Here is a 55,545-nt window from a genome sequence, read left to right as displayed (position 1 = left end):
GGTGGAGGGGTTCAGCGGCACGACGACCACCACGACGTCGGCCGTCGGGAGCAGCTCCGGCAGCTCGGAGATGCCGTGGACGACACCACCCGCGTCCGTACGCCGGGTCGACGCGACCCGCACCAGGGTGACCTCGAACGGCGCGAGCCGGGCCATGATCGCCTGCCCGACACCGCCCTGTCCGATGACGAGCACCGTGGAGTCGGCCAGCGAGCGGGTCTGCCCGCCCTCCCACGCGCCGTGGTCGGCCGCCCGCACGAACCGCGGCAGCTCACGCTGCGCCGCGATGATCAGGCCCAGGGTGAGCTCGGCGGTGGAGGTCTCGTGCACACTGGCGGCGTTGCAGAAGGTCAGCCCCTCGGGGAGTACCTCGGCGACCCCGTCGTACCCGATGCTCTGGCTCTGCACCACGCACCGGTCGACCTGATCGAGCACGCTCAGTGCCCCGGCCTGCGACAGGTACGGCACCACCACCAGGTCGAGATCACGCCGCGGAGGTGGGCCCTGGAGCGTCCACCGCACCGCGGTGATGCCGGGCACGCCGGACACCGCCTCGAGCAGTTCGTCACTGGGCAGACTGACCACGATCGCCATGTGGCGAAGCCTTACATCCCGAGGCGTCCGGACGCCAGGGGCGGGCCCGTGAGCTCCGCGGCGTCGATCGCCCGGGCGGTTTCCCGCAGACCGGCCCGGTCGGCGCCGGGGTCGAGGGCCTGCCGGGTCACGTCGGCGCGGGCCCGGAAGGTGGTGGGGCGGTCGAAGAGCGTGGACCAGGGCACCACTCCGACCGCGGCGACGTGCACGCCGTCGAGGCGGATCGTGCCGCTGCTGTCGGTGGTGATGCCCAGCTCGTCGCGGCGGACCACGGCGAGGACCTCGTCCGGCTCGTCGGTCTCCTCGGCCAGCTCGTCGACGAGCACGGCGCGCGCGACCAGCCAGTCGGACCGGATCTCCCCGCTGCTCTCGCCGTCGAGGCGGTAGACGCCGTTGCGCCAGCGGCACAGGGTCAGCGGCACGGGAGAGACGGTGCCCAGGTCGGCGAAGCAGGCCCCGGCCAGGGCCTGGGCGAAGAAGTAATCCTGCTGGCCGGGTGTGCCCTGCTCGGTCAGGGCCCGCAGGAACATCGTGTGGCCGTGCAGGAGCCGGGCCAGCGGGATCGAGGCGGAGGCCAGCAGGCGGTGCACCTCGGTCAGCGTCTCCACCGAGCACTGCGGGCCGCCGAACGCGGCGGGGACGGTGATACCGGTCAGCCCGGAGGCGAAGAACAGGTCGGTCCCGTCCGCCTCCGGTGTCACCGCATCACGCAACCGCCCGGCCGCCACGAGGGCGTCCGCGTCGCCGGCCACGGTCTGGGTCATCACCATGGCGCCAGGATGCTGGACGAAGGGCCGGGTGGGAAACGTCCGCCACGCAGATCACCGCAAAATGACGGGTGGAGTGAATGGACGGTGACACTCCGGGTATCGAAAAGAATTTTCCGGCAATAGGACTCAGAGCCAAGATCAGCTTGGGGAGCCCCCCGGGCGGGAACGCACGATCGTCAGCCCCTCCAGCTCACTGAGGTCGGGGAGGGTGAGTAGATCGTGGACGCGGTGCAGTCCGGGTTCGGCTGTCGGGGCCCGGCGGACGGCGAGCGCGGCGATGTGGGCGGCGTAGGGCAGCTGACTGTGCGCGGTGGCGTGACTCACACTCCGGCCGGCGCGGGCGAAGACGTGCCAGGTGCGGTTGCCGAGCAGGTGCAGGGCGGCCGGCAGCCGGCTCGCGCCGCGTACCCGGGTCAGGCCCCGCAGCAGCGCGGTGGTGAAGCGGTCGCTGGTGGCGAAGTAGGTGCGCACGGGACGGCCCAGTCCGGCGGTGAGCATCTGCTGGTCGGGGAAGTCGACCCGGGTCAGGCGGCGGCGGGTACCGTCGGGCAGCGTGACGGTGTGACGGCCGCTGAAGTTCCGTACTTCCTCACCGGTGGCCGGATCGGTGAAGTGGCTACCGAGCAGCGCGTAGGTGGAGCCGGTGTCGGCCGCGCTCTGCGGGTCGCCGGCGCCGAGCACCACACCGATCTCGACCGGGTCGGGGCCCTGGTCGTGTGCGGCCACGTCGCGGGCCAGCATCCCGGCCAGCACGGGCACCAGCCGGGCATCGGCCAGGACGGGGGTCTTGTGGTGCGTGCTCGCCAGCTCGGACAGGTAGGCCGCGGAGCCGCCGAGTTCGACGAAGGCGGCCCCGGCCGAGGTGGCGCGGGCCACGAGGCGGGGGTCTTCCCGGCCCGAGGCATTGACCACGACCGTGGCCTGGCTCGCCGCGTGGAAGAGGTCTTTCAGGTCGCCGCGCAGGTTCAGCATCTGCCCGTAGCGCCCGGGATCACGTCCGGCGAGCACCGCGGTGTCGCCCATCTGTGCGAGAGCCGTGGCGGTCGCCCGCCCGACCGCGCCGTGTCCGTCGAGGACGAGTACCCGCACTTCGTTGCTCCTTCAGGAAGTAGAACCGCGTTTTCCACTATGCGTGAGGGCGTCCGGGCTCGCGCGGTGAGGTCAGGATCGGCCGGTGGGCCGGGACGCTTTAACGGGACGCGCGGTGGCCGGGGCCCGGCTCCCGGGAGATGATCACGGTATGACCGGTTCTCCCCTGATCGTCGTCCTCGGCCCCTCCGGCAACGGCAAGTCCACCCTGGGCAAGGGCCTGAGCGAGGCCCTCGGGGTGCCCTTCGAGGATGCCGACGACCTGCACCCCGCGGCCAACGTCGCGAAGATGGCCGCCGGTCACCCCCTGACCGACGACGACCGGGCCCCATGGCTCGCGACCGTGCACGAGCATCTCGCCGACGGGGCCGGAACCGGCCTGGTGATGGCCTGTTCGGCGCTGAAGCGGCGCTACCGCGAGACCTTGCGGGAAGGGTTGCCGCAGCTGCGGTTCGTGGTGCCCGACGTGTCGCGGGAGGCCCTGACCGAGCGGGTCGCCCACCGCCAGGGTCACTTCATGCCGGCGAGCCTCGTCGACTCCCAGCTCGCCGCCTACGAACCCCTGCAGGACGACGAGGCGGGCCTGCGCCTGAACGGCGAGGAGAAGCCGCAGGTGCTGGTCGAAGAGGTGCGGCACTGGCTCGCCCGGCCCTCCTGAGAGGTGGCCTGCAACGTCGGCGCAACGTTTCGCGTGGCACCGTTGCGGGCGTCGGCGGACGGAGTCGTCCGCCGACTCCAGGGAGGTTGCGATGTCCCCGACCGCTTTCGACCCGGCCGCCGACTACCCCGTCGGCGTCAAGCGCCCTGATCTGCTGAGAACGCCCACTGGTAAACCGATCTCCGAGCTCACGATGCAGAACGTGGTCTCCGGCGAAGTACGACCGGAAGATCTGCGCATCGCCCCCGACACCCTGCGGATCCAGGCCGAGGTCGCCGACGCGTCCGGCCGTCCGCAGCTGGGCCAGAACTTCCGCCGGGCCGCGGAACTCATCCCGGTCTCGGACGAGCGGGTGCTCCAGATGTACAACGCGCTGCGGCCGCACGCCTCCACCAAAGAACAGCTCCTGGCCATCGCGCAGGAACTGGAGAGCGGTTACGGGGGCGCGGCCACCGGTGCGCTGGTGCGTGAGGCCGCCGAGGTCTACGAACGCCGTGGCCTGCTGGCCGAACCCGGTGCCTGACGAAGGAGCCCGCATGTCCTCCCTTCCCTACCCCGAAGCACCGCAACCCCGGCGCTCCCTGCGCACCGAGGTCCTGGAGAACCGCCCCGTCAACAAGGACGGATTCGTGCAGGAGTGGCCCGAGGTCGGCATGGTCGCGATGGACAGCGACTTCGACCCCCGGCCCAGCATCCGGATCGAGAACGGCCGGGTGGCCGAGATGGACGGCCGCGAACGGGCCGACTTCGACTTCCTCGACCAGTTCATCGCCGACCACGCGATCGACGTCGACGCCGCGGTCGAGGCCATGGCGCTCGGGCCCCGGACCGTGGCCCGCATGCTCGTCGACCCGAACGTCAGCCGCGCCGAGGTACTGCGCACCGCCCGGGGTCTCACCCCGGCCGCGCTGCTCGAGACGGTCCGGCAGATGAACATCGTCGAGATCATGATGGGGATGCAGAAGATGCGGGCCCGGCGCACGCCGGCGAACCAGGCGCACTGCACGAGCGCCCGCGACAACCCGCTCCAGGTCGCGATGGAGGCCGCCGAGGCTTCACTGAGAGGTTTCTCCGAACTCGAGACCACGCTCGGGGTGGTGCGTTACGCACCCCTGGTGGCGATCGCCCTGCAGGTCGGCGGGCAGGTCGGACGGGGTGGCCGGCTCACCCAGTGCGCGCTGGAGGAGGCCACCGAGCTCGACCTGGGCATGCGGGGCATCACCGCCTACGCCGAGACGATCTCGGTCTACGGCACCGAGTCGGTGTTCGTGGACGGGGACGACACCCCCTGGTCGAAAGCCTTCCTGGCGGCGGCCTACGCCAGCCGCGGGATCAAGATGCGCTTCACCTCCGGCACCGGCTCCGAGGTGCAGATGGGCAACGCCGAGGGCCGTTCCATGCTCTACCTGGAGATCCGCTGCATCCTGGTGACCAAGGGCGCCGGGGTGCAGGGCCTGCAGAACGGGTCGATCAGCTGCATCGGCGTCCCCGGGGCGGTGCCTGGCGGGATCCGGGCGGTGGCGGCCGAGAACATGATCGCCAGCATGCTCGACCTGGAGTGCGCCTCCGGCAACGACCAGTCGTTCTCGCACTCGCCCATGCGCCGTACCTCCCGGCTGATGCCGCAGATCATGGCCGGTACCGACTTCGTCTGCTCCGGATACTCCTCGACCCCCAACTACGACAACATGTTCGCCGGGTCGAACGTCGACGCCGAGGACTACGACGACTGGAACGCCATCCAGCGCGACTACCAGATCGACGGCGGGTTGCAGCACGTCGGCGAGCCCGAGATCCTGGCCGCCCGCAGCCGGGCCGGCTATGCGCTGCAGGCGGTGTTCGCCCACCTCGACCTGCCCGCGATCACCGAGCGCGAGATCGAGACCGCCGTCTACGCACACGGTTCCAACGACCTGATCCCCCGCGACGTGCTGGAGGACCTGAAGGGCGCGCAGTCGGTGATGGACCGCGGCGTGACCGGTCTCGACCTGGTGAAGGCCCTGCACGAGCGCGGTTTCGCCGACATCGCGGAGAACCTGCTGACCGTGCTGCGATCCCGGGTCTCGGGCGACCTGCTGCAGACCTCGGCCATCCTCGACGCGAACCTGGAACCGCTGTCGGCGGTGAACGACGCCAACGACTACGCGGGCCCGGGAACCGGCTACCGCCCCACCGGCGAGCGCTGGGAGCAGATGAAGAGGCTGCGCCACGTGACGAGCGCGGAGAACCCGGAACTCGAAGTCAGCTGATTCTCCCCCCGCGATCAGGAGGATGCTCATGGCTACTGCTGTTGTCCCACCCGGCATATCACTGCGGGAGATCGGTACGGCGGGGCGGGGCGTCCGGCCCGACGAGGTGGTGCTCGCCCTCTCCCCCGGATTCGCCGGGTTCTTCACCAAGACCATCGTCGACATACCGCACGCGGAAGTCGTGCGGCAGATCCTGGCCGGGGTGGAGGAACAGGGGGTGCACGCGCGGGTGGTGCAGCTGCACGCCACCGCCGACCTGGCCGCCGTCGCGCACACCGGGGCCCGGCTCTCCGGCTCGGGCATCGGGATCGGCGTGCTCTCGCGCGGTACCACCATGATCCACCAGAAGGACCTGCCCCGGCTCAGCTCGCTGGAGCTGTTCCCGCAGTCCCCGCTGATGACGCCCGAGATCTACCGGGCGATCGGCCGGAACGCCGCGCAGTACGCCAAGGGTGATTCGCCGCAGCCGGTCCCGACGCTGAACGACCAGATGGCCCGGCCCCGCTGGCAGGCCAAGGCCGCACTGCTGCACCTGAAGGAGTGCGAGTTGCTGGTCAAGGGGGCGCCGGCCACCGAGGTGGACCCGGTCATCGAAGACCCCGCATGAGCCTCGTGGTCGGGGTCGACATCGGCAACTCGACCACCGAGGCCTGCGCGGCGCGCCTGACCGGCAACGGTATCGAGTTCCTCGGCAGCGGGCTGGTTCCCACCACGGGCACCAAGGGGACGACGGCGAACGTCGACGGGGTCGAGGCGGCCGTCCGGGCGGCATTGAGGACGACACGCGCACCTCTGGGTGAGCTGGCGCGGGTTTTCGTCAACGAGGCGACCCCGGTGATCAGTGGCCTGGCGATGGAGACGATTACCGAGACCCTGATCACCGAGTCGACGATGATCGGCCACGACCCGCGCACGCCCGGCGGGGCCGGTCTGGGCGTCGGGATCACGGTGCCGTTCGCCGCACTGGACGAATGTTCGCCCGGGGAAGCGGTGATCGCGGTCGTGCCCGCGGGCGTCGACTTCGCCGTGGCGGCCAAGGGTCTGGAGGCAGCGCTGGAACGCGGGGTCGGCCTGCGCGGCGCCGTGCTCGGCAACGACGACGCCGTGCTGGTGGCCAACCGGATCAGCCGGGTGATCCCGATCGTCGACGAGGTGCGGCTGGTGGACGCGGTGCCCGCCGGGATGACGGCGGCCGTGGAGGTCGCCTCACCCGGCCGCACGATCCGCACCCTCTCCAACGCCTACGGCATCGCCGGGCTGTTCTCGCTGGACGCGGACCAGACCCGGGCGATCTCGCCGGTGGCCCGGGCACTCACCGGCATCCGCTCGGCCGTGGTGGTGCGCACGCCCTCGGGCGAGGTCAGCGACCGCCGCATCCCGGCCGGGACCCTGGAACTGCGGGGTGGATCGGCGGTGCTCAGGATCGACGTGGGTGAGGGGGCCGAGGCGATCATGGCGGCGGTCGGCCGGGTCGCTCCCCTGGACGACGCCTCGGGTGAGGCGGGCACGAACGTCGGCGGGATGACCGCGGCGGTCAAGCAGAACATGGCGGACGTCTGCGGGCTGGAGGTCGCGCAGGTCCGTATCGGTGACCTGCTCGCCGTGGACACGTTCGTGCCGCAGGAGGTGCGGGGCGGGCTGGCCGGTGAGGTGGCGCTGGAGAACGCGGTCGCGCTGGCGACGATGGTGCGCACCAGCCACGGCCCGATGCGGCAGGTCGCCCGGGCGATCGCCGAAAGGCTGCGCCGGGAGGGCGCGCCCGACGTGGAGGTGGTGATCGGCGGGGTCGAGGCCGAGATGGCCACCCGCGGGGCCCTCACCACGCCGGGCACCGACCGGCCCCTGGTGGTGCTCGACCTGGGCGGCGGTTCGACCGACGCCGCGCTGGCCGGGGCGGACGGGACCGTCACCACCGTGCACCTGGCCGGGGCAGGAGATCTGGTGACCCGGCTGATCGCCTCGGAGCTCGGCGTGGAACGGGATGTGGCCGAGAACGTGAAGCGGTCGCCGCTGGCCAGGGCCGAGAGCTTCTTCCACCTGCGGCTGGAGGACGGCACGGTGCGGTTCTTCGGGGAACCGCTGCCGCCCACGGTGTTCGCCCGGGTGGTGGCCCTGACCGAGCAGGGGCTGGTGCCGATCCCGACCCGGCACAGCGTGGACCGCGTGCGTGACGTGCGGCGCACCGCGAAGCAGCGGGTGTTCGTGGTCAACGCGCTGCGGGCACTGGCCCGGGTGGCGCCCTACCGCGACCTGCGCCAGATCGGATTCGTGGTGCTGCTGGGCGGTTCCGCGCTGGACTTCGAGATTCCCGAGCTGATCGCCGACGCCCTGGCCCCCTACGGAATCGTCTGCGGCACCGGGAACGTGCGCGGCAGCGAAGGACCGCGCAACGCGGTGGCCAGCGGACTCGTGCTCGCACAGGGAGGACCGTGAGTTCCGGGCCGCCCCGCATCCTGGTGTTCACCGCCGGTACCGGGCACCTGCTGCGGGAGATCTGCGCGGGGATGGAGGAGGAGGGCGTGCCCTATGACGTCGTGGCCTCCCCGGGACATCCGGCGGAACAGCTGGCCCACGAGGCCGCGCGGCGCTCCCCGCTGGAGGTCGGGGTCGGGCTCGACGCAACCGGCGTGATCGTCGTCCATCATTCGAAATTACCCCGGGGAAAACCGGTCTCACGTACCGAAGCCCCCACCCCGACAACCGCTCGGCACGCCGGCCAGGACGCGGCCCGGGTCGTGACCGGAGCACCCCTCACCCGACATCCCGAGAAGGAGAACCCATGAGCCGCCTGACCCTGACCGACGCCCAGCGGATGATCGACGCCGGTGTGAAAGAGGCGACACGCATCGATCAGCCGATGAACATCGCGGTGGTGGACGACGGCGGTCACCTGGTCGCGTTCGTGCGGATGGACGGTGCGATCAAGGCCAGCATCGACATCAGCACCCGCAAGGCGAGGACGTCGATCCTGATGGACATGCCCACGGCCGACCTGGCCCAGGCCACCCAGCCCGGCGCCGAGCTCTGGGGTCTGGAGCAGACCGCCGGTGGGCTGGTCACTTTCGGCGGTGGCATCCCGGTGACGCGAGACGGTGAGACGGTCGGAGCGGTCGGGGTGAGCGCGGGCTCGGTGGAGCAGGACGTGACCGTGGCGAGCGCCGCGGTGGCGGCCTTCTAACCTTCTAACCGCTGCTCTCGCGCCGGACCAGCTCGAAACCGACGTTGATCTCCCGCCTCTCGCCGGCCGGGTCGTCCAGCCGGCGGAGCAGGGTGTCGACGGCGGCCTTGGCGATGCCGGCCTTGTCCGGGCGGATCGTGCTGAGGGACGGGGTGGAGAAACTCGACGCCTCGATGTCGTCGAACCCCATGACCGCGATCTCGTCCGGCACCCGCACCCCGTGCTCGTAGAGCTCGCGCAGCGCCCCGGCGGCCAGCTCGTCGCTGAAGCAGAACAGCGCGTCGGGGCGCTCGTCCCATTCCAGCAGCTCGCGCACGGCGGAAGCCGCACTGCCCCGGCGGTAGTCGGGAGTGCGCAGGTAGAGGCCCTCGGGGTCGAGGCCGGCGTCGCGCACGGCCCGCTCGAACCCCTTGAGCCGGTACTTCGAGGTCGCGTCGCGGGCACCGCCGCTGCCCCCGATCGCCGCGACCCGGGTGCGGCCCCGCTCGATCAGGTGGGCCACCGCCTGCCGGGCGGCCTCCACGTTGTCGATGCCGACGTGGTCGAGGGCGGTACGCGCCGTCCGCTCGCCCAGCAGCACCAGGGGCCGGCTGCCGGCCAGCCCGGCCAGGTCGACCCCGCGCAGCCCGAGTGAACTGAACAGCACCCCGTCCACCCAGCTGGCCCGCGACAGGGCGGTGAGCAGCTGCTTCTCGCGCAGGGAGTCGCCACCGGACTCGTCGATCTGCACGGTGATGCCGCACAAGCTGGCGTAGTCGACCACCTCGTGCGCCAGTTCGCCGAAGTAGGAGACGTTGATCTCCGGCAGCACCAGCATGATGATGCCGGTGCGGCCCTGGCGCAGGCTGCGCGCGACCAGGTTCGGCCGGTAGTTCAGCTCTTCCAGGGCCTCCTGCACCCGCGCCCGGGTGGCCGGGGCGATGTGCTGGAAACCGTTCACCACGTTGGAGACCGTGCGCACGGAGACGCCCGCCTTCTCGGCGACGTCGCGCAGGGTCACAGCCATCCGCGCACCTTCTCACATCCCCCGTGATGTGCGTGGCCCGGTCCGGGTGAACCGGGCCACGCACCACTGTGTACAGCCTCAGTCCGGGCTCAGTCCTGCCAGCCGTTCGTGGCGCCGGCCTCCAGGCTGCCGCTGTCCTTGGTGCCCGTGACGATCTGCCGGATCGTCTCCACCGGCAGCTTCGGGGTGCCGTCGGAGTACAGCAGGCCGTTGGTCTCCTGGCCGGTGTCCATGAACTGGGTGTAGCAGAAGCCGACCACGGTGGGAGCGGCCCGCAGCGCGTCGAAGAGCTCACCGACGATGAACTCGTACTCGGACGGCGAGGTGACGCTGGCGTAGCCCCAGTCCTCCTCGTTCGCCGACAGCGAGATGCCGCCGAACTCGGTCAGCATCAGCGGTGCCAGGCCCGCGCCCCACTTGGCCAGCACGGCCGGGTCGACGACCGGCTTGCGTCCCTGCACCCCGAGCTCGGAGCGCACCAGAGCGTCGGCGGCCTCCGCCGTGCCCCAGTTCTTCAGCAGGCCGGGGCCGTTGGTGGTGTAGTCGTGAATACCGAGGATGTCGCTGTCGACGTGTTCCCAGCCGTCGTTCGAGATCACCGGCCGGGTCGGGTCGAGCGCCCGGGTGATCGCGGCGAGGCCCTTCGAGAAGTTCTGCTGGGCCACGTCGTGGGCGATGTCCTGCACGCCCCAGCTCTCGTTGAACGGCACCCAGACCACCACGCTGGGGTGACTGCGGTCACGGCGCACCAGCTCCAGCCACTCGGCCGTGAGCAGCTCGACCGCGGTGCTGGAGAACGAGTACGCCGCGGCGGTCTCGCCCCACACCATCAGGCCCAGCTTGTCGGCCCAGAACAGGAAGCGCGGGTCTTCGGCCTTCTGGTGGTTGCGCACCGAGTTGAAGCCCATGGCCAGCAGCAGCTCGACCTCACCGCGCAGCTGGGCGGTGCCCGTGCTGGCGTTGTGCGTGGCCGGCCGGTAGCCCTGGTTCAGCACCGAGCGGGTGTAGATCGGCGCGTCATTCAGCTTGAACGCCCCACCACCGACCGAAACCGTGCGCAGGCCGGTGTAACTCGCGACCTGGTCGAGCACCGTGCCGGTGGCCCGGTCACGGATCACCACGTCGATGTCGATCAGGTTCGGGTGCTCGGGGCTCCAGAGCAGGCGGGCCCGGTCCTGGCCGTTGATCAGCGCCGGGATCTTCAGGTCCAGGCGGGTGGTCGTCTCCCGGATCACGGTGCTCTGCTCGGCCAGCACCTCGTCACCGAAGCTCACGGTGACCTCGACGACGGTCTTGTCCGAGGGCAGCCGGTTCAGCACGACCTCGCCGTGCACCGCGCAGCCGGTGACGTCGGACCGCCAGAACACCTCGGTGACGTGCTCGGCGGGCACGGACTCGGCCCACACCGTCTGCCAGATACCGGTGGTGCGCTCGTACCAGATGCCGTGGGTCTTGTCCCGCCAGTCCTGCTTGCCGCGGGGAGCCTCCATGCTGAACGGGTCGTCCTGCGCCCGCACCACCAGCACGTGCCCGGAACCCTCGGCGAGCACGTCGGTGACGTCCACCGTGAACGGCGTCTGCCCACCCACGTGGCGCCCCACGTGCTGCCCGTCGATCCAGACGTCGGCGCGGAAGTCGACCGCCCCGAAGTGCACCAGAGCCCGGCGGCCGCCCTCGCGCGACAGCGTCGCGTCGGCGACCGTTCGGCGATACCAGACCACCGGATGGAATCCGGTGTCGTTGATACCCGAAGCCGGTGACTCCGGCGGGTACGGCACCTCGATCGTGCGGTCGAACGCGCCGGAAGCCGCCTGGTACCAACGGCCGGCGAGACCCTCGCCGGCGTCGTCGTGGGCGAAGTCCCAGGTCCCGTCGAGGCTGGTCCACTCACCACGGGCCAGGATCGGCCGGGGGTACGAACCGTCCTGTTCTGTCGCCTTCACGTATACGGCCCTTCCGTCGAGACTTCGGTGCGAATGCTTCGTCGGCACCCGCGTGCCAGTGTGAGGCCTCCATTTGCAACGATGCAAGACGAAGTTGTGACTGCGTGCGCACGATTCCAACATCATCGGAAATTGCCGACCGGACAGGCCTTGCATCGATGCAAACGGGTGTGTCAAGGTCACGCCAAGCTTGACGCGGGCCGCACAATGAGGAGCGAATGCCGTATGCGTGGTTCCTACACACGCCGAAACTTCCTGGCCATGGGAGGTGGCCTGTCGTTGGCAGGCCTCCTGTCCGCCTGTGGTTCCCCCGTGGTCACCAGCCTGACCGGCGGGCAGCCGGCTACCGCGGATGTCATCTTCTGGCATCTGTTCGGCGGCGGTGACGGCGAGAACATGGCCACGATGGTCGACACCGTCCAGAAGACGACGGGTCATTCGGTCGAGTCCACCCTGCTGTCGTGGGGAAACCCCTATTACACGAAGCTGTCCCTGGCGGCTTCCAGCAACCGGCCGCCGGACGTGGCGCTGACCCACCTGTCCCGCCTGCCCACACTGGCGCAGGCCGGGCTGCTCACCCCCTGGAGCGACACCGGGCTGGGCCAACTGGGTGTCACCCAGGACAAGTTCACCCCGGCCGCCTGGGAGAAGGCGACGATCGACGGTGAGACCTGGGCGCTGCCCCTGGACACCCACCCGTTCGTCCTCTACTACAACGAGGCCCTGGCGAAGCAGGCCGGCCTGCTCAACGACGCCGGCGACAACCTGGTCGACATCTCCGGCCAGGAGCGCTTCGTCGAGGCGCTGACCGAGCTGAAGAAGGCGTCGGGCAAGTACGGCGTCACGATGCCGACCATCACCGACCCGTCCACGGTCTGGCGCTGGTTCTACACCGTCTACAGCGGTCTGGCCGGGCCGATCGTCTCGGACTCGGGCACCGAGGTGACGGTGGACGACGACGCCATGAACGAGGCGTTCGCGTTCATCCAGAGCCTGACCCAGGAACTCGGGCTGATGGGCGGCAGCGTCACTCCCGACCTCGCGAAGCAGCAGTTCAGCAACGGCGACGCGGGTTTCCTGCTGGACGGGGTCTGGAACATCGCGCTCTACCGCGACGTGAAGGACCTGAAGTTCAACATGGTGCCGATCCCGGCACTGCTAGGCGACAAGCCGGTGGCCTACGCCGACTCGCACGCGCTGATCATCCCCAAGTCCAGCGCCCGCTCGGCCGAGCGCGAGGGCTACGCCGAGCAGTTCATCCAGGGCATTCTCGGGCAGAGTGCGGTCTGGGCCGGCGGCGGTCACGTGCCGGCCTGGCTGCCGGTGCAGGAGAGCGCGGAGTTCAAGGCCCTCAGCCCGCAGAAGAACTACGTGGACGCCGCTTTCAACGCGGTCTACGACCCGGCGGGCTGGTACACCGGTGCTGGTTCGGACTTCCAGAACCAGATGGGCGGCGTCATCTCCACCGTCATCACCGGGGCCACCAAACCCCCGAACGGCACCAGCCAGATCAAGCGGGCGCTGCGCCAGTTCGCCTCCACCAACGCGCCGGTCAGCTAAGGAGCAGACACGTGACAACGACGACTACTGCTCCTGGACCGGGCATCGCCAAGGTCGACACCACCCCGATCGACAACAGCGGGCGCGACACCAAGGCCGGCTGGCTGTTCTCCGCGCCCTTCCTGGTGCTCTACGCCCTGTTCCTGATCGGCCCGGTGCTCGTGGGCCTGGTGATCAGCTTTTTCAACACCGCCACGGTGAAGAACGACCTGGGCGAGTTCGTCGCCCTGGAGAACTACACCGACGTGCTGGGCAACCTCGACTTCTGGAAGTCGATGTGGCACTCCACGCTGTTCACGATCCTCACCGTGCCGTTCCTGGTGGTGCTGCCGCTGCTGGCCGCGATCTTCGCCAGCCGGATCAGCCGTAACCAGTGGTTCTACCGGATCGCGTTCTTCGCGCCCTACGTGGTGCCGTCGGCCTCGGTCTGCCTGATCTTCAGCTTCATCTACGCCCCCGAGTCCGGGCTGTTCGTGAAGGCTCTCGACCTGGTCGGCCTGCCCGCGCCGGACTTCCTGGGCAGCACCAACGGTGCTTGGCTGTCGCTGACGATCCTGACCGTGTGGTGGACCTTCGGCTTCAACTTCGTGCTCTACACGGCTGCGCTGCAGGAGATCCCGGAAGAGACGTACGAGGCCGCGGCCATCGACGGGGCCTCGCCCTGGCAGCAGATGCGCTCGATCACGGTGCCGCTGCTGCGGCCCACCATCTCTCTGGTGCTGATGCTGCAGATCCTGGCCTCGCTCAAGGTGTTCGACCAGATCTTCATCCTGCTGCAGGGTGGCCCGAACCTCAGCACCCGACCGGTGATCCAGTACATCTACGACACCGGATTCACCACCTACCGGGGCGGTTACGCAGCCGCGGCGACCATGGTCTACTTCGTGACCCTGGTCATCATCTCCGCCGTCTGGATGCTCGCCACCCGCCGACGCGGCGCGGACGCGTGAGAGAGAGGACCTGTACATCATGACGACCGCAACTCTTTCACGGAACAAAGAGACCTCGAAGGCCGACAAGCTCGGCTCGAAGAGTTTCAACCGCCTCGCCGCCACCTGCCTCACCCTGTGGGCGCTGATCTGGCTGGTGCCGTTCGCCTGGGCCGTGATCACCTCGTTCCGCCCGGGCGACGAGATCACCGCGAACCCGATGAGCATCTGGTCGGACCACTGGACACTCGACGCCTACACGAACGCGTTCAAGCTGAACTCGATCGGCTGGTGGTACCTCAACAGCTTCCTGATCTCCACGCTGTCGGTGATCTTCACCGTGGTGATCTGCTCGCTGATCGCCTTCGGCCTGGCGCATCTGCGGTTCCAGGGCAAGGGCGCGCTGATGGTCCTCATCCTGGCCGGCCTGATGGTGCCGATGGAGGCCCTGGTCCTCCCCCAGTTCATGGAGTTCCGGTCACTCGGCCTGCTCGGCACCTACTGGGCGCTGATCCTGCCCGCCACGGCTTCCCCGGTCGCGGTGTTCGTGTTCCGCTCGTTCCTCAAGGGCATCCCCGACGCCCTGATCGAGGCCGCGCGCATCGACGGCGCATCGTGGTGGCGGATCTACCGGGAGATCTGCATGCCGCTGTGCCGGCCGGCGATCTCCGCGGTGGGGATCTTCACCTTCATCACCACCTGGAACGCCTTCCTGTGGCCGCTGCTGGTCCTGACCCAGACCAAGTCGCAGACGATCCCGGTGGGTCTGAGCGGCCTGCTCGGCGCGACGGGCGTCAACCAGGCCGAGGTGCTCGCCTCCGCGGTACTCGGTCTGCTGCCGTTGCTCGCGGTGTTCCTGGTCGCCCAGCGCCAGATCGTTCAGGGTGTGGCCAGCACGGGCATCAAGTAACCCGCCAGACCTTTCCGTGATCATGCGAATCTTCCCCGGGGAAGGTTCGCATGATCACGGCCGGCTGGGGGGCCTCATCATGGAGGACGAGGTACCTGGCGCACGCCTGTCGGCGCGGCTTCGGGGGGCGAACCCGCAGGCAGATAGCCTTTGGCCGTGCCTGAGATCCTCGAGCTGCTCGTGTCGCCGATCCACCGGTACGAGGGCCGTCCCGCCGACGGGCCCAGCCCGGCGCCGCCCGGTGAACTGGTGGACAAGGTGGTGGTCCGAGCCGGGCTGGGTCTGGTCGGCGACCGGTATTTCGGCCGGGCCGCCCATCGGGACGCCGCGGTCACGCTGATCGCGGCCGAGTCGCTGCCGGCCGGGGTCGGCCTGGTGCAGTCGCGGCGCAACATCCTGGTCCGCGGGCTCGACGTGGACTCACTCGTGGGGCAGGTGCTCACGCTGGACTCCGGCTGCGGGCCGGTGTCGTTCGCGGTGCGGCGCCGGGCAAATCCCTGTGCCTGGATGGATGTCGTCATCGGGCCGGGCGCCTTCAGGGCCCTGCGCGGCAAGGGCGGAATCCGCTGCGCGCCGCTGACCGACGGGGAACTGCATATCGGCCCGGTCGAGGTGACCACCGCAGAACCGGAGACGTGACCAGGCATGTCCTCCGGGGAGGAGATGCCTGATCACGGGGGGCCGAGCCCCTGGTGCCGACCCGCGAACCGGCGCCGACGTGCGTCCATCATCGATCAAATGGTGCGCCGCGAACCCATGTTCAGCCACACGAGCAGCACGATGATCGCCCCGATGATCGAGCCGATCAGCCCGGAGGGCTGGAGGAACCCGTCGGTGGCATCCTTGCCGAAGATCAGGTAGCCGAGGAAGCCACCGACGAACGAGCCGACGATGCCGATCACGATCGTGGTGAGGATCGACATGTTCTGCCGGCCGGGCACGAGAAGTCGCGCCACAGCACCGGCAATCAGGCCGACGATGATGAGGGTGATGATCAGGCCCAGCATTTCAGATACCTCCATAGATTGTCCTGACCTCGAATAAACCACCCCTGAGGCTGGTCCGGTACACCCCTATGGAGGGTTATGGTGACTAACGTGCCGCATCCGCCGATTCTCGTCGCCATCGTCAACGACTACGACGTGGTCACCACCGGCCTGGCCACCATGCTCGACGGCTACCGCGACCGGGTGGTGGTCGCCGAACTCGATTCGAACCTGGGCGTGGACGACCACGTCGACATCGTTCTCTACGACACGTTCGCCCAGCCCGAGTCCGACGTCGACGAGCTCAGCACGCTGGTGCGCAATCCCCGGGCGAAGCGAGTCGTGGTCTACACCTGGAACTTTCACCCCGACCTGATTCAGCGGGGCCGCGAACAGGGTATGCACGGCTATCTGTCGAAGACGCTCTCGGCCTCGGACCTGGTGAAGTCCCTGGAGACTGTGCACGCCGGGGAGATGGTGATCAGCCATCAGGCTCCCCGGGCGCGCACCAATCCCGGGCTGGACTGGCCGGGCCGCCCCGAGGCGCTGACCGACCGCGAGGCCGAGGTGCTGGCGCTGATCACGCAGGGCATGAGCAACGCCCAGGTGGCCGGGCTGACCTTCCTCAGCCCGAACACGATCAAGTCGTACATTCGCAGCATCTACCGCAAGATCGGGGTCGAGAGCCGTACCCAGGCAGTGCTCTGGGGCGTCGACCACGGGTTCACCCCCGATCACCGCCGCATCGAGCACTGGCGGGGCGGGCCGTGATCACCAGGTCTCCGTGTGCACGAACTCCTCCAGCGGGGTGCGGGCCCGCCAGCCGTGACGTTCCAGGTCGGGGATCTCCCGCAGCTCGCTGACCGGGCCCAGGCAGAGCCAGGCGACCGGCCGGATCCCGTCGGGGATGTGCAGCAGCCCGGACAGGAACGGCTCGCGGTAGAACGACACCCAGCCCACGCCCAGGTCTTCCGCGGTCGCGGCCAGCCAGAGATTCTGGATGGCCAGGCACACCGAGTACAGCCCGGCGTCCGCGATCGCGTGCCGGCCCAGCACCGCCCGTCCCCCGCGCGAGGCGTCGTAGGTGACCACGACCGACAGGCTGGACTCCATCACCCCGTCGATCTTGATCCGGGAGAACCGCTCGGCCTCCTCCCCCTCCAGCGTCGCGGCGAACACGTCACGCTCGTGCCGCACGTGGTCGGAGAACTGCCGGCGCGTGTCCCGGTCGCGAATCAGCAGGAAGTCCCAGGGCTGCGTCATGCCCACGCTCGGGGCGGCGTGCGCGGCGGCCAGAACCCGGCCCAGCACGGCCTCGTCGACGGGTTCGCCGGTGAACTCGGCCCGCACGTCGCGGCGGCGGAACATCACCTCGTACAGATCTCGCACGCCCACATTGTCCGCGCCTGCCCTGGCGACCCCCTCACCGGGTCGTAGGGTCGATCCATGGCTCTCATCCACAAGGCGACGCTGACCCCGTCGAAGATCGAGCTGCTCACCCCCTGGCTGCGATCGCGGGCCTGGGCGGACGGTGTCACGGAGGTTCGTCAGGCCGGCGCCTACCGTTTCGACGACCCGGACGGCCAGGTCGGCATCGAGACCTTCCTGCTGGCCGTGCCGAACCGCGACGTGGTGCTCCAGGTGCCCCTCACCTACCGCAGCGCGCCGCTGGCCGGGAACGACGAGCACCTGATCGGCACCCTGGAGCACTCCGTGCTCGGCACCCGCTGGGTCTACGACGGCTGCGGCGACCCGGTCTGGGCGTCGGTGCTGGCCGCGGTGATCCTGACCGGTGCATCGCAGGCCCCCGAAATGGTGGACGACGGCAACGGTCAGGTGGTCGAGCGGACGCCCACGGCCACGGCGATCGGCTCCGGCACCCCTGGCACCGACGTGCCGCCCGTGGTCGGCGCGCAGCCGCACGACGAGCCCGGATACACCGTGGTCACCACGGGTGGGCCGGTCCTGGTCGTGGCCCGCGTCGTGGGCAACGAGCTGACCGGGCTCACCCAGACCCTGACCGTGCGCCGGGCGGACGCCGAACCGGTGGTCGTGGCCGGGGTCCGCGCGTAGGCCCTTTCCTCCTGACGCGACGAAAGGCCCGCTCCCGGCGAGGGAGCGGGCCTTTCTCGTCAGGACCTCTCAGCTCACGCCGCTCACCGAGAAGAAGCCCTGGAGCGGGTTGATCGTGCTGCCGGGACGGATGTCCGGGCCCACCGAGCCCTGACCCCAGTAGTAGTCACCGAGGTTGGTCACCCACTGACCCGTCGCCACCTTGTAGGTGGCCGGGCTCATCGAACGCCAGCGCGTCCCGGCCGGTTCCAGATCGGCGGCCATCGTGCCCCAGGCCTGCTGCACGGTCAGGGCGTCGCGGGTGGTCCACCACCCGAGCTTCTCCGGGAACAGGTAGCTCGCGAACCGCCGGCCGGTGCCGCCGTTCAGGCACTGGGCGTTGGTGTCGAAACCGTTGAGCAGGTGCAGCCCCTGGAAGGCCTGACCCCAGCGGCCGAAGTAGTCCTTCTTGCCATTGGTGTCGCGCAGCACCTGGCAGCTCTCCAGCTGCAGCCACTCCAGGTTGTCGTCACCCCAGCGGGCCTCGTTCGGAGTGATGTTGCCGTCGTCGTGGGCACCCTTGAAGGTGAACCCGCCCGACCAGCCGTGGCCGGTGTACCACTGCGCGTCGACCTTGTCGGCGTAGCTCGCGTCCAGCCCGCCCTGGTTCTTGTCCTTGAAGTCCTTCTCCCAGGCCAGGGGCCCGCGCCAGTCGAAGGCGACGCTGTGCCCCTTCGACTGCATCACCGACTTGTAGCCGTCGGCGCTGTCCTGCGCGCACTGCCACTCGTCCACCGTCTGCTCGATGCCGTTGCTCGCGAGGGTTCCACCGACACCACCCTGCACACCGGAGGACGAGGCGTCCCCCTGGAGGTTCACCAGGTCCACCTTCGCGGTGGTCGCCAGGCCGTTGGTGTCGGTCACGGTCACCGTCAGCGTCTCGGTGAAGGTCTTCTGCGGGTCGCGGGGGTCGTAACGGTTCTGGCCGACGTACTGGATCTGGGCCTTCGGCAGATCCAGCGGGACGGACGACGAGGACCAGCTGTAGGCGTACGGCCCGGTGCCACCCTTCACCCCGGCGCTGGCCGAGACCGTGCGACCGTCGCCGGATGCCTTGAGCTGAACCGTCGGCGCCGTGGCGGGCGAGGCGGGAACCAATTTGCCGCCGTACGAACTGGTCTCACTCACCCCGTCGACCGGTCGGCAGATGTAGTGCGGCAGCAGCTGGGCCACGGCGCCCTGGCCGTTGGCGTCGGTCGCGCCCAGGGCCGGGGCGTAGTAGCCGAGCACCGGGGTGTCCTGCTTCGTGCGGGCGCCGTAGAGCTGGGTGCAGGTCTCCTGGGCCCGGGCCGGGCTCACGATCGGTACCTCGCCGGAGCGCTTGATCTGGCGCACCGCCTGGCCGAGCTGCACCACGCTGCCGTCCCCCGCGAACGAGGCCCGGACCTTCGCCCCCGGCCCGACCACCGGAACGTCACCCAGCGTCAGCTGGTACGAGACCGTGGTGTCCAGGTTGTAGCTGCGCAGCAGGGTTCCGCGGGTGTCGCTCTGATCGAGGGTGGTGTGATCGACGACCGGCCTCGCACCGTAGCCGTCCGGTACCGGCAGCAGGTTCTTGGCCAGCTTCAGGGCCTCGTCGTCGGGCAGGGCCTTGGTCCGGGCGAGGGCGGTGAAGTCGACGGCCTCGGAGACGGTGGCCCGGCCGTCCTCGTCCTTGCCCCGTTCCACCGCCGTACCCGGCACCCGGGCGAAGCGCCTCGGGTCGGTGAACGAGAACGATCCGTCCGGTCGCAGGGCATTACCGATTCCGGCCGTGCGGGCGAGCTTCTCGGCCTGCTCGGCGGTGAGTCCCTCCTGCACCACGGTGTAGACCGGGGCGGTGGGGACGACGGCGGCGAGGGTGGACGCGTGCGCGGTGCCGTTGGTGAGGGGGACCAGGCCGGCGGCTGCCAGCGAGACGACGAGGGCTCGTCGGGTAGTTCTGGACATCGGGAAACTCCAGGGTGTGGGCTGGCCGGACGGGCAGGCCCGGCACCCGGAAGAGAGCTGTCCGCCCACACCACAGATACACAGGACGCAATCAGCATTTAACTTTGCGTTACGCTTGAGTAGGCCCACAGACTTCGTGGACGCGAGGGATAGGGTCCGTCGGTGTGAAGCTTCGTGAGGAACGCGTATCAGTGCCCGGAACCGGACACGAGATCAAAACGGTCGTCATCGCCCCCGTCGGCGACACCCCCCGCCCCGGAGTACTGCTCTACACCGACATCTTCCAGCTGACGGAGTCGACGCTGCGCACAGCGCGGCGCCTGGCCGCCTCCGGCTTCCTGGTCTGCGTGCCGGAGATCTACCCGCGCGGCGAACTGGCAGGCGTGGCCCTGGAATTCGACGACGACGGCAAGGCCCGCGGGATGGCCGGCGCCGCCGCCATGCCCACGTCCGAGTTCGACGAAGACCGCATCAGCGTGCTCGACTACCTGGCCACCCGCGACGACGTCACCGACCTCTACGTGACCGGCTTCTGCATCGGCGGCCACCTGGCCTTCCGCGGCGCCTTCGACCCCCGCGTCACCTCAACCGTCTGCTTCTACCCGACCGGGCTGCAGGACGGCAAACTTGGCGCCGACATTGCCGATTCACTCTCGCGCGCCGGGGACATCAACGGCCGCCTGCTGATCGTCTTCGGCTCCGCCGACCCCCACGTGCCGGCCGACGCCCGCCTGAAGATCTTCTCTGCACTGTACGCGGCCGGGCTGGAGCACACGGAGTTCCACGTCTACGCGGGCGGGGAGCACGCGTTCATGCGGGACATCGGGGTGCGGCATGACCCCGAGCTCTCGGACCTTGCCCTGCGGGAAGCAGTTTCGTTCTTTACTGGGCGGTCGTAGAGACAACTGGTGCAGCGATGGGGCGGCGAAGTGCTTCGCCGCCCCATCGTTATGCTCAGAGGTCGAACTCACCGGCACGGACGCCTTTGATGAAGACGTCCCAGTGGCTTCGCGCGAAGGAGAGCGACCGGCCACCATCACCGTATCCAACGAAAGCCTCTGCCCCAGCAGAACGGATTGTGATTTCTTCGCCCTCTTTCACTGCGAGGCTTCGCATTTCGGCAACAAAAGCAGCCCACGCAGGACGCGAGAAGGCAAGAACCTCATCACCTCGACTGCTATCCCGCATGCGAACATCTTCTGAAGTCACCATCACTTCGACGCAGTTTCCAGAGTTGCACTTACTTGATCGTTTCCAATGACCGGTCGCATTACGGCCAGAATCCTCGCGCATTGGCTCCGCCCTCCACCCTCACCCGACCTCATGACTATTGAGCCACGGTAGGTGCGAAATTGAGAGCGCTTCAAGCCCGACGACAGCGAGGAGGCATCACACCTCGAACTCTGAGTCACGGACGCCAGCCACGAAAGCGCGCCACTCCTGGGCATCGAAAGACAGCACTGCCCCGTCAGCCTGCTTGGAGTCGCGCACAAGAACACCATTCTCGGGGCCGAGGAATTTTACCTCAACACAGGAGCCGCTTGCACAGTAACTTGACCGCTGCCACTCGCTGCCGACAATCGATGAAGATTCCCGCTGAGGCTCGCGCATAACTGTCTCCCTGGAACAGAGTTTGGGCGGCACGCACCCAAACGGCACGCATCGGCGTTTGGGCTGAACTGTGCCAGACGCGATAGGGAAACCTACCAAATAAAAGCTTGATCTACTAAATCTCGACAGCCGCATCCCCCATTAGTACCTCAAGCGCAACGTCGGTCACTCAGGGCCGAACACTATTAAGGAGCATCGAAGTGCTCCAGCCATCTGATTGTATCTTCAGGATCGAGAGCATCACGGCTTGCTACATCACGAAAAACACCCCGGTAACGTTCCACTATCTCATTCCGCTCAAACAGCATATTTCCGCGTAACCCTTCAACAAAGACCATAGCGGCCAGCCCAGAGCCCTCCGGGTAGCTCAATATATTGAACGTGCCGTCCAATCCGGGATAAAAACCGGCTTCAAAAGGAACCACTTGCACCACAACGCTAGACAGCGACTTAGCCAGCTCGATAATGCGACGGACTTGCTGACGGACTACATTCTCACCCAATGGTCGCCGAAGTACAGCCTCATCCATAATGGCATGCAAGCTAATTTCACCCTCGAGAAGCCGCTGCTGTCTTTCTCGCCGAAGAATCACCTGATCCTTCACATACTCCCGGCTGAGCTCTCCAGGCGGTTTCAGATTCTCCAACACAACACGAGTTACCTCTTCGGTCTGCAGAAGACCGGGCCAACGCAAATTCTCAAAAAGCTCGACTTCGGAAGCCGCAAATTCAAGACCCAAATACAACTCAGCCTGTTCGTCATCCTCCAGTGCATAGTCGGCCCACCAGCCCTTCCGTCGGGCTTCCAGCACCAGATCCTGCAACTGCTCAATTTCGTCGTCATTCACCCCGTAGTAGCGGGCCAGGTCACGTACGTCCCGCGGCTGCGGTGCCCGTTCACCCGACTCCAGACGACTGATCTTGGACGCGCTAGCCATCAGCTCGCGAGCCGCGTCCTCTGTGCTCTTCCCGGCCGCCAGGCGCATGCGGCGGAGCCGGGCCGCCAGGGCACGACGGCTGGCCGTGGGGTTGGGGCGTGTACCGGACATGGCACCCCCTGCTTGTCAATTGCCAGAGTCTGCTTGCATGCTGGTCGTATACAAATAGTACGAAGCCAAAAGTCAGAGTGCCAGGGCCAATTGCCGACTTTGTCACCTGCCTTCGGTTGCACCGCCCGTTCTTCTCAGGCCTTGTGCCGATCGTCATAGATCCAGGTCAGCGCAGCTTTCGGCGGATCTCAGGTGGTTGAGACGCTGCCTCTTCCAGACCGGAGGACTTGGTTATGTCACCTTGGACAGCAGCTGAAGTCCGGGGGCGACCGGCCCCCTTTGAGCACCAGAACGCCCGACAGCGTTGTCATTTCAGGTTCTTCGACGTGTCCCCTATTAGTGCACATGACGATGACACCGAACGACCAGGGGGTGGGTGAGCATGGCGCCTGTGCCTCCCCGCCCGCGGCCGGAGATCACCTCGCCCTACGGGCCGGACGGTCCGTTCCGGAATCTGCATCGTTGCGCCCAGCGGCTCGAGTCCGGGGACTGGCGGGAGGTTCTGGTGCTGCTGGCATCGGACGGAAGCTCCAAGCACCGGCTGGCCGCGGTGGCCCGGCTCATCGCGCTCAGCATGTTGCAGCAGACGGTGGGGGACGTGGAGCGGGCCTGGACGATCCTGATCGAGGCATCATCCATTCTTCCGCCGGCCGTGACCAGCAGGGACCCCGACACCGGGCAGGTCACTGCTCTGGTGGTGCCGCTCCAGGAACGGATTGCCGCCCGGGAACAGGGGGAGAACGGTCATGAGCGGCGCCTCACCTGCGCCCTGGCCGACATCACCTGGCGGGAGCAGACCGAGCTGGGGCAGTTGCAGAACCGCTCTCATCTCTACCCGAGCGCCCGCGACGCCCTGATCCGGGCCTGCGAGGAACACCTGACGTGGATCGAGTTCGCCCCCGAGACCTGGCGTCGCCAGATCCCGCCGAGCCAGCTGCAGAGCATCGGGATCAGCCTGCCCCGGAAGTACCACGAGCCCAGCCGGAAGAACCTGTGCGAAAGGGCCAGCCGATTGAGACGGTTCGCCGACCCGCAGCAGGGTGACGTCAGCGACTCGGTCTGGGCCGACATCGGCGGCTACGCGGGTCTCAAGGCCGCAGCTCTGGAAGTACTCGGGAGCCGTCACTCGGACTCGTGGCGGCTCGGTCCCAGATATGCATCCCTACAGCACTTTCCCGTGCGTTCCGGCTGCACCTCGGCCTGGCGCTTCGCCCAGGACTGCTCCGCCCCGACGCCGCTGAACTGATGCGGCGCCGGGGCACGGCACGTCGTCCGTGGAGATTCTGGAGGTCCTCCTCTGGCTACTGACCCGAACTGGTGAGACCATCGTGCTGTCTCCCGCCACTGAACTTCAGTCGCGTTCAGCGATTCGTTCGACAGCCGCTGAAGCATCACTTCTGACAAGCTTTTCGCGTGATCCGAAGGTGAGGCAGCTGATGAAGGTGTCCGTGACGCTCTCTCCCGGAGGTCGTCACGATGTCGAGCCTGAGGTCATGTTCTCCGCCGGACAGGAAGGCCCGGCGAGCGCACTGCGGCACGAGACGCTGCTTGCTGTCGGAGTCCGGGTCCGTGTCGACCTCACGACCCCGCACCGTTGGCGATCGGTCACCGTTTCATCCTGGAATTTCTCGGCCGACCGTATAATTCGAGATCTCGTCGGCACCTCGGCAGTCGGTTACATCAACGAGGGACTACGTCCCTGCACGGCCCACTCCCCCTCCATCGAGGTCGACCAGATCGAGGTCGATCCGTCGGCAGCCGGCCCCTGGCTCCGGGTCGCCGTCGTCGACGCCCTGGATCGCTGGCTGCAGCTTCCCCTCGACCAGTCGCTGGTCGACGCCGAGCGTGGGGTCGCACGCACCCGCGCCGCACTGAATCTGCCCGAAGGCCGCGCCCGTACGGCCCTTCTCCATGAGGCGCTGCTGCTCGCCCGGCGCGCCGCCCCCGGCCTGGTCACCTATCTGACCCGGCTCGGCCACCGGCATGTGCCGTTGCCACCGGCACTGCTCGACGGACTGCGCCGCCTGATCGAGGGGTATCGCGCTCTCCTGGCCGAGGTCCGGGGCCACGACGAGAACCTCACCGCGGTGGTCGACGCCTACGGCTCCTTCCGCGTGGTCGCCCTGCCCCGGCACCGTTCCCATCCGGGCGCCCGTCTGCCCACGCACGGGGACGTCTCCCCCCGGGCCTCGGCGGCGGGCTTGATCGATCCCCGCCAGGTACCCGCCCGCACCCTGCAGCTCGACACCGACCCGGACCGTCCCGAGATCACCGTGAGGCCCCTGAGCTCAAGCAGTTTCCGGAATGCACGCACCGTGATCGTGGATGTCCCGGTGTTCCGCCGAATCGCCGTGGACCACGGGGTGGGCAGCCGCATGCTGGCCCGTCTCGTCGACCGGGACACCGGCCGGGCCCGGGGCGAGGCTCTGCTCACGCTGCATCCCGGCGACGCGCAAGACACCCGCCGCAGCACCCTGCGCGGCGTTCTGCGAATTCCTCCCGATCAGGAGGCCATCGACCTGGAAACGGTACGGGTGGACGTGTTCGACGCCCTGAACGAACGCCAGCCGGCCACGACCGACAACGAGTCAGCGCTGCACAATGCCCGCAGAGCCATTCTCGCCCTGGGGGAATGGCGGCAGCTGGTGGCCGAGGCCCGGATCCAGCCGGCCGTGGCCCACCCGGTGGGACGGGTACGGCGCATCGGGCGGCTGCTTTTTCCCGGCGGTGAGACCGCAGGACGGGTCTGCGCGCCCGCCTCGGTCGGCCTGGGTCGACAGCACCTCGAAAAGCTCTCCGGTCTGAGCGACTCCGAGCTTCTCGAACGGTTGCAGACCACCGAGTGGTTGAACGCGGATGACAACGATGCCGACAGCATCCTGGCGCCGGCCCTGGGCCCCAGCGATCTTCTGGTCGCCGAGCTCGCCGCGGTCTTCGAGCAGGCCCACTCCTGAAGTACCCTGCCGCTGGACCCTCAGGGCACCCGGACAACGCCTCAAGGACCCGTAGCGGCTCCACCGGGCACCCCCGCGGGACCGGATAATGACTTGCGGTGCAATGCGTTCGAGACTGATCGCAGCAGTCCGGCGACCCCACCGCTGGGCCCCGATCAAGGAGAGCGCGCATGTCCAGCACCCCGATGGTGATCGATCGAGCGACGGTCGTCCACGAGGCCGCACCGGCACCCCGGGACTCAGGCCGTACACCGCCTCGGCGCAGTCCGGACTTGTCCGGATTCCTCCCCGCGAAGCAGGCCCCACGGCCGGGCCGGCCCGGCCCCCGGATCACGCGTTCGGTGCTCGCACTCGTCCCGCTCAACGCGGGCACGGGCTGCTTGTCGCTGGCGGTGATCCGGGAGGAATTCGCCTGTGACAGCACGCTCTGCGCGACCGCCACACTGGACCGCCACCCCGGCGCGACACTGGCCCTGAGCGCTCTCTACCTGGTCGCCCTGCTCGTCGTCGCCGTTCTCACCCGCGGTCTCGCCGAGTTCACCCGGGCCCATCTGGCCGCCTTCGGCGCACTCACCACGGTCGGGGTCCTCGCTGCCTCCGGCACCATCGCCATCACCTTCGTGCTGGCCGCGCTGATCGTGGCCGCCGCCACCCCGGTCACGGTGTTCCTGCTCACCATCATCCGCTACCGGCCGTTCACCCCTCACCGGTGAATCAGGAAAGAGGTTCCAGCGCAACCCCGATCGAGGATCCACCCGTCTTCAGGGTGATCCCGGTCGGGGTCTGCCCGGGCTTCAGGCCGACCGGCAGCCCCAGCCGGTACTCCATCCCGGACCAGCCCGGCACCACCACGGAACTCGCGACCCCGTACTCGGTGACCAGGCCCTCGTCGTCGGTGACCGCGAGCACCGGCGTACCCCGCTTCAGCAGGGTCACCCGACGCAGGGCCTTGCGAGCCGAGACCACCATCTTCTCACTGGCTTTCAAGGCATTGGTAAGAATCCGCGGACCCGGCGCCCCGAGCATCACCCCGTAGATCGTGTAGGTCTCACCGCCCACCTCGTCCGTGGCAGCGAACAGCAGACAACCTCCGGCCGCGTCCGTGGAACCGGTCTTGATGCCGATCACACCGTTGCGCCCCAGCAGTTTGTTCGTCGTGGTGACGGTATTCATCGGGATCTTGGCCTTGGATGTGGCCACGATCTGCGCGAAGGTCTCGTCTTTCATCGCCGCCAGCGCCAGGTCGACCAGATCGATCGTGCTGCTGCGGGACTTCGCGCTCAGGCCCGAGGTGTCGGCGAAAGAGGTATCCGTGAGTCCTAGTTCGGCCGCCTTGGTGTTCATCCGGGAGACGAACTTCTTCGGTGATCCGGCGTCCCACCGCCCGAGGATGTCGGCCATGTTGTTCCCCGACCGGATCAGCAGCGCCTCCAGCGCCTCGCGCTGCGTGAACTTCAGCCCGGCCCGGACCTTGACCAGACTCTCCCCGTCCGCCTTACGTCGGGGATAGGAGTCCGCCTCGGCCTTCGTCACCGTGATCGTCGGCCCTTCCTCCCCCGGAGCGAGCGGATGATCGTCCAAAATCGTGTACGCCGTCATGACTTTCGTGACGCTGGCGATCGGCACGGAGACCGTGCCCCGGCGCCGGCTCCCCATCGTACCGATCCCGGGCACCACCAGCCGGGCCCGGCCCTTGACCGGCCAGGCCACCTTTGGCTCGCCTCCCGGAACGGCCCCCTGGGTGGGCACGAGCCACTCCTGCGCGGTGGCGGTCCGGTGCACAGCAACCATTGAGGACGCCGTGGCCGGCGCGGTCGGCCAGGTCACCGAGGCGCCCACGGCCAGAGCGAGAATGATGGACGTTCTGCGCACCGTGGCCGGCATGCGTCGACTCCCGGAGTACGAGGATGAGGGGGCCGCGCCTGCTGTGGCACCCTCGAACTGTCAGTAGATGCTACTGACACTCCCCGTGATCTCCGGGAGATCGGTGACGCGTGTTATTCGCCGACCGAGCCGTCGACGGCCTGGCGGAGGAGATCGGCGTGACCGCAGTGCCGGGCGTACTCCTCGATCATGTGCGTGACGATCCAGCGCAGACTCGGGGCCCGACCGGTCCGGTGCACCCGCGGGGCGAGCTGGCTCATGTCCCCCTGCGTCAGGGCCTTCGCGACAGCTTCACGCGAACGGTCGACCGAGGCCTGCCAGAGCGCGAGAACCTGCTCCGGGGTGTCGTCCGCGGCCGAGTGCCAGTCCCAGTCGCCATCGGCGTTCCAGTCCACGGTGTCCCAGGGCGGCGACGGCTCGGCACCCAGCAGGAAGCAGCCGAACCACCAGTCCTCCACGTAGGCCAGGTGCTTCACCATGCCGCCGAGCGTCATGTCGCTCGGCGGCACGGTGACGGAGAAACCGGCGGCGTCCAGACCGCCGGTCTTCCAGGCGAACGTGGCCCGCAGGTACTCCAGGAAACCGATGAGCGTCTCAGCCTCCGTGCCCCCGAACGGGGGCTCCGGACGTCCGTGCTCGTCGACATCGACCGCTACATCGTCAGCCATCGGTTCCCCCCTGAGGTACCCACGCGTCCATCATTACTTGTTCAGTGACTCCCCGAGCTGAGTGGCGAGCAGCTGCACGAAACGGGCCGGGTCGTCAGGCTGCGTGCCCTCGGCGAGCAGGGCCATACCGTGCACGAGCTCGACGGTCTCGGCGAGCTTCGGGTCTTCGGGACGGGCCTCGTGCGCCGCCCGCAGACCCACGACCAGTGTGTGCGTCGGATTGAGCTCGAGGATGCGCCGTTCCTGCGGAATCGGCTGGCCCATCGCCTTGTACAGGTTGACCAGGGTGGGCGTGGCGTCACCGGCGTCGCTGACCACACAGGCCGGCGAGGTGGTCAGGCGGTTGGAGAGCCGGACCTCCTTGACGTCTTCGGTCAGCACCTCGCCCATCCAGGTGAGCAGCCCGGCGAACTGCTCCTTGCGCTCCTCCCGCTCGTTCTCCTGGGTCTCGTCCAGCTCGATGTCGCCCTTGGCGATGGACTGGAACTGCTTGCCGTCGAACTCCGGTATCCCGTCGACCCAGACCTCGTCGATCGGATCGGTCAGCAGCAGCACCTCGAGTTCCTTCGCCCGGAAAGCCTCCATGTAGGGCGAGTTCTCAATCGCGGCGCGGGAGTCGCCGGTAAGGAAGAAGATCTTGTCCTGACCTTCCTTCATCCGCTCGACGTAGGCCCGCAGGCTGGTGCGCTTCGCGTCGTCGGCCAGCTCGGTGGTGGTCTCGAACGAGCTGATCTCCAGGATCGCGTCGCGGTTGGCGAAGTCCTGGAGCAGGCCCTCCTTCACCACGCGCCCGAACTCGTCCCAGAACTTCGCGTACTTCTCCGCCTCGTTCGCGGCCAGACCCTTGATCGCCTGGAGCACACGCTTGGTGAGCCGCTTGCGCATCGACTCGATCTGGCGGTCCTGCTGGAGGATCTCGCGGGACACGTTGAGCGCGAGGTCCTGCGAGTCGACGACACCCTTGACGAAGCGCAGGTACGCCGGCACCAGCTCCTCGCAGTCGTCCATCACGAACACGCGGTTCACGTAGAGCTGCACGCCGTGCTTGGCGTCGGGGCTGAACAGGTTGGCGGTCGCGCGCTCGGGCAGGAACAGCAGCGCCTGGTACTGCAGCGTGCCCTCGATGTTGAGCCGGATCGTCTCCAGCGGGTCGTTCCAGTCGTGGCTGATGCGCTTGTAGAGCTCGGCGTACTCCTCCTCCGTCACCTCGGAGGCCGGGCGCGTCCACAGTGCCTTGCGGGAGTTGACCGTCTCCAGCTCCGGGACCGCAGGCTCTTCGCCCTCTTCGGTCACGGGCACCTGCAGCGACTCCATGCGGATCGGCCAGGTAATGAAATCTGAATACCGGGTGACGATCTCACGAACCTTTCGAGGGTCCGTGTAGTCGAAGAGCCGGTCTTCGGGGTCGGCCGGCTTGAGGTGCAGCGTGATCGAGGTGCCCTGCGGGGCGTCGTCCAGAGGCTCCAGCGTGTAGGTCGCCTCGCCCTGCGACTCCCACCGGGTCGCCTCGGTCTGACCCGCACGCCGGGTGACCAGGGTGACCCGGTCAGCGACCATGAAGCTGGAGTAGAACCCGACTCCGAACCGGCCGATCAGCTCCTCCGTGTCCGCGTCCTCACGCTGCGTCTCTTTCATCTGGCGCATGAACTCGGCGGTACCGGAGTTGGCGATCTTGCCGATCAGGTCCACGACCTCGTCGCGGGACATCCCGATGCCGTTGTCGCTGAGGGTCAGCGTGCGCTCCTGCGCATCCAGGGCGATGCGAATGTGCAGGTCGGAGGTGTCGACGTCGAGCTTGTCGTCGTTGAAGCGCTCCAGCCGGAGCTTGTCCAGGGCGTCCGAGGCATTGGAGATCAGCTCACGAAGGAACAGGTCCTTGTCCGAGTAGATCGAATTGATCATCAGCTGGAGCAGCTGACGGGTCTCGACCTGGAACTCGTAGCTTTCGGCCTGTGTCGTCATGGCCACCTTTCCCCACGTTTTTGATCTCTATCTGAGCATTGCGCGACCAAAGATTAGCCCTCCCCGTGGCGCCTGCGGGCCCACTCCGGCGCGGCTCGCGAGGCTGTTCACCTTCCAAGGTCACGCACGGCCGGGTGTGCTTGGGTTGGCCCACCGGCAACCCCGCCCGCCCGTACATGCGAAAGGATGCCCCTGTGGCCGCACCGGAGTCCCTCTCAGACCGTCCCTGCATCGTTCTCAGCTCCCACCTGGGCGATGCGGCGCTCTCCTGCGGCTATCTGATGTCCCAGCTGTCCGCGTCGACACCGGTCACGGTGATGACCGTGTTCACCCACAGCCAGGGCCGTCCGACCCGCACGGCCCGCGCCTACCTGGAGAAGCGGAACGCCCGTAAGGCGCCCGCCCTCTACAACCAGCGCCGCACCGAGGACCTGATCGCCCTGCGTTCCATCGGTGTCACGGGTGTGCACTTCGGGTTCGCCGACGCCCTGTTCCGCCGGCGCCCCGACACCCGGCTGCCGAAGATCGCGAACGACCTGGTGCCGGAGCTCAGCGTCATCTACCCGACCTACCGCTGGCACATCTCCCAGGGCAAGGTCTCGCCGCTCGACGAGAAGCTCCTGTCCGACCTGGAACAGCGCCTGCTCTTCACCACCGGGGAGGACGACGTGATCCTGGCCCCGATCGGCCTGAGCAACCACGTCGACCGGGTGCTCGTGCACGAGCTCGGCCTGCGCATGGCCAAGCACCGCACCGTGGGCTTCTACGCCGAGCAGCCCGACGCCCAGAAGCTCGAGGGTGACGTGCCCGTGCCGAAAGGCGCCGAGCTGGTGAAGTTCGACGTCGATCTGCACGCCAAGGCCCAGCTGCTCGAGCGTTTCACCACGCACACCCGGGCCATCCTCGGCCGGCGGGTGCCCGCCCTCGACGAGTACGTGTTCATGCCGATCGCGGGCTGACCGTTCCGGCGCGCCGGACGCCCGGGCCACCTCGACGGGTGCCCCGGGCGCTCTGCTGTCCGGATCAGTAACCGCTGTTCCCCGGCTGCTGCGGGAACTGGCCGTCCGGGCCGGGCTGACCCACGACCAGCTTCGCGAGCACGAGCAGACCGGCGATCCTGCTGATCCACACGTTGCCGACATGACGCTACGGGCACCCTGTGCCGGCGAAGTCCGCGCGGCAGAACGGGTTTCCTCCCGGATGTCGCGTACTTCCAGCAACCGGACGCGGGCCGGGCCCACAACGTTGCATGCCGGTTCGCGACGCTGGAAGGTACGCGAAAAGCGCGGGAGGACAACCACGTTTACCATGGGTAGAACCGGCAGCGCTCAGTGCTGCGTGACGGAAGGCTTCCCGGAGCGCTCGGCGCGGAACCGGCGCGAGGCCCAGATCCCCGCACCGACAGCGGCGACCCCAGCGGCCGCGATCACGACGACGGAGACCGGCTGCTTCAGATTGAAGAGCGCCAGCACGACGATGATCGCCCAGAAGGCCACCAGACCCGCGATCACCCCGACGATGCCGACGAACCGCACCTGCTCACCCTTGTTGGCAAAACTCCCCATGGAACACCCCTCCCCAGGAACCGGACAGCCCCTCCACCCGATACACATCGCACTACGGTGTGACATGTGCGTTTCAGGCTACCAACGAGAACGGTGGTGCAGCCCGCACCCGGCTCGATCGGGCAGCCCGAACGGGCGACCGTTCGCCGAAAACTTTTGCTGGAAAACGGAGATCACACAGCGCCGGCCGACTGGGGCACGAGCACCGACTCGTCCCGGCGCAGGTAGGTGCCGGCCGTCAGAACCGCGACGAGCACCAGACCACCCGCGATGCCGTAGCTGGGACCCAGCCGGTCCGCCCCCACGAGCAACTGGAGCAGCGTCAGTGCAGTAGCCGTACCGGACACCCCGAGGCGCACCGCGCCCCAGCCGGTCCCGCCGAGGTCGGGCAGGCGCACCCCGGCCACCTGCACGGCGATCACCTCGGCGACGAGGGCGAGCACGAGGAGGGCCGCGAGGGCCGAGAACGGCGTGCCCCAGGCCGACTCGGAGTCGCACACCTCAGTTCCGAAGAGCCCGAAGCATTTGCGGTGCCAGGGCAGGAGGGTGTCCAGCAGGAAGAGGATGCCGCCGAGGGCGACCAGCCTGCCTCCGAGGGTGAGCGGGACGTTACTGCTGGGCATGGAACCGGTTCTCCGATCCGGGTCGTGTCTTCCGGGTAATCCTGTCGATGGACTGTGCGACCCACTGTGCCAGGAGTTCTGGCCCGATGACGGCGCATTTACCCGGCAGCGTCCCGTTTGCACCGCGTAATCGTCACCAAACTGACGGATGGACGGTGCTTTCGTCGCCGAACGAGAGTCACTTCCTACCCACCGTTTAAGTAGTGCCAGCGGCGCACCGAGGTTCTGGACGTGCCCCACCGGAACGAGAGCGAGTCGCAGCCCCAGGTCGGGCCTGGTCCTGTGGTGTTCGCGCCGGAGGCACACCGTCCCCGTGACCTGCGCCTGCTGGTCGACTCGTCCGGCCTGACGCTGGAGATGGGTCTGGGGATGCGGCAGAACTTCGTCTGGTCGGACTGCGAGGCGGTCATGGTCTGGCCGGACCGGGCCGAACTGGTGCTGGGCGACGGTGCCAGCCTGCTCGTACGGGCCGCGGACTGGCATCACGGCGATCGGGCCCTGCGGTCCATCACGGAACGGGTGCCGACCGACGTGCTGGTGCCGATGATGGCCGACGACGAACCGCAGCCGGAGGTGTACCGCCTGCCGGGCCTGTCGGCGAGCCCCGGGCCGGTGCTGATCGTGCTGGCCCTGGCCGCCGGGGCGATCGGGCTGATGGGCCTGGTGATCGGTGCGACCGAGAAGCACGTCTCCGCCCTCGCGGTGGGCACCGTGTTCCTGGTCGGTGCCGCACCTCCGTCGCACGCGTTCGTGCAGCGGATGCGCGTGCCCCGGCGCTGGCGTGAGCGTGCGGCCGTGAGCGGGCCGGTGTCGGTGCGGGTGAACTCCGTGATGGCCCGGGCCACCCCGGTACTGCTCTGGACCACCCTCCTGACCCTGCTCGTCCTGTGCGCCGTGCTGGTGGGCCTCGCCCTGGACGATGTCTCCACGCTGCTCTTCGCCCTCTTCAGCGGGCTCGGGGCGGCCGGCTGCGGCCGGGAGCTGCTGCGGCGCCGACGACGGGGACTCCGCAGCCGGTCCTAACCTGGTTCCATGATCGACTCACGGTCCTTCGCCCTGGATGTCCCGCCGCTGTTCGCCCGCGCTGGACGGGGCCCCGAACGTGCTGCTCGCGGGGCCGGTGGGGGCTTCGACGGCCAGATCGCCGCGGCCACCCGCGGCGGGTTCGGCGATGTGCGGTTCGGCGATGTGCGGTTCACCGACCGCACCAGCGGCAGCACCCTGTTCGTCAACCCGCTGATGGCGATCTACTTCACCGTCGGCCTCGACGCGCTGGCCGCCCGCTGCCTGTACCGGGAACGGATCGACGGCACGGTTCTGATGCGTCAGGTGGCCACCCGCATCCGGGACTTCCGGAACGAGGTGACCCCGCGCGTTCCCCGGGCGTTCCCGCACTGAAGGCCGGTGCGCCAAAACGCCGGTTGCCCGGAACCTGAGGGTTCCGGGCAACCGGGGTGGAACTGCACAGCTGTGGAGGTGGGGGGAATCGAACCCCCGTCCGTCAGCGCAGAACCAGGGCTTCTCCGGGCGCAGTCTGCTACGGCATTTCTCAGCCCCAGCGATCCCACAGACAGGTCGCTGAGCCGGGCTCAGTCACGGTTAGTGTTCCCGCAGGCCCCGTAACCGGTCCCTTGGGCAGTGGCCTTCTAGTCGACGCCAGGACCCGGGACGAAGGCATTCCCGAACTGACGGACTCACACTCGCTTAGGCAGCGAGGGCGAAGTCGTTGCGCTGTGTATCGGCAACTATTGTTTTGCGACGAGGATTTACGAGATCACATCGCGTACTCGGCCCGCTTCTCCTGGTAAGACGACCAACGTCGAAACCAGTCACCCCCGAGGGGGAGTGGATCTGGTTCGACAAGATCTGGAACTTCCCAGCCTTGCCGTGTTCAGTTATCAAGCGGTGTGGCCAGGTTCGGCCCCACCGAGCTGTACAACCCTACAGCCTCGGGTCGTGTTCCCGCCTCTTCAATCAACCGGTCAGCGGTTGGTGCGCAGCGACATGGCCCGGTCGGACTCGCGCTTGTCCTGACGCTCCCGCAGGGTCTGCCGCTTGTCCCAGTGCTTCTTACCGCGGGCCAGGGCGATCTCCACCTTGGCCTTGCCGTCCTTGAAGTAGAGCTGCAGCGGCACCAGCGTGTAACCACCCTCGCGGGTACTGCCCGCCAGCTTGTCGATCTCGGCCCGGTGCAGCAGCAGCTTGCGGCGCCGGCGCGGGGCGTGATTGTTCCACGTGCCCTGGAAGTACTCCGGGATGTGCACGTGCTCCAGCCAGGCCTCACCGCGGTCGATCTGGGCGAAGCCGTCGACCAGCGAGGCGCGCCCCTGCCGCAGGGCCTTGACCTCCGTACCGGTGAGCACGATGCCCGCCTCGTACGTGTCGTCGATGTGATAGTCGTGCCGTGCCTTGCGGTTGGACGCAACCACCTTCTTGCCAGTTTCCCTGGGCACGCCTACCTCACCTCTTCCGCCGAATGCCGAAGAGTAAGTCTATGAGGTGACGTCGTGACTGCCCACTTCATTAGCGGCGGTTACGCGGTCAGCGTCAGAGCCAGCCCATCGGGTCGGTGGTGCCGCCGTTCACCCACACCTCGAAGTGAAGGTGGCAGCCGGTCGACAGACCCGTGGTGCCGGAGTATCCGATCAGCTGGCCGCGGCTGACCTGACCGGAGTGGACGATGATGCGGCTGAGGTGGTTGTACGACGTGGCCACGCCCGACCCCCGGAGCCGTCCGTGGTCGACCACGATCTGGTTGCCGTACCCGCCCGCCCAGCCCGCCCGCACGATCGACCCGGAGGCCGCCGCCTTCACCGGGGTACCGCAGGGAGCACCGAAGTCGGTGCCGGTGTGCAGCTTCCGGTAATTCAGGATCGGGTGGTAGCGCCATCCGTAGCTCGAGGTGATCGGGGCGCTGACCGGGTAGGACAGGGTCGACCCGCCCGGCGCTGATTCCGGCTCCGCATTGTCGGAGGTCCGGGCCCGGGCGGCCGCGGCCCGCTCCCGCAGGATCCGGGCGAGCTTCTCCTGCTCGGCCTCGGCCGCGTCGACCCGCTTCTGCTCGGAGGCCTTCCTCGCGGAGATGACCCGGACCGCCGCGCCGCGCTCGTCGACGAGTTTCCCGATCTCCCGCGTGGCCGACCGGGCCTGCGTGGTCGCGGCCTCGCGCTGCACCACGACCTGTGCGGACTGTTCCTTGAGGTCGGCCACCTGCTGGCGGCCGGCGTCGAGTTTCGCCTTGCGGGCCCGAGTCTCGGCCTGCTCCACGGCGAGCCGGTCGATGGCGTCACCCTGCGCCCGCAGCACGTTCCCGGCCAGACCGAGCCGGTCGGTGAACTGCTCGGGGGTCTGGGCGTCCAGGGCGATCGACAGCCCGGTCAGACCGGAGCTGACGTAGGCCTCGCGGACGATCCGGCCCAGCCGGTCCCGGGTCTCCTGCTCCTGCTCGGCCCGCGACGCGAGGGCCCGCTGCGCCTTGCCGACCGCGGCCACGGCGAGCTCCAGCTCGTCGGCCAGCTGCCGGTCGCGCCGGTTCGCCCTTTGCAGGGCCGTCTCGGCGGCCTTCAGGCGGGAACTGGCGTCCGCGAGCCGGGACTCCGCGGTCCGCAACCGGACTGCGGCCTCGACCAGATCGTCCGAAGTTCCCTCGAGATCGTCGCGCAACTGCTTGATCTCGCCGGCGAGCTTCGCCTGCTTGTCCTTGACGTCGTCCGCCGCCGCCGGGGTCGCGGTCTGCGCCACGTTCGTGACGCCGACCGCGAGAGCCGACCCGGCCACCATCAGGGCCGCGAAGAACCGGGTAGGACGGCCCGTCCTACCGGGTGCGCCGGTGGTCCACCGCTTCATCCGCGTGCCTCCTGTCGCTGATCACCCCCATGAGCGGGTGGCAACATTGGTCACACACGGTACAGGGGTGACTACACCTTGAGGTATCTCTGCAGTGCCAGGAAGGCCGACACGCCAGCAATCCCCAGACCGATGATGAACAGCCACGGCACCACCGTCAGGGCGTCACCCACATCCACGTAGTTCGTGAAGGTCAGCTGCTTGGCCAGACGGCCCTGGATCTGGAACTTGGTCACGGCCACCAGTGCCACCGAAGCCAGGGTCGCGCCGACCGCCGCGGCGATCATGCTCTCCAGGATGAACGGGAGCTGGATGAAGAAGTTCGAGGCCCCGACCAGGCGCATGATGCCGGTCTCGCGACGGCGGGTGAAGGCCGTCAGCCGGATCGTGGTCGCGACCAGCAGCACCGAACACAGCAGGGTGATCACGGCGAGCAGCCAGGAACCCAGCTTGAGCTGATTCAGCAGCGCGAACAGCCGGTCCAGCACCTGATTCTGGCTCTGGACCGATTCCACCCCCTGGGTGTTCTTGAAGTAGTCCGCGACCACCTTGTACTGCTCGGGGTTCTTCAGGTCGATCCGGTAGGACTCCGGCATCTGGCTGGCCGTCACGTTCTCGGAGAGCGCGCTGTCCTTGCTCTGCTCCTTGAAGTGCTCGAAGGCCTGCTCCTTCGACTCGAAGAAGACCTCCTTGACGTAGCCCTGGAGCTGCGGCGACTTGAGGTTCGCCTCGATCTGCTCCTTCTGCGCGTCGGTGGCCTTGCCGTCGGCACAACTGGCCGCGATCGAGACGTCACCACACAGGAAGATCGTCACCTGGACCCGGTCGTACCAGTAGTCCTTCATGGTGTCGACCTGGCGCTGGGCGAGGAAACCGAGCCCGACGAGGAAGAGGGAGACGACGGTGACGAGGACGACCGAGATGGCCATGGCCAGGTTGCGGCGCAGGCCGATGACGATCTCATCGAGAATGAACTGGAAACGCATGTTTTTTCAGTTGCTTTCTACCGGGAGTATCCGTAGACGCCGCTGACCTCGTCGCGCAGCATGTTGCCGTTCTCAAGTTCGATGACGCGCTTGCGCATCTGGTTCACGATCTCGTGGTCGTGGGTGGCCATCACGATCGTGGTACCGGTCTTGTTGATCCGGTCCAGCAGACGCATGATGCCGACGCTGGTGTTCGGATCGAGGTTTCCGGTCGGCTCGTCGGCCAGCAGGATCGCCGGCCGGTTCACGAACGCCCGGGCGATCGCCACACGCTGCTGCTCACCGCCGGAGAGCTCGTGCGGGAACCGCTGTTCCTTGCCCGCCAGGCCGACCAGCTCGAGCACCTCGGGAACGGTGTGCGCGATGGCATGCCGCGGCTTGCCGATGACCTGCAGGGCGAACGCGACGTTCTCGAAGACCGTCTTGTTCGGCAGCAGGCGGAAGTCCTGGAAGACCGCGCCGATGGTGCGGCGCAGGTGCGGCACCTTCCAGCTGGACAGCTTCGCCACGTCCTTGCCGGAGACCCGGACCACACCCTTGGTGGCCTTCTCCTCACGCAGCGCAAGGCGCAGGAACGTGGACTTACCCGAGCCGGAAGCTCCCACGAGGAAGAGGAACTCGCCCTTGCCCACCTCGATGCTGACCGAGTTGAGCGCGGGGTGCTTGCTGCCGGGGTAGACCTTGGTGACGTCGTCGAATCGGATCACGGCTGAGACCTCGGCCGCCGTCGGGGACTGGGAACGTGCTCGCGGCCGGTCCGAAGTCTAGGGGGCTTCACGAGTGCAGAGGGGGACTCATCGGGCCCCGGTGCGTTGTAAATGTGAACCTGTGCAGGTCCTGTGGCCCTAGAGGCGCCAAAAACTACGGACGGCGAAGAGGTGATTACCCCTTCGCCGTCCGGAGGTCATTGGCTTACGCCGGCTGCTCCTGCGACTTGCGCCAGCGGATGCCCGACTCCAGGAACTCGTCGATGGCGCCGTCGAACACGGCCGAGGGGTTACCCGACTCGTACTCCGTGCGGAGGTCCTTCACCATCTGGTAGGGGTGCAGCACGTAGGACCGCATCTGGTTGCCCCAGCTCGAGCCGCCGTCACCCTTCAGCCCGTCCAGCTCGGCCTGACGGTCCTGGCGGGCCTTCTCCAGCAGCTTCGCCTGGAGCACCCGCATCGCCGACACCTTGTTCTGGAGCTGCGACTTCTCGTTCTGGCAGGTCACCACGATGCCGGTGGGGAGGTGCGTGAGACGGACCGCGGAGTCGGTGGTGTTGACCGACTGCCCACCCGGACCGGAGGAACGGTAGACATCGACGCGGATGTCGTTCTCCGGGATCTCGATGTGGTCGGTCTCGGCCACCACCGGCAGCACCTCGACACCGGCGAAGGACGTCTGACGGCGACCCTGGTTGTCGAACGGGCTGATCCGCACCAGCCGGTGCGTGCCCTGCTCGACCGAGAGCGTGCCGTAGGCGTAGGGCGCGTCCACGCGGAACGTCGCCGACTTGAGCCCGGCCTCTTCGGCGTAGGAGGTGTCGTACACCTCGGTCTTGTAGGAGTGCCGTTCGGCCCAGCGCAGGTACATCCGCAGAAGCATCTCGGCGAAGTCGGCCGCGTCGACGCCGCCGGCCTCGGAGCGGATCGTGACCACGGCCTCGCGGGCGTCGTACTCACCCGACAGCAGCGTGCGAACCTCGAGCTCGCCCAGCGCCGTGCGGGTCGCGGCCAGCTCGGTCTCCGCCTCGGCCAGGGTGTCCGCGTCGTCCTCGCCCTGGGCCAGCTCGACCAGCACCTCGAGGTCGTCCACGCGGGCCGACATCTTTTCCAGGCGCTCGAGCTCGGACTGCAGGTGGGAGAGCTTCGACGTGACGACCTGGGCCTTGTCCGGGCTGTCCCACAGGTCGGGGGCCACGGCCTGCTCGGAGAGCTCGGCAATCTCGGAGCGGAGCTGGTCCAGGTCACTCACCTTGAGGATGGACTCCAGGGTGCTGCGCAGTGCGCGGATCTCGCTGGGGAAGTCGGTGGCCACGTTGATCGAGGTTACGCGGTGTCGGGCGCAAACACAGAGTCGGCATGTCGATCAGCGCCCATGGGCAGGCCCGTGCGTCCATGGGAGCCGCGCTGCACCGCTGTTGCAGGGGTCACATAAATAAGCCTTTGATCAAGTTGTGGCCGATTTGCAGTGACGAATGACGCTCCACAGTTCGCGCGGCACACATGTCGGTGCTCTCGCTGCGACTACGCGGACACGGCGTCGATGCGGGCTCCCGGCCGCGCGTCCTGAACGAATCCGGACGCGCGGCTGGACTCCAACTCCCACAGGGGCTCCCATTCCCCGATCCCCGAGTTGCTCTCACACTCCCCGGTTCACGCGAAAAGCGTGCCCCTGTCCGCCGGATCCCGCATCTCGAGGCATTCCGGGAACTTCAGTAGCTCTGGGCGCTTCGGTAACCCGGGGAACGGCTACAGCCCGAGCGAGTCGAGATCGTTCGGTTCGGCGCCGCGGCACAGATCGGCGAAGGTGACCTGGAGGGCGCGGCAGATCATCGGGATCTCCTGGACCAGGATTCGCCGGTTGCCCTTCTCGGCGTCGTGCGCCTGGCTGAGAGACCAGCCGACCAGCGCACCGAATTCCTCCTGGGTCAGCCCCAGGCGCGACCTCTCGCCGCGGATGTTCCGCGCCACGATCCGCCCCAGGTCCGCCACGCGCCCGACCGTAAGTGGCCCGCCAGGTGAGGGAGTAGCAGAAAGCGGCTTGATTTGGCGTTTCCCCAAACGATACGGTGAATCACCAAATCAGTTCGGAAATTGACGAACGTCCTCAGACTGGTTCCGGCCCGCCGGTTGACCTCCCTCCGTCCTGGCGGGTCGGGACCACACCATCCGCAGCTTTGTGCGCTGACTGCTCGCGCTCATCGCTTATAAGGAGTTGCATGCAGGCCGGCGAAACCGCCCGTCACATCCAGGCCCATCTCCGAAGCTGTGGGGTCGTGGTCCATCTGGCCACTTCCGTTCCCCGGGAGCCCGGTCGGCCGTTCGGGGTTGTCGTGTTCCTCGAAGAGGTACTGGCCCAGCACGAGTTGGCGCGCGACTGCGTGGTGCGGCTTCCCGGGGTGCTGGAGGTGACCTTCTCGACCCTGAGCCGAGCGATCATGTATGTGGTCGTGGGACCCCTGGGGTTGGTGCGGTCGTCAGCGGTGTCGCAGACGGCTCCTCCCGTTGAGGCGCACGTGGCCTGAGTTTCCAATGGGGGACGCGCCAACTGGCCGACGTTGTCGTCGCACCTCGGTGGGGCCCCGGCTCCCCCCGCGCGGTCCCGGCTCCCCCAGCGCGGTCACGCCCCAGTTCGGTCCCGGCTCGCTCAGGTGGCCCCGCCCCAGTTCCGTCCCGGCTCGCTCGGGCGGCCCCGCCCCAGTTCGGTCCCGGCTCGCTCGGTGCGGCCCCGGCTCTGGGCGTGGATCGGCGGGCGACTACGGCTCGGGCTCGCGGGCCGAGGCTCGGCTCGTGGCTTGCAGTGGTACGCCGTTCGCCCATCGATGCACCACAAGCCCCACTAAAGGTATGCGGGCGCGACCGGTGAGCGTGACCTGTGCCGTGGTTTCCTCCCATGCGCCGGTCGGACTGCCGATTGCCACGTCCAGGTCAGCGGCGGTCTCCGGTTTCTCGCCCAGGTAGCTGCGAACGCTGGCGTGCACGGTCCCGTCGGAGAGCGGCACGGGATACTCCCCCATCCCCCGCCGGTAGAACGACTCCTCATCGAGAGCATCCGCCGCGTCCAGTGCTGCGGCATCGGTCAGAGCATGGAGTTCCTGGCGTTGCAGATGCAGGGCGGTAATGTCGGTGGCGACCAGGATCAGAAGCAGGGCCACCGCAATGAAACCTGCTACCAGCGGCATGATCTGACCAGAATCGCCGGCGCCGACGAATCCGCTGTGCCGACCTGGCACCCACTCCCCACGAGACCCTATGCAGCAACCTGAATCCTCCCCGGCGCCGGCGATTCCATCCGCGGTAAGAAACCCACCGCGACCAAGACCTTTGTCTTTGAACAAACTCCACTTCCAAACCTTCACCCCAGCCGAGTTCTACCCCTGGCAATCCTTCACCCAGCCTGAATCCCCGCTTCGGGAAATTCCCCGCCCCAGGACGAGTTCCCGCACCTCGTGGTCTTCAGCTAGCCCAGTTCCCACCCTCACCAACCTCACCCCCGAACCCGTTCCCAATCCACGAGGCTGCTTTGTCGGTCTCTCCCCCGAACCTCCTGTCAGTTGCCTTGCCGACCGAACTCCCTGAACTCGTCCACCGTCTCGACCTGGCTGGCGCTCACCACCACCTGGGCACGGAGGGCGTCCGCCAATCCCACCGGAAGCCAGGGAAAACTAGCCGTGACCTCCACCTGGGCCGTCACTCGTTCGCCCGGCACCAGGCAGGACGACCTACTGCAGCCGATGTGAAGCGTTCCATCGCTCGCAGCGAATCCCTGATCCTTGAGGGCCAACTCGGCCGAGGTAGCTGCCCGTTCCTGACCCTCCGTATCATTCGCCGCAGTAATGAAGGCCCGGACTGCTTCCCTTGCCGCACCGTCCGCAGCGAACGAGGCTGCCTGCACCCGTCCGAGAATGAGCACCAGATATGCGACGGGAAGCATCAGAAGAAGCCCGAGGGCCACGAATTCAATCGCCGCTGATCCCCCTTCACGGGAAGCACAGATGCGGTCTTTCCCTCTGACCATGGATGGCTACCTCCCCGTCACGGTCCGGCCTCGGCAAGAGCATGACCGGTGACGTCCACGCTCCGCCCAACGCCGATCAGCCCGGCGACGGGCAGCGGCGCGATCACCCGCACCTCGACGATCACCGTCCCGTCCAGATCGACACGACGGGCAGAGACCCGCCGCGCATACCCTGGCGAGAGCTCCTCCCCGATGAGGCTGCGGGCGCGGTCGGCCCCGGCCGCGGGGTCCCGGTCGGACAAGGCACCGAATCTCGCCCCCTGAGCCGCGCAGTCGATGAGAGCGTTCCGTACGTACACGGTCAGGGCGAGCTGGACGAGGGCCAGGAACAGGAACACCAGCAACGATCCGACCATGACGAAATCAACTACCGCGGAGCCTTTATCGTGCCGAAACCCGGACCGCCCCACTCAGGGACCGCCGACGACGTTGTCAACGGCGTCGTTGAAGACCTGGACCAGTCGCGGGCCGGCCGCGCCCCAGAGAGCGACCACCAGACCCGCTGTCATGAGGGTGACCAGCACCCAGCCCGGAACGTCACCTCGATCACCGTCGCGACCACGCACCAGCTGCATCCGGGTCGCCACGGACGCAGCGAGGTGCTGCGCCAGAGCACGACCGACCGAACCCCGCCGCTTCACCGTGCTGGACGGCATCGCCGTGAAAAGCATGTGTGTCCCCGTTCTTCGTCGGATCTGTAGCTAGACCGTGAGCTCAAGTACCGCCAGGCCGGGATACAGCGCGAAAAGTACTGTGACCGGAAGGATCAGGAAGACCACGGGCACCATGGCACCAATCTCCCGGCGCCCGCTGGACTCCATCAGCCGGCGCCTGGTCACTTCCCGAACGTCCTGGGCCTGAGCTCGCAGGACGTCCGCCAGTGGAGTGCCTCGTTCGATCGCGACCACGATCCCGTCGACGAACCGGGCAAGGCTCGGGATCGCACTGCGAGCCGAGAGATCATTGAGAGCATCGGTCAGAGATCGACCGGTCCGGGCTTCCGCCAGGGTGCGGCCGATCTCGGTCGGCAACTCACCGCTGCAGGTGCGGGCCACCCGATCGAGAGCGCCGAGAGGTCCCTCCCCGGCGCCGACAGCCAGGGCGAGAATCTCTGCCACCGCCGGGAACTCCGCCAGGATGTGACGCTCGCGCCGCCGGACCTGCCAGTCCAGCGCCTGGTCACGGCCCAGCACCCCGAGCAGCGTCCCGATCAGGACCAGGCCCACGAGCGAGACCACGCTCAGACCGCTCCGGACAGCGATCGCTGCGGCCACACCGGCTCCCGCTCCAGTCCCCAGCGCTCCGGCCATCACCTGCTGGGCCCTGAACTGCTCGATCGAGATGCCCGTACCCACTTGACGAAGCCGTCTCTCCACCGAGGCGTTCCCCCCACTGACCCGGGCCGCTCCCCGTGCGGCCCGGCGCATGAACGGTTGAAGTAACTCCCGGACAACCGATCCCGCGCCCGGCTGCCGGAGCTGGGACTCGTCCATGACGAGCCGGGCACCACGCAGGTACGGTGCCAGACGTTCGTCCAGCGTGGGGCGCCGGTTCCACGGCGCGCCCAGGACCACGAGCCACCCGCCGATTCCGGTCAGGGCTCCGAGCAGAGCACCCACTGCCGACATCAGCGCAACACCCGCTGCTCTTGCGGAAGCCGGCCGATCACTGTCATCAGACGGTAGGCGAACACGGAGGCGCCGGCGCCGACCGCCAGGACGGCGGTGCCGGTGGAACTCTCATAGGCCTGTACGGACTCGGGTTTCGAGGTGAGGAGGGCCAGCACCAGCCAGGGCGCCGATACCGCGAGCCGAGCGGCGGAAACCGTCCAGCTCTGCCGGGCCTCCAGTTCCGACCGAACTCTCGCATCGTCGCGCAGAAACATGGAGAGATTGCGGAGGAGGCGCCCGAGATCGGAGCCGCCGACCTCACGGGTGATCCGCAGCGCCTCGCAGAGCCGGTCGCCGACGGGATCGGCCAGCCGGGACTTGAGGACCTCCAGTGAGTCCCCGAAGCTGCCGGTGAGCCGATAGTCACGGGCGAAGGCCCGGAACGGTGGACGTAGCGGTTCCGGTCCTCGCTCGCCGAGGGCACCCAGCGCCTCCGGAAGGGAGAGACCGGCGCGGACTCCCGAGGCCAGGTTGTCGACGACGTCGGGCCAGAGTTCACGAAACCGTTGACGCCGTCGCCGCGCGCGACCACGAGCGGCGGCGTAGGGCGCCCAGCCGGCGATGGCGGCGAAGCATCCGGTGACCGGGAGAACCCCGGTGAAGGCGAAGACCGCCAGGCCGACTCCCACGCCGGTGCCGGCGCACACGGCCAGGAACGCGGTGGGAGACACGGATGGGAGATCTGCTTCGTCGAGCAGGGCTCTCAAGCGACCCACCGGGGACCGGCTGTTCAGATCCGTCGGACGAGGCGCCGGTTCCCAGCACGCCCACCAGACCAGGAACAGGCCCACGCCCGCGGTCAGTCCGATCACTGCACCCACGCCGTCACCTCCAGCCACCCCTCAGCACCGCCGCGACGTCGATCCCCGCGCGTTCGTACCGGTCCGGGTGCGGCGGGAATCCGTCGCTCCTCACCAGCCGGTCACCGCGCCGCCCGAAAATCTCGGTCGTCTCGATCACGTCTCCCTCGACCCGGCCCGGTACACCGACGATCTCGGTCACCCGGCGACGCCCGTCACCATCCAGACGCACCTGCACCACGAGGTCGATCGAGCTGGCCACGGTCGGGACGATGAAGCGGCCGCTGACGTTCTCACCCGCCAGGAGGGGTAGCGTGCACATCTTGATCACCGCCTCCCGGGCGGAATTGGCATGAACAGTCGCCATTCCGGGGAGTCCGCTGTTGAGCGCGAGGAGCAGATCCAGACTCTCGGCCTGGCGTACCTCACCGATCACGAGCCGGTTCGGGCGCATCCGCAGAGCTTCCTTCACCAGCCTGCGCAAGGGGATCTCACCGGTTCCCTCCAGACTGGCCTGGCGACACTGCATCGGAACGGTGTCCCGGAGGGGCACCCTCAGCTCGAAAACCTCTTCGCAGGTGATGACCCGCTCGCGGGCCGGTACCGAGCCCAGCAGGCAGTTGAGCATCGTGGTCTTGCCGGCCTGAGTTCCCCCGGACACCAGAATGTTGAGCCCGGCAACCACAGAGGCAGCCAGGAACTGAGCGGCCTGTGGGGTGAGAGTTCCCAGTGTGACGAGATCATCGAGTCGGGACGAGACCACCGTGAACTTTCGGATGTTCACGGCGTAGGAGTGCCGGGTGATGTCCGGGATGACGACGTGGAGCCGGGAACCGTCGGGGAGCATCGCGTCCACAAAGGGACTGGCCAGATCGACCCGGCGCCCCGAGTGCTTCAGCATCCGCTCGACCAGATCACGCACTTCCTGGGCCGTGAAAATTGTTGTGGTGAGTTCGCTGACGCCAGAACGTGCAATGAATACCCGGCCCGGATCATTGATCCAGATCTCCTCGATCGACGGATCGTCGAGATACGCCTGCAGCGCGCCGAATCCGGACACCTCGTCGATCACCCGCTTGACGGCGTGCTCGATGTCCGCGAGCGGCGGCAGCGACCGCAGAAGTGAGCGTTCGTCGTACGCGGCCACCTCGGACTCGACGAGGCGCCGCAGTCCGGCCGAATCGCGGCCGGGGTCAATACCTTCCCGGCGTATTCGTTCCCGTACACCGTCGGAAACGATCGAGACAGCATCCACCGGATCCCCCTACTCATCCCCGTGGGGCGCAGAGCCCCCAGGCGGCCGAGCCGCCCATCCCCGTGGACCACAGCATAGGAAACCCGGACAGACCCTGCGCAAGTTATCCACAGGATTGATGAAATTCGGCGGCCATGAGCAGGTTGTCCACAGGTGGTCGTCACTCCCCCACGGGCGACGCACAATCGATGACATGAGAGTCCGACTCACCGTTGTTCTTTCCGAGATCGAAGTGACCGCAGTTAGTGTCGAGATCCAGGCGCAGCCAGGGACGCTACTGGGGTCTGTGAGCAATCAGCTCACCGCTGTTCTTCCTGATCCAAATAAGGCGACCAAGGTAAATTTTCACTGCGCCAGCCACGTCGTCCCGTTGACCCATCCGATCGGCCTCCCACCACTCGTGCAAGGGGCGACTCTGGTACTCAGAGCTCAGGAGGATGTTCCAGCGAACGCTTCCGGGGTTCTGGAGGTTCACACGGTGGCCGGGCCGGATGCAGGCCTCACACATGCTCTACCCCTGGGTCACCCGGTGCTCATCGGTAGACACGGCTCCTCAGGTCTCTCCCTGAGAGATCCCGACATCTCACGTCACCACGCCGAGATATCAGCCTCGGAAGACGGCCTGACCGTCCGGGACCTCGGTTCCGCGAACGGAACCCGGGTAGCTGATCAGCCCGTCGAGAATGCCGCGGTTCCCCTGCACCCCGGTGAACCGGTGCGGCTGGGCAGCAGCATTCTGGCGGTGCGCGCACCGACCCGGCCGGCCGCGGCCGTCACCCCGGACGCCGAAGGCCATCTACTCGTCAACCGGCGTGCAGCCCTGGAGCCACTGAAACCTTTTGCTTTGATCACCTTCCCGCAGCCACTGTCCACTCCGACCCGTCCGCAAATGCCCTGGCTCATGATGCTGGCGCCCCTGCTCCTCGCGGTGCCCCTGGCGGTGCTGTGGCGGCAACCCGGCTATCTCCTCGTCGCCGCGATGAGCCCGCTCCTGATGCTCGGGCAGTACGTCACCGACCGTCGACGGGGTGGCCGGGAGAGCCGGTGGCTGGCCGAGGCGCACCGGAAGGAGACACTCGAAGCGGAAGAGTTCCTGGACAAGGCTCTTTCCCGCGATGCCGAATATCTGGAGACCATCTATCCCGATCTGGCCCGTCTCGCGGTCACGGCCCGGATCCCGACCGACGACCTCTGGGTGCGAACACCGCGACAGCACGTGGCCCTGGCCGTGCGCATCGGCCGGGGCGAGGAGCCCTCGTGCGTGACCAAGCGCGATCCGACTCGGAGCAGCCCTGACGACACCGGTGAGACCCATCCCGTGCTCCCGGACGTCCCCCTCGGGCTGGAACTCAGGGACTTCTCCGTCGTCGGTGTCTGTGGGCCCCGCCGGGCGGTTCTCGGTACGGCCCGTGCCGTCATCGGCCAGCTGGCCGTGCTCCACTCCCCGCGGGACGTCGGTATCGGTCTCCTACAGTCACGGCCGACCGGCTCCGAAGAGGCGGAGACCGACCCGGGCGTGCCGGACTGGGAGTGGCTGACCTGGATCCCGCACCATTCACCCGACCCGTTCGCGTCGCCGGGGGCGGTTCGGGTGCTGGTACTCGACGGCGCGCGGCGCCTGCGACGGAGACCGGACGTCGCGGAGACACTCTCCCGAGCAGGGATCACGGACCCGGGTGATACCCGGGAGACCAGGCATGTCCTGCGGGCCGATCCCACCCGGGCCACCCGGGCCGCCGGAACCGTCGTCCTCTGCCTGGAGCAGGACGAGGTGTCGTTACCCCTGGAATGCACTGCCACCGTCGTGCACACCGACGGAATGGACACCGCTGTGCTGCACCGGGCCGGACAGGCCCCGAGATCGTTCCGGCCCGACCTGGCCGGGGCACAGTGGTCCACCCGACTGGCTCGTGACCTCGCACCCCTGCGTGATGCCACTCCCGACGCCCGTAACGACATCCCGCACCAGGTCCGGCTGGTCGACCTTCTACGACAGGTACAGAAGGTCGACCCCCTGGACGGGACATCGCTCGCACAGGCCTGGCGATCGGGTCCGGAAAGAGGCAAGAAGGGAACGACCCTCGCTGTCCTCGGGCAGTCCGCAGCCGGCCCGGTCACCATCGACCTGCGTGCAGACGGGCCGCACGCACTGATCGGCGGCACCACCGGATCCGGCAAGTCGGAGTTGCTCCAGACTCTGATCTCGTCCCTGGCCGCCGGAACCGGTCCGGACCAGCTCACCCTGTTGCTGGTGGACTACAAGGGTGGGGCCGCCTTCCAGGCCTGCACCGGTCTGCCCCACGTCGGCGCGGTACTCACCGACCTGGACCTTCCGTCGGCGAGACGGGCCCTCTCCTCCTTCACCGCGGAGCTGAGACGTCGTGAAAGGTTGCTCCTGCAGGCCGGGGTCATCGATGTCGACGGTTACGCCGCTGCCCGGGCACAGCGTCCTGCGCTGGAACCGATGCCGCGGCTCGTGGTGGTCGTCGACGAGTTCCGGGTGCTGGCCGAGGAACTGCCGGAGTTCGTCACCGGTCTGGTCCGCATCGCCACGGTCGGCCGCTCCCTGGGGGTTCACCTGGTGCTCGCGACGCAACGCCCGGCCGGAGTGGTCTCACCCGACATCGCGGCGAACGTCAATCTGCGAATCGCCCTGCGGGTCCGGGACGCCGCCGACTCGCACGACCTGATCGCAGGCCCGGCGGCTGCGGAGCTGCCCGCGGTTCCCGGTCGCGCGCTCCTGAGGGTCGGTGCGACGGCACCGGTGGAGTTCCAGACCGCGAGGGTGAATACGCGCCCACCCGCCGACCACGGCATCGGTAAGCCCGTCGTCCGGCTGCTGCGATCGTCCTCCCGCGCCGTAGCGACCATCGAACCGGCTTCGTACGACCGGGAAGACCGTCCCCATGATCTGGAACGGCTGGTCGCAGCGACCCGGTCGGCCGCCGCCGAGCTGGGTCTCTCCCAGGCCCGGGCCCCGTGGTTGCCGGAACTGGCGTCCGAACTGGAAATCGGCCGGCTGGTCCGGGGCTCCCGTTCGGGACACCTGTTCTTCGGGCTGAGCGACCTCCCTCACGAGCAACGTCAGGAGAAAGCCGGCTGGGACCTCACCGCCGGTCACCTGGCGGTCGTGGGCGGTGCTCGTTCCGGACGTTCCGGTGTTCTGCGCACCCTGGGCGTCAGCGCCACGAATACCGAAGATGCACGCGTCCACACGTATGTGCTGGATTCCTCCGGGGGGCTCGTCGATCTGGAGACGCGCGGAGTCGCGCGTGCTGTCGTGCGGCTCGACGACCACGAACGCGCCGGACGCCTGGTGCGTCGGCTGGTCGACGAACTCCATGAGCGGCGGGGTCCTGCGTCCGGGCCGGGATCCCGGGTGCTCCTGCTCGTGGACGGTTGGGACGCTCTCACCGTGGCCTGGTCGGAACCCGGGTGTGCCACGCTCCTGGACGGTCTGCTGACGGTGCTGCGGGACGGACCGGCCGTGGCGATCAACGTCGCCGTCACCGGAGCCCTTCCTCTGCTGACCGGACCGCACTCGTCGTTGTTCACCCAGCGACTCGTCCTGCCCCTGCCCGACCCGGCGGACGCCATGATGGCCGGAGTCCCGGCCGAACTCGCACGCAGCACGGACCGACCCGGGCGAGGTGCGTGGCATTCCGCCGGACGTTCCGAATTCCACCTGGTGCAGGTCGCCCGATCGGTGGGGCATCCCGGCGGAGCGATGGCCGCAGAACCCGGGACGCCGGACGACGGCTGGGCCGTTCCCGCCCTTCCGGCAAGGGTTTCCCGCACCGTGCTGTCCCCGCTGGAGACTCGTACCGAAGGCCCGGGAATTGTCGTGCCGATCGGCATCGGCGGCGAGCAGGCGCGGACGGTAGGTCTCGATGTGACTGCGGCCCCGGTAACGCTGATCCTCGGGAGCCGCGGCAGCGGCCGGACGACCGCCCTGTTCAGTCTGGCCGAGGGACTAAAGGAGCTGGGCGTCCCCTTCTTCGTTCTCGACCGCCGCACCGTCCGGCGTACGACCACCGCCGCAGACCTCGCCGCCCGTCTGACGCTGCTGCCGAGCACGGTGGTGCTGATGGATCTGCCCCCGACACCCGGTGCCACGGTTCCCGACGACGGCGGTCTGGCCGAAGTTCTGTCCGCGCATCTGGCCGGCGCTCACGGCGAAGAAGGACACCTCGTCCTAACTGCCTCCGGCCATGACATTGTGGCGGCGTACCGGGGTCCACTGCTCCTGGCCCGCGACGCCCGGCAGGGACTCGTCCTGGGCACACCCACGCTCACGGACGGAGAGGTGTTCGGGCTCCGGCTCGATCGTCACCCGACCGGGCCGCCCGGTCGTGGAGTACTCATCGGTGCCGGGACGGCGGTCTCTGTACAGGTCGCGCACCCGGCATCGGCAGGCATCACCGGCGCCGGCGGCGTACGGCCAGGAACGCCGCTCCCTGAACGGGTGCCGCTCCTGCCCCCCGTGGACGACACGAACCCGGGTGAGCCGTGATGCACTGGACGAGGCGGTGCCACAGATTTGCGGAAAGTCCTGCGTGGTTCCGCACAGCGACAGGGCCACCCTGGTGAGTCCCGGACTCATCACTCTTGGAGCCCGGCACGAGACTCGTGTGACTCTGGGCTATCAAATAGCAGCAGGTTGTGACGTAAAGCTACTGGGCCTCAAAATCGCCGGACCTAGTGCGCCAGTTAGGGGGCCGAGCACAACTCAGTGTGTTCTATCCTTGCCGCATGGTGACATCGGTTTCGTTCGGTGACGAACGAACCGCACACCGCTACAACGCAGCTCGTTCTGTGGGGTCCAGGAAGGGTGTGGGCACGATTTCGCTCGGCAGCCGCTCCGAGACCGTCCGGAGCACGGACACCGTTGATCTGCGGGTTCCGGCCGATCCCGCCTATCTGGCGATGATCCGCACGGCGACCGCCGGGTTGGCGACACGGCTCGATCTGACGCTGGACGAGATCGAGGACCTGCGTATCGCGGTCGATGAGGCGTGCTCCCTTCTTCTTCAGGGCCGCGCTCATCCCGATCGGGCGATCCACGCCGAATTCGAGGTGGGGCCGCCGGGGAGCGGCACGCTGTCCATCCTCATCACCGGCCCGGTCAGCCAGCTCCCCGAGGGGCGCGGCTATGCCTGGGCGGTGCTGCAGGCTCTCGCGGGTGACGTCATCACCGGCATCGGGGAGAACGGCGCATGGATCAAGCTGACGTACGTCGGACGGGGAGACCAGTGATCCAGCAGCAGGAGTCGACGCTCAGCGTGCTGCAGCGAACACCCCGGCGGGACGATTCCCCGGACGCACAGACCTCCGAGGCACACGCCGACCCCATGGAGGACGGAGTAGACGCCTCTCCCGTCATCTACTCGGCCTCCGAGGTCCCACCGGAGACCGACCACCTGACCCGGGAGCTCACTGCGGCTCCGCATCACCGTGCGGTCGAGCAGCCGACCGGGTCACCCCAGTCGGTCGCGACGCGCCTGAGGGAGAACGCGGACGACGACCCCGCTGCCCTTCGACGCCGAGGCCGGCATGTCCGAGAGGACGACGAGGAACCCGCTCCGCCCGACCCGGACCTGCTGCGGCTGTCGACCCTGTCCAAGGGCGACCCGCAGTACCAGCAGTTGCGGCGCATCATCATCGAGACGCACCTGCCCCTGGTCCACCACCTCGCACAACGCTTCAAAGGCCGCGGCGAACCCTACGACGACCTCGTACAAGTCGGCACCATCGGCCTCCTGCACGCCGTCGACCGCTTCGACCCCCACCGCGGAGCCTTCGCCGCCTTCGCCGTCCCCACCATCGTCGGGGAAATCCGCCGCCACTTCCGCGACCGCGGCTGGGCCATGCGCATCCCCCGCCGCATCCAAGACCTCGGCCGCCGCGTCTCCGAAGCCCGCGAAACCCTCACCCACACCCACGACCGCTCCCCCACCGTCCAGGAGATCGCCCAATACCTGGATGTGGACGCCGACCTGGTGATCGAGGCGCTCGACACGGCCAGTGCGTACATCACCGTTCCCCTGCCCACGACCGCCGACGAGTCGGACCGGATGGGCAAGGCCTTTGAAGACGCCGGCCTGGAACTGGTAGAGCAGCGCGAGACCCTGCGGCCGCTGCTGGCCCGCCTGCCAGAGCGGGAGCAACGCATTCTCGAGCTGCGGTTCGGCAAGGGACTGTCCCAGGCACAGATCGCAGCCGAGGTGGGCGTCTCGCAGATGCACGTCTCCCGGCTGCTGACCAAGAGCCTCAACATCCTGCGCAGCGGACTCACACAAGAGCTCTAGAAGCCCGCCTGGAGCCGGCGGGCCCAAGACTTTCGTCATCGCACCCCTGCACGGGTGCGGTGACGTGTCAGGCGGCCTGCCCTTCTATCTCCCGCACGATCACGTGACGGCCGGCAACGAGGACCCCGACGACGACCGCGAGGGCCAGGATCGGGATCCCGACGTACCAGAGGCTGCTGGCGGAGACCGGCATGCCCACGCCCGCCTGGAGCAGTTGCCAGGTGAGGACCGGGCCCCGCGTCCATCGAGCGCCCTGACGGATCGCCCGGGCACAGCCCCCCAGGGCCAGACCGACGACGGCTGCCACGACGGCGAGACCGATGTCGTTCATCGGGCGTTCGGCCCCGATGCCCTCGATCACCAGGGCCACGGCCCCCGCCAGTAGGGCGAGCGCTTCCAGGCCGACCAGAACCGCCACCAGGAGCCGCAGCCTCTCACTCGCCTCGGCGCCGGTCCCGGTCCGGTCCGCCGGGCTTTCCTGGCTTGCCATCCGACCCATCCTCTCCCTCATCATCCATTTACCCGATAGCGATTAAACCCGCTACGCTAAAACCGAACTCGACACGGTTCCGCAGACGCGAGGTTCGTTCTGCGGCAACGACTGTCAGAAGCACATCAGCCCAGGCTTAAGGCTTTGAAAGCCATTCTTGCGGCGATGCACTCAGTCGGCCCCATTGGGGTCTTTTGGGCACTTCAGCCTGCGGAGTCGGCGCGCGTGCGTCAATATAAGAGCCGAAGCAAGGTACGGCTCACTCTGCGTTGAACACTCGGAAGAATCCTGACACCACTCTTCCGGCTCTTTCACGGCGTGCACTCAGGAATGTACGCGCCGTACGAGAGCGTTCACCAAACGCGTTCTTTGCCCCACACCCTGGGTCACAGAACGGACACGGCGGATGCGAACCAGTGTTCGACCAGGCAGATTCTGTCAAGAGCAATGACCAGCAATGTATATACGCAGCGTGTTCGAACGACTACAGTCCTGCATCGTGACCGTGGGCTACGAGACATCGCGCAGATCACTCGGGGAAAACCCTTGTGAAAGCGGGCACAAGCGTGTGAGGCTGGATGCCGAATCCGGTGCGAACACGTGAAACACAAACACCGATGACTGGGTCAGCCCAGTCACCCCCGGCCACATCCCGCAAACCGGGTGAAGGCCAAACATCCATGAGTAACGGCGTCTGCAGCCGTGTCTCGAACCGTATACAACCGCCCGTTCGGGCGTGAGGAGTGGACGATCCCATGGATTGGCGCCATGAGGCTGCTTGCCTCGAGGAGGACCCGGAGCTGTTCTTCCCGATCGGGAACACCGGCCCTGCGATCCTTCAGATCGAGGAAGCCAAAGCTGTTTGCCGTCGATGCGAGGTCGTCGAGACGTGCCTTCGCTGGGCCATCGACTCCGGCCAGGACGCCGGAGTCTGGGGCGGCCTGTCGGAGGACGAGCGTCGTGCGCTGAAGCGCCGTAACGCTCGTGCCCGTCGCGCCAGCTGACCTTTTCGTCAGCCAACCGTAGACCAGGCCGGCGCGGGTACTGCGGTCACTCAAGTACGTTCGATCGATTCGCCCGACACAATCGGCGGTCGGAATGCCGAACGTCAGCAGTCGATGGATCGCAGTACCCGTCGCCAATTCTCGGCAACACCGAAGCATCTCGCACGATCTGCCAGAACCGGCACCTGACGGGGCTGAGCCGTCCAGCCTGTGGCAGAGGTTCTTGGGCAAGGCATTCCAGAGCAACGTTCGGCAACAGACCGATTACGGTGCGAAAGTTCCCTCCTGATACAGGAACTACGTACCGGTTCGGCGATCGAGCACTGGTCACTGATGGTTCGACCACGTACGTTGGTGATTCGTCCTAGGTTTCCCGCTGTCTCACCGGAACCACTTACGGATCCCATTCGTACACCCTGGCCTTCCGGCCACTGCGTGTCCCGGAGCATCACCTTTATAGATGCCCGGGACATCGTGTGTTTGGGGGGCCTTTCAGAACTCGGGCTGGTCCTCGGGTGAGACGCTGGCAATTGCCTTGCGCAGGGTCACCTCGACGATGACGTCCGTACCTCCCTCCGGCCCCTTCTCCCAGGTGATGCGCCCCCGCATCTCCCCACTCACCAGGGCCTGGACGATTTGTGTCCCGAGACCTGAAGCACCGGCGCGGAACTCCTCGGGGAGACCGCTGCCGTCGTCGCGGATCGTCGTCCGCAGTTCGGCTCCGTTCCGTTCCGCGATCAGCGTGACCGTTCCGCCCCGGTCACGGAAACCGTGCTCCACCGCATTGGTCACCAACTCGGTGAGCACCAGGGCGAGCGGGGTGGCATTCTCGGCCCGGAGCTCGCCGAACCGGCCCTCGCGCCGGATCTTCACCGAGTTGGACGGCGACGCCAGTTCGACCGCCAGCGACAGGGTACGTCCCACGACGTCGTCGAAGTCCACCTTCTCGCCGAATCCCTCGGAGAGGGTCTCGTGCACGAGCGCGATGGTGGAGACGCGGCGCATCGCCTCCTGCAGGGCGCCCCGGCCCTCCGCCGACTTGATCCGGCGGGCCTGCAGGCGCAGCAGTGCCGCGACCGTCTGCAGGTTGTTCTTGACCCGGTGATGCACCTCGCGGATCGTCGCGTCCTTGGTGAGCAGTTCCTGTTCCCGCCGGCGGAGCTCGGAGATCTCCCGGACCAGGAGCAGGGCGCCGGACCGCTGGCCCGCCGCCTTCAGCGGAACGGCCCGCATCGACAGGGTGGCGCCGTGGTTCTCGATGTGACTGCGCCAGGGGGCCCGTCCCATCAGGACCAGCGGCAGCGACTCGTCCACCAGGCCGGGCTGGTCGAGCAGCGAGGTGACGATCTCGGACAGGCTCTGGTCGACGACCTCACCGAAGTGCCCCAGCCGGTGCAGGGCGGACACGGCGTTCGGGCTGGCGTAGGTGACCTTGCCCTCCTTGTCCATCCGGATCAGGCCGTCACCCACCCGCGGGGCACCACGACGCGGACCGCTCGGGGAACCCGGGGCCGGGAACTCGCCCTCGCAGATCATCCGGGTCAGCTCGTCCGCACACTGGAGATAGGTGAGTTCCAGCCGGCTCGGGGTGCGAGCGGCCGAGAGGTTGGTGTGCCGGGCGAGGACCGCGATGGCCCGGCCCGCCCGCAGCACGGGCACGGTCTCCTCGCGGACCGTCACGTCTTCCTGATAGTCCGTGCCCCGCTCCCGGCAGATCCGCAACTGCTCGTAGGCCCGGTCCAGCAGTGGACGCCGCCCGGCGTCCACGACCATGCCCACGACGTCGTCGTAGTAGACGGTGACGCCCGTGCTGGGGCGGCAGTGAGCCACGGCGATCCAGCCGCCGTCACCCTTGCGGGGCACCCAGAGCACCAGGTCGGCGAACGACAGATCGGAGAGGAGCTGCCAGTCGCCGGTGAGTAGTTGCAGCCACTCGAGGTCGGCCTGGTTGAGTTCGGTTTGCTTCGCGACCAGGTCTTTCATCGTGGGCATGCGGCCACTCTAACGAGGGCCGCAGGCCGTCACCCGCGGTGGAGGCCGCGACGGGAAAGTCGTACCGTCGCGGACCTCACATCCGGGGGCTCAGGCGCGTTTACTCAGCATGGGCCGGTCACACAATGCTCCGCAGCGAGCGCAGCACCACCGACAGCGCGGCCACGTCGGCCGTCGGCAGCCGCTCCACGTCCTCCAGCGTCGTGCGGACCCGGGTCACCCGCTCCGAGTTCGCCGCCT

The 55,545-nt window shown here is 67.9% G+C and carries 57 protein-coding genes and 1 other RNA gene (2 of these 58 only partly in view); 25 read left to right on the top strand and 33 right to left on the bottom strand.

Annotation, left to right across the window (positions count from 1 at the left end):
- The 3 genes from LR393_RS17355 to LR393_RS17345 all read right to left on the bottom strand — a co-directional run.
- Positions 1–594, bottom strand: partial view of a 2-hydroxyacid dehydrogenase gene (locus tag LR393_RS17355; protein WP_231484986.1) — the 5' portion only. The gene continues 321 nt to the left of window position 1, outside the view; only the first 594 of its 915 coding nucleotides appear in the window; the start codon lies at positions 592–594; the stop codon falls past the left edge of the window.
- A gap of 11 nt (positions 595–605) precedes the next feature.
- Complete coding sequence (locus tag LR393_RS17350) at positions 606–1,364, bottom strand: acyl-CoA dehydrogenase family protein (RefSeq protein ID WP_231484985.1); 759 nt, start codon at positions 1,362–1,364, stop codon at positions 606–608.
- 138 nt (positions 1,365–1,502) lie between these two features.
- Entirely contained in the window at positions 1,503–2,453 is a 951-nt protein-coding gene (locus LR393_RS17345) for a Rossmann-fold NAD(P)-binding domain-containing protein (RefSeq protein WP_231484984.1), read from the bottom strand.
- 151 nt (positions 2,454–2,604) lie between these two features.
- On the opposite strand from LR393_RS17345, the gene LR393_RS17340 reads away from it, so the two are divergent.
- The 7 genes from LR393_RS17340 (at position 2,605) to LR393_RS17310 (ending at position 8,538) form a co-directional block, all read left to right on the top strand.
- Positions 2,605–3,111 carry a gluconokinase gene (locus LR393_RS17340; RefSeq protein ID WP_231484983.1) on the top strand — a complete coding sequence of 169 codons (507 nt, stop codon included), beginning with the start codon at positions 2,605–2,607 and terminating at the stop codon, positions 3,109–3,111.
- Positions 3,112–3,202: 91 nt separating this feature from the next.
- A complete protein-coding gene (locus LR393_RS17335) occupies positions 3,203–3,634 on the top strand; it encodes a diol dehydratase small subunit (protein WP_231484982.1) in 432 nt (143 codons plus the stop codon).
- A gap of 13 nt (positions 3,635–3,647) precedes the next feature.
- A complete protein-coding gene (locus tag LR393_RS17330; protein ID WP_231484981.1) occupies positions 3,648–5,360 on the top strand; it encodes a propanediol/glycerol family dehydratase large subunit in 1,713 nt (570 codons plus the stop codon).
- Positions 5,361–5,388: 28 nt separating this feature from the next.
- Positions 5,389–5,967 (top strand): propanediol/glycerol family dehydratase medium subunit, encoded by a 579-nt coding sequence (locus LR393_RS17325; protein WP_231484980.1) that lies wholly within the window; start codon positions 5,389–5,391, stop codon positions 5,965–5,967.
- Entirely contained in the window at positions 5,964–7,793 is a 1,830-nt protein-coding gene (locus tag LR393_RS17320) for a diol dehydratase reactivase subunit alpha (protein WP_231484979.1), read from the top strand. The genes LR393_RS17325 and LR393_RS17320 overlap by 4 nt, the downstream gene beginning before the upstream one ends.
- On the top strand, positions 7,790–8,143 hold the full coding sequence (locus tag LR393_RS17315; protein WP_231484978.1) for a glycerol dehydratase reactivase beta/small subunit family protein: 354 nt from the start codon (positions 7,790–7,792) through the stop codon (positions 8,141–8,143). The genes LR393_RS17320 and LR393_RS17315 overlap by 4 nt, the downstream gene beginning before the upstream one ends.
- Positions 8,140–8,538, top strand: coding sequence for a GlcG/HbpS family heme-binding protein (locus LR393_RS17310; protein WP_231484977.1), 399 nt, complete (start codon positions 8,140–8,142; stop codon positions 8,536–8,538). The genes LR393_RS17315 and LR393_RS17310 overlap by 4 nt, the downstream gene beginning before the upstream one ends.
- A 4-nt stretch (positions 8,539–8,542) precedes the next feature.
- Here LR393_RS17310 and LR393_RS17305 read toward each other — a convergent pair whose 3' ends face one another.
- Both LR393_RS17305 and LR393_RS17300 read right to left on the bottom strand, forming a co-directional pair.
- Positions 8,543–9,544 carry a LacI family DNA-binding transcriptional regulator gene (locus tag LR393_RS17305; RefSeq protein WP_231484976.1) on the bottom strand — a complete coding sequence of 334 codons (1,002 nt, stop codon included), beginning with the start codon at positions 9,542–9,544 and terminating at the stop codon, positions 8,543–8,545.
- An 89-nt stretch (positions 9,545–9,633) separates the two neighbouring features.
- Entirely contained in the window at positions 9,634–11,487 is a 1,854-nt protein-coding gene (locus LR393_RS17300) for a glycoside hydrolase family 2 protein (protein ID WP_231484975.1), read from the bottom strand.
- Between the two features lie 279 nt (positions 11,488–11,766).
- Between LR393_RS17300 and LR393_RS17295 the strand changes: the two genes are divergently transcribed.
- The 4 genes from LR393_RS17295 to LR393_RS17280 all read left to right on the top strand — a co-directional run bounded on the left by LR393_RS17295 (position 11,767) and on the right by LR393_RS17280 (position 15,525).
- A complete protein-coding gene (locus tag LR393_RS17295; RefSeq protein ID WP_231484974.1) occupies positions 11,767–13,047 on the top strand; it encodes an extracellular solute-binding protein in 1,281 nt (426 codons plus the stop codon).
- Positions 13,048–13,058: 11 nt separating this feature from the next.
- Complete coding sequence (locus LR393_RS17290) at positions 13,059–13,997, top strand: carbohydrate ABC transporter permease (RefSeq protein ID WP_231484973.1); 939 nt, start codon at positions 13,059–13,061, stop codon at positions 13,995–13,997.
- A 19-nt stretch (positions 13,998–14,016) separates the two neighbouring features.
- Positions 14,017–14,886, top strand: coding sequence for a carbohydrate ABC transporter permease (locus LR393_RS17285; RefSeq protein ID WP_231484972.1), 870 nt, complete (start codon positions 14,017–14,019; stop codon positions 14,884–14,886).
- A 156-nt stretch (positions 14,887–15,042) separates the two neighbouring features.
- Positions 15,043–15,525: a molybdenum cofactor biosysynthesis protein gene (locus LR393_RS17280; protein ID WP_231484971.1), complete on the top strand. Its 483-nt coding sequence runs from the start codon at positions 15,043–15,045 to the stop codon at positions 15,523–15,525.
- Between the two features lie 95 nt (positions 15,526–15,620).
- Here the strand turns inward: LR393_RS17280 and LR393_RS17275 are convergent, their stop codons facing one another.
- Complete coding sequence (locus LR393_RS17275; RefSeq protein WP_345718575.1) at positions 15,621–15,893, bottom strand: GlsB/YeaQ/YmgE family stress response membrane protein; 273 nt, start codon at positions 15,891–15,893, stop codon at positions 15,621–15,623.
- A 78-nt stretch (positions 15,894–15,971) separates the two neighbouring features.
- On the opposite strand from LR393_RS17275, the gene LR393_RS36490 reads away from it, so the two are divergent.
- Positions 15,972–16,643 carry a response regulator transcription factor gene (locus LR393_RS36490; protein ID WP_345718548.1) on the top strand — a complete coding sequence of 224 codons (672 nt, stop codon included), beginning with the start codon at positions 15,972–15,974 and terminating at the stop codon, positions 16,641–16,643.
- Here the strand turns inward: LR393_RS36490 and bluB are convergent, their stop codons facing one another.
- The gene (gene bluB, locus LR393_RS17265; RefSeq protein ID WP_231484968.1) at positions 16,644–17,261 is read right to left on the bottom strand and encodes a 5,6-dimethylbenzimidazole synthase; all 618 of its coding nucleotides are present in this window, start codon (positions 17,259–17,261) and stop codon (positions 16,644–16,646) included.
- Between the two features lie 57 nt (positions 17,262–17,318).
- Here bluB and LR393_RS17260 point away from each other — a divergent pair, with 57 nt between their 5' ends.
- Positions 17,319–17,945 carry a CG0192-related protein gene (locus LR393_RS17260; protein WP_231484967.1) on the top strand — a complete coding sequence of 209 codons (627 nt, stop codon included), beginning with the start codon at positions 17,319–17,321 and terminating at the stop codon, positions 17,943–17,945.
- A gap of 69 nt (positions 17,946–18,014) precedes the next feature.
- Here the strand turns inward: LR393_RS17260 and LR393_RS17255 are convergent, their stop codons facing one another.
- Entirely contained in the window at positions 18,015–19,913 is a 1,899-nt protein-coding gene (locus LR393_RS17255; protein WP_231484966.1) for a DUF6345 domain-containing protein, read from the bottom strand.
- Between the two features lie 191 nt (positions 19,914–20,104).
- Here LR393_RS17255 and LR393_RS17250 point away from each other — a divergent pair, with 191 nt between their 5' ends.
- Positions 20,105–20,812 (top strand): dienelactone hydrolase family protein, encoded by a 708-nt coding sequence (locus LR393_RS17250; protein ID WP_231484965.1) that lies wholly within the window; start codon positions 20,105–20,107, stop codon positions 20,810–20,812.
- Between the two features lie 55 nt (positions 20,813–20,867).
- Here the strand turns inward: LR393_RS17250 and LR393_RS17245 are convergent, their stop codons facing one another.
- The 3 genes from LR393_RS17245 to LR393_RS17240 all read right to left on the bottom strand — a co-directional run bounded on the left by LR393_RS17245 (position 20,868) and on the right by LR393_RS17240 (position 22,573).
- The gene (locus LR393_RS17245) at positions 20,868–21,206 is read right to left on the bottom strand and encodes a DUF397 domain-containing protein (RefSeq protein WP_231484964.1); all 339 of its coding nucleotides are present in this window, start codon (positions 21,204–21,206) and stop codon (positions 20,868–20,870) included.
- 96 nt (positions 21,207–21,302) lie between these two features.
- Positions 21,303–21,524: a DUF397 domain-containing protein gene (locus LR393_RS37080; RefSeq protein WP_345718547.1), complete on the bottom strand. Its 222-nt coding sequence runs from the start codon at positions 21,522–21,524 to the stop codon at positions 21,303–21,305.
- A gap of 185 nt (positions 21,525–21,709) precedes the next feature.
- On the bottom strand, positions 21,710–22,573 hold the full coding sequence (locus LR393_RS17240; RefSeq protein WP_231484963.1) for a helix-turn-helix domain-containing protein: 864 nt from the start codon (positions 22,571–22,573) through the stop codon (positions 21,710–21,712).
- Positions 22,574–22,964: 391 nt separating this feature from the next.
- Between LR393_RS17240 and LR393_RS17235 the strand changes: the two genes are divergently transcribed.
- From LR393_RS17235 to LR393_RS17225, 3 genes are all read left to right on the top strand, one after another.
- Complete coding sequence (locus LR393_RS17235) at positions 22,965–23,819, top strand: hypothetical protein (RefSeq protein ID WP_231484962.1); 855 nt, start codon at positions 22,965–22,967, stop codon at positions 23,817–23,819.
- 247 nt (positions 23,820–24,066) lie between these two features.
- The gene (locus LR393_RS17230) at positions 24,067–25,527 is read left to right on the top strand and encodes a hypothetical protein (RefSeq protein WP_231484961.1); all 1,461 of its coding nucleotides are present in this window, start codon (positions 24,067–24,069) and stop codon (positions 25,525–25,527) included.
- Between the two features lie 170 nt (positions 25,528–25,697).
- Positions 25,698–26,240 carry a hypothetical protein gene (locus LR393_RS17225; RefSeq protein WP_231484960.1) on the top strand — a complete coding sequence of 181 codons (543 nt, stop codon included), beginning with the start codon at positions 25,698–25,700 and terminating at the stop codon, positions 26,238–26,240.
- A gap of 1 nt (position 26,241) precedes the next feature.
- Here LR393_RS17225 and LR393_RS17220 read toward each other — a convergent pair whose 3' ends face one another.
- From LR393_RS17220 to htpG, 3 genes are all read right to left on the bottom strand, one after another.
- Positions 26,242–27,411 carry a D-alanyl-D-alanine carboxypeptidase family protein gene (locus tag LR393_RS17220; protein ID WP_231484959.1) on the bottom strand — a complete coding sequence of 390 codons (1,170 nt, stop codon included), beginning with the start codon at positions 27,409–27,411 and terminating at the stop codon, positions 26,242–26,244.
- Positions 27,412–27,524: 113 nt separating this feature from the next.
- Positions 27,525–28,079 carry a DinB family protein gene (locus tag LR393_RS17215; protein WP_231484958.1) on the bottom strand — a complete coding sequence of 185 codons (555 nt, stop codon included), beginning with the start codon at positions 28,077–28,079 and terminating at the stop codon, positions 27,525–27,527.
- A 33-nt stretch (positions 28,080–28,112) separates the two neighbouring features.
- Entirely contained in the window at positions 28,113–30,041 is a 1,929-nt protein-coding gene (htpG, locus tag LR393_RS17210; RefSeq protein ID WP_231484957.1) for a molecular chaperone HtpG, read from the bottom strand.
- Positions 30,042–30,235: 194 nt separating this feature from the next.
- Between htpG and LR393_RS17205 the strand changes: the two genes are divergently transcribed.
- Positions 30,236–31,000 carry a PIG-L family deacetylase gene (locus tag LR393_RS17205; protein ID WP_231484956.1) on the top strand — a complete coding sequence of 255 codons (765 nt, stop codon included), beginning with the start codon at positions 30,236–30,238 and terminating at the stop codon, positions 30,998–31,000.
- Positions 31,001–31,369: 369 nt separating this feature from the next.
- Here LR393_RS17205 and LR393_RS17200 read toward each other — a convergent pair whose 3' ends face one another.
- Both LR393_RS17200 and LR393_RS17195 read right to left on the bottom strand, forming a co-directional pair.
- Positions 31,370–31,606 carry a hypothetical protein gene (locus LR393_RS17200; protein ID WP_231484955.1) on the bottom strand — a complete coding sequence of 79 codons (237 nt, stop codon included), beginning with the start codon at positions 31,604–31,606 and terminating at the stop codon, positions 31,370–31,372.
- A 173-nt stretch (positions 31,607–31,779) separates the two neighbouring features.
- Positions 31,780–32,229 carry a hypothetical protein gene (locus tag LR393_RS17195; RefSeq protein ID WP_231484954.1) on the bottom strand — a complete coding sequence of 150 codons (450 nt, stop codon included), beginning with the start codon at positions 32,227–32,229 and terminating at the stop codon, positions 31,780–31,782.
- A 231-nt stretch (positions 32,230–32,460) separates the two neighbouring features.
- Between LR393_RS17195 and LR393_RS17190 the strand changes: the two genes are divergently transcribed.
- Positions 32,461–33,252, top strand: coding sequence for a hypothetical protein (locus LR393_RS17190; RefSeq protein ID WP_231484953.1), 792 nt, complete (start codon positions 32,461–32,463; stop codon positions 33,250–33,252).
- Positions 33,253–33,261: 9 nt separating this feature from the next.
- Positions 33,262–33,627, top strand: a complete 366-nt coding sequence (locus LR393_RS17185) for a hypothetical protein (RefSeq protein WP_231484952.1) — start codon at positions 33,262–33,264, stop codon at positions 33,625–33,627.
- A gap of 70 nt (positions 33,628–33,697) precedes the next feature.
- Here LR393_RS17185 and ssrA read toward each other — a convergent pair.
- The 7 genes from ssrA to LR393_RS17150 all read right to left on the bottom strand — a co-directional run bounded on the left by ssrA (position 33,698) and on the right by LR393_RS17150 (position 39,760).
- Positions 33,698–34,066: a transfer-messenger RNA gene (gene ssrA / locus LR393_RS17180) on the bottom strand.
- Positions 34,067–34,211: 145 nt separating this feature from the next.
- A complete protein-coding gene (smpB, locus tag LR393_RS17175; RefSeq protein ID WP_231484951.1) occupies positions 34,212–34,682 on the bottom strand; it encodes an SsrA-binding protein SmpB in 471 nt (156 codons plus the stop codon).
- A gap of 94 nt (positions 34,683–34,776) precedes the next feature.
- The gene (locus tag LR393_RS17170; protein ID WP_231484950.1) at positions 34,777–36,075 is read right to left on the bottom strand and encodes a M23 family metallopeptidase; all 1,299 of its coding nucleotides are present in this window, start codon (positions 36,073–36,075) and stop codon (positions 34,777–34,779) included.
- 71 nt (positions 36,076–36,146) lie between these two features.
- Positions 36,147–37,061: a permease-like cell division protein FtsX gene (gene ftsX / locus LR393_RS17165; protein ID WP_231484949.1), complete on the bottom strand. Its 915-nt coding sequence runs from the start codon at positions 37,059–37,061 to the stop codon at positions 36,147–36,149.
- A 17-nt stretch (positions 37,062–37,078) separates the two neighbouring features.
- Positions 37,079–37,768 carry a cell division ATP-binding protein FtsE gene (ftsE, locus tag LR393_RS17160; protein WP_231484948.1) on the bottom strand — a complete coding sequence of 230 codons (690 nt, stop codon included), beginning with the start codon at positions 37,766–37,768 and terminating at the stop codon, positions 37,079–37,081.
- Positions 37,769–37,973: 205 nt separating this feature from the next.
- The gene (prfB, locus tag LR393_RS17155; RefSeq protein WP_231484947.1) at positions 37,974–39,083 is read right to left on the bottom strand and encodes a peptide chain release factor 2; all 1,110 of its coding nucleotides are present in this window, start codon (positions 39,081–39,083) and stop codon (positions 37,974–37,976) included.
- A 434-nt stretch (positions 39,084–39,517) separates the two neighbouring features.
- Positions 39,518–39,760, bottom strand: coding sequence for a helix-turn-helix domain-containing protein (locus LR393_RS17150; protein ID WP_231484946.1), 243 nt, complete (start codon positions 39,758–39,760; stop codon positions 39,518–39,520).
- 227 nt (positions 39,761–39,987) lie between these two features.
- Here LR393_RS17150 and LR393_RS17145 point away from each other — a divergent pair, with 227 nt between their 5' ends.
- Positions 39,988–40,293: a hypothetical protein gene (locus LR393_RS17145; protein ID WP_231484945.1), complete on the top strand. Its 306-nt coding sequence runs from the start codon at positions 39,988–39,990 to the stop codon at positions 40,291–40,293.
- A gap of 231 nt (positions 40,294–40,524) precedes the next feature.
- Here the strand turns inward: LR393_RS17145 and LR393_RS17140 are convergent, their stop codons facing one another.
- The 7 genes from LR393_RS17140 to LR393_RS17110 all read right to left on the bottom strand — a co-directional run bounded on the left by LR393_RS17140 (position 40,525) and on the right by LR393_RS17110 (position 45,511).
- Complete coding sequence (locus LR393_RS17140; protein WP_231484944.1) at positions 40,525–40,950, bottom strand: pilus assembly protein TadG-related protein; 426 nt, start codon at positions 40,948–40,950, stop codon at positions 40,525–40,527.
- Positions 40,951–41,318: 368 nt separating this feature from the next.
- Complete coding sequence (locus LR393_RS17135; RefSeq protein WP_231484943.1) at positions 41,319–41,786, bottom strand: pilus assembly protein; 468 nt, start codon at positions 41,784–41,786, stop codon at positions 41,319–41,321.
- A gap of 17 nt (positions 41,787–41,803) precedes the next feature.
- Entirely contained in the window at positions 41,804–42,196 is a 393-nt protein-coding gene (locus LR393_RS17130; RefSeq protein WP_331282957.1) for a TadE/TadG family type IV pilus assembly protein, read from the bottom strand.
- Positions 42,197–42,457, bottom strand: coding sequence for a hypothetical protein (locus LR393_RS17125; protein ID WP_231484941.1), 261 nt, complete (start codon positions 42,455–42,457; stop codon positions 42,197–42,199).
- 30 nt (positions 42,458–42,487) lie between these two features.
- Positions 42,488–43,414 (bottom strand): type II secretion system F family protein, encoded by a 927-nt coding sequence (locus tag LR393_RS17120; RefSeq protein ID WP_231484940.1) that lies wholly within the window; start codon positions 43,412–43,414, stop codon positions 42,488–42,490.
- On the bottom strand, positions 43,414–44,277 hold the full coding sequence (locus tag LR393_RS17115) for a type II secretion system F family protein (RefSeq protein WP_231484939.1): 864 nt from the start codon (positions 44,275–44,277) through the stop codon (positions 43,414–43,416). The genes LR393_RS17120 and LR393_RS17115 overlap by 1 nt, the downstream gene beginning before the upstream one ends.
- A 4-nt stretch (positions 44,278–44,281) precedes the next feature.
- Positions 44,282–45,511, bottom strand: coding sequence for a CpaF family protein (locus LR393_RS17110; protein WP_345718546.1), 1,230 nt, complete (start codon positions 45,509–45,511; stop codon positions 44,282–44,284).
- Between the two features lie 118 nt (positions 45,512–45,629).
- On the opposite strand from LR393_RS17110, the gene LR393_RS17105 reads away from it, so the two are divergent.
- From LR393_RS17105 to LR393_RS17095, 3 genes are all read left to right on the top strand, one after another.
- Positions 45,630–50,024: an FtsK/SpoIIIE domain-containing protein gene (locus LR393_RS17105; protein ID WP_345718545.1), complete on the top strand. Its 4,395-nt coding sequence runs from the start codon at positions 45,630–45,632 to the stop codon at positions 50,022–50,024.
- A gap of 239 nt (positions 50,025–50,263) precedes the next feature.
- Positions 50,264–50,767 (top strand): ATP-binding protein, encoded by a 504-nt coding sequence (locus LR393_RS17100; protein ID WP_231484936.1) that lies wholly within the window; start codon positions 50,264–50,266, stop codon positions 50,765–50,767.
- Positions 50,764–51,819 (top strand): SigB/SigF/SigG family RNA polymerase sigma factor, encoded by a 1,056-nt coding sequence (locus LR393_RS17095; protein WP_231484935.1) that lies wholly within the window; start codon positions 50,764–50,766, stop codon positions 51,817–51,819. The genes LR393_RS17100 and LR393_RS17095 overlap by 4 nt, the downstream gene beginning before the upstream one ends.
- 67 nt (positions 51,820–51,886) lie before the next feature.
- On the opposite strand, the gene LR393_RS17090 is transcribed toward LR393_RS17095, so the two are convergent.
- Positions 51,887–52,309 carry a hypothetical protein gene (locus LR393_RS17090; protein WP_231484934.1) on the bottom strand — a complete coding sequence of 141 codons (423 nt, stop codon included), beginning with the start codon at positions 52,307–52,309 and terminating at the stop codon, positions 51,887–51,889.
- A 755-nt stretch (positions 52,310–53,064) separates the two neighbouring features.
- On the opposite strand from LR393_RS17090, the gene LR393_RS17085 reads away from it, so the two are divergent.
- Positions 53,065–53,313 (top strand): WhiB family transcriptional regulator, encoded by a 249-nt coding sequence (locus LR393_RS17085; protein WP_052535954.1) that lies wholly within the window; start codon positions 53,065–53,067, stop codon positions 53,311–53,313.
- A 492-nt stretch (positions 53,314–53,805) separates the two neighbouring features.
- Here LR393_RS17085 and LR393_RS17080 read toward each other — a convergent pair whose 3' ends face one another.
- A complete protein-coding gene (locus LR393_RS17080) occupies positions 53,806–55,305 on the bottom strand; it encodes a sensor histidine kinase (protein ID WP_231484933.1) in 1,500 nt (499 codons plus the stop codon).
- 118 nt (positions 55,306–55,423) lie between these two features.
- On the bottom strand, positions 55,424–55,545 hold the 3' portion of the coding sequence (locus LR393_RS17075; protein ID WP_231484932.1) for an NAD-glutamate dehydrogenase. 4,843 nt of this gene lie beyond the right edge of the window; 122 of the gene's 4,965 nt are visible here — the last part of the coding sequence; its start codon lies off the right edge, out of view; the stop codon is at positions 55,424–55,426.

The sequence above is a fragment of the Kineosporia mesophila genome, assembly GCF_021129235.1.
GTDB lineage: Bacteria > Actinomycetota > Actinomycetes > Actinomycetales > Kineosporiaceae > Kineosporia > Kineosporia mesophila.
This window is presented reverse-complemented; position numbering and strand designations above follow the sequence as displayed.

Bases quoted from the DNA above. Each gene is read 5' to 3' on its own strand.
- LR393_RS17120 (WP_231484940.1), bottom strand. From the start codon at position 43,414: ATGTCGGCAGTGGGTGCTCTGCTCGGAGCCCTGACCGGAATCGGCGGG.
- LR393_RS17305 (WP_231484976.1), bottom strand. From the start codon at position 9,544: ATGGCTGTGACCCTGCGCGACGTCGCCGAGAAGGCGGGCGTCTCCGTG.
- ftsX (WP_231484949.1), bottom strand. From the start codon at position 37,061: ATGCGTTTCCAGTTCATTCTCGATGAGATCGTCATCGGCCTGCGCCGC.
- LR393_RS17320 (WP_231484979.1), top strand. From the start codon at position 5,964: ATGAGCCTCGTGGTCGGGGTCGACATCGGCAACTCGACCACCGAGGCC.
- htpG (WP_231484957.1), bottom strand. From the start codon at position 30,041: ATGACGACACAGGCCGAAAGCTACGAGTTCCAGGTCGAGACCCGTCAG.
- LR393_RS17340 (WP_231484983.1), top strand. From the start codon at position 2,605: ATGACCGGTTCTCCCCTGATCGTCGTCCTCGGCCCCTCCGGCAACGGC.
- LR393_RS17220 (WP_231484959.1), bottom strand. From the start codon at position 27,411: ATGCCGGCCACGGTGCGCAGAACGTCCATCATTCTCGCTCTGGCCGTG.
- LR393_RS17125 (WP_231484941.1), bottom strand. From the start codon at position 42,457: ATGCTTTTCACGGCGATGCCGTCCAGCACGGTGAAGCGGCGGGGTTCG.
- LR393_RS17135 (WP_231484943.1), bottom strand. From the start codon at position 41,786: ATGGTCAGAGGGAAAGACCGCATCTGTGCTTCCCGTGAAGGGGGATCA.
- LR393_RS17335 (WP_231484982.1), top strand. From the start codon at position 3,203: ATGTCCCCGACCGCTTTCGACCCGGCCGCCGACTACCCCGTCGGCGTC.
- LR393_RS17325 (WP_231484980.1), top strand. From the start codon at position 5,389: ATGGCTACTGCTGTTGTCCCACCCGGCATATCACTGCGGGAGATCGGT.
- LR393_RS17085 (WP_052535954.1), top strand. From the start codon at position 53,065: ATGGATTGGCGCCATGAGGCTGCTTGCCTCGAGGAGGACCCGGAGCTG.
- LR393_RS17330 (WP_231484981.1), top strand. From the start codon at position 3,648: ATGTCCTCCCTTCCCTACCCCGAAGCACCGCAACCCCGGCGCTCCCTG.
- LR393_RS17105 (WP_345718545.1), top strand. From the start codon at position 45,630: ATGAAATTCGGCGGCCATGAGCAGGTTGTCCACAGGTGGTCGTCACTC.
- LR393_RS17275 (WP_345718575.1), bottom strand. From the start codon at position 15,893: ATGCTGGGCCTGATCATCACCCTCATCATCGTCGGCCTGATTGCCGGT.
- LR393_RS17240 (WP_231484963.1), bottom strand. From the start codon at position 22,573: ATGTCCGGTACACGCCCCAACCCCACGGCCAGCCGTCGTGCCCTGGCG.
- LR393_RS37080 (WP_345718547.1), bottom strand. From the start codon at position 21,524: ATGCGCGAGCCTCAGCGGGAATCTTCATCGATTGTCGGCAGCGAGTGG.
- LR393_RS17145 (WP_231484945.1), top strand. From the start codon at position 39,988: ATGCAGGCCGGCGAAACCGCCCGTCACATCCAGGCCCATCTCCGAAGC.
- LR393_RS17225 (WP_231484960.1), top strand. From the start codon at position 25,698: ATGTCCAGCACCCCGATGGTGATCGATCGAGCGACGGTCGTCCACGAG.
- LR393_RS17230 (WP_231484961.1), top strand. From the start codon at position 24,067: ATGTTCTCCGCCGGACAGGAAGGCCCGGCGAGCGCACTGCGGCACGAG.
- LR393_RS17310 (WP_231484977.1), top strand. From the start codon at position 8,140: ATGAGCCGCCTGACCCTGACCGACGCCCAGCGGATGATCGACGCCGGT.
- LR393_RS17140 (WP_231484944.1), bottom strand. From the start codon at position 40,950: ATGCCGCTGGTAGCAGGTTTCATTGCGGTGGCCCTGCTTCTGATCCTG.
- LR393_RS17185 (WP_231484952.1), top strand. From the start codon at position 33,262: ATGATCGACTCACGGTCCTTCGCCCTGGATGTCCCGCCGCTGTTCGCC.
- LR393_RS17285 (WP_231484972.1), top strand. From the start codon at position 14,017: ATGACGACCGCAACTCTTTCACGGAACAAAGAGACCTCGAAGGCCGAC.
- LR393_RS17195 (WP_231484954.1), bottom strand. From the start codon at position 32,229: ATGCCCAGCAGTAACGTCCCGCTCACCCTCGGAGGCAGGCTGGTCGCC.
- LR393_RS17200 (WP_231484955.1), bottom strand. From the start codon at position 31,606: ATGGGGAGTTTTGCCAACAAGGGTGAGCAGGTGCGGTTCGTCGGCATC.
- LR393_RS17170 (WP_231484950.1), bottom strand. From the start codon at position 36,075: ATGAAGCGGTGGACCACCGGCGCACCCGGTAGGACGGGCCGTCCTACC.
- LR393_RS17215 (WP_231484958.1), bottom strand. From the start codon at position 28,079: ATGGCTGACGATGTAGCGGTCGATGTCGACGAGCACGGACGTCCGGAG.
- LR393_RS17255 (WP_231484966.1), bottom strand. From the start codon at position 19,913: ATGTCCAGAACTACCCGACGAGCCCTCGTCGTCTCGCTGGCAGCCGCC.
- LR393_RS17080 (WP_231484933.1), bottom strand. From the start codon at position 55,305: ATGCCCACGATGAAAGACCTGGTCGCGAAGCAAACCGAACTCAACCAG.
- LR393_RS17100 (WP_231484936.1), top strand. From the start codon at position 50,264: ATGGTGACATCGGTTTCGTTCGGTGACGAACGAACCGCACACCGCTAC.
- LR393_RS17260 (WP_231484967.1), top strand. From the start codon at position 17,319: ATGGCTCTCATCCACAAGGCGACGCTGACCCCGTCGAAGATCGAGCTG.
- LR393_RS36490 (WP_345718548.1), top strand. From the start codon at position 15,972: ATGGTGACTAACGTGCCGCATCCGCCGATTCTCGTCGCCATCGTCAAC.
- LR393_RS17090 (WP_231484934.1), bottom strand. From the start codon at position 52,309: ATGGCAAGCCAGGAAAGCCCGGCGGACCGGACCGGGACCGGCGCCGAG.
- LR393_RS17350 (WP_231484985.1), bottom strand. From the start codon at position 1,364: ATGGTGATGACCCAGACCGTGGCCGGCGACGCGGACGCCCTCGTGGCG.
- LR393_RS17245 (WP_231484964.1), bottom strand. From the start codon at position 21,206: ATGCGCGAGGATTCTGGCCGTAATGCGACCGGTCATTGGAAACGATCA.